The organism is Ruegeria sp. CK3 (genome assembly GCF_056536565.1).
This window is the reverse complement of record NZ_JBQFPV010000001.1, coordinates 54,256-109,509: the sequence shown is the minus strand read 5'-3', so window position 1 is coordinate 109,509 and position 55,254 is coordinate 54,256. Positions and strand designations below refer to the sequence as shown.

The 55,254-nt window shown below is 59.6% G+C and carries 58 protein-coding genes (2 of these 58 cut by a window edge); 30 read left to right on the top strand and 28 right to left on the bottom strand.

What is annotated here, in order from left to right; genetic code table 11:
- The 4 genes from hflX to trkA all read right to left on the bottom strand — a co-directional run.
- A protein-coding gene (gene hflX, locus ACR0C3_RS00600; RefSeq protein ID WP_480756637.1) for a GTPase HflX crosses the window boundary here: on the bottom strand, positions 1 to 1,006 show its 5' portion. 266 nt of this gene lie to the left of the window's left edge; the window shows 1,006 of its 1,272 coding nt (coding positions 1–1,006); its start codon is at positions 1,004 to 1,006; its stop codon lies off the left edge, out of view.
- Positions 1,006 to 1,245 carry an RNA chaperone Hfq gene (gene hfq, locus ACR0C3_RS00595; RefSeq protein WP_005982826.1) on the bottom strand — a complete coding sequence of 80 codons (240 nt, stop codon included), beginning with the start codon at positions 1,243 to 1,245 and terminating at the stop codon, positions 1,006 to 1,008. Before hfq ends, hflX begins: the two co-directional genes overlap by 1 nt.
- 130 nt (positions 1,246 to 1,375) lie before the next feature.
- Positions 1,376 to 2,914, bottom strand: a complete 1,539-nt coding sequence (locus tag ACR0C3_RS00590; protein WP_170688757.1) for a TrkH family potassium uptake protein — start codon at positions 2,912 to 2,914, stop codon at positions 1,376 to 1,378.
- On the bottom strand, positions 2,914 to 4,290 hold the full coding sequence (gene trkA, locus ACR0C3_RS00585) for a Trk system potassium transporter TrkA (RefSeq protein WP_480756635.1): 1,377 nt from the start codon (positions 4,288 to 4,290) through the stop codon (positions 2,914 to 2,916). The genes ACR0C3_RS00590 and trkA overlap by 1 nt, the downstream gene beginning before the upstream one ends.
- A 96-nt stretch (positions 4,291 to 4,386) precedes the next feature.
- On the opposite strand from trkA, the gene ACR0C3_RS00580 reads away from it, so the two are divergent.
- Positions 4,387 to 4,866: a hypothetical protein gene (locus ACR0C3_RS00580; RefSeq protein WP_170641851.1), complete on the top strand. Its 480-nt coding sequence runs from the start codon at positions 4,387 to 4,389 to the stop codon at positions 4,864 to 4,866.
- On the opposite strand, the gene ACR0C3_RS00575 is transcribed toward ACR0C3_RS00580, so the two are convergent.
- The 7 genes from ACR0C3_RS00575 to dusB all read right to left on the bottom strand — a co-directional run bounded on the left by ACR0C3_RS00575 (position 4,854) and on the right by dusB (position 13,971).
- Positions 4,854 to 6,014, bottom strand: a complete 1,161-nt coding sequence (locus ACR0C3_RS00575) for an MFS transporter (RefSeq protein WP_480756633.1) — start codon at positions 6,012 to 6,014, stop codon at positions 4,854 to 4,856. The two genes, ACR0C3_RS00580 and ACR0C3_RS00575, sit on opposite strands and share 13 nt — an antisense overlap.
- Positions 6,015 to 6,057: 43 nt before the next feature.
- Positions 6,058 to 6,648, bottom strand: coding sequence for a helix-turn-helix domain-containing protein (locus tag ACR0C3_RS00570; protein ID WP_425082889.1), 591 nt, complete (start codon positions 6,646 to 6,648; stop codon positions 6,058 to 6,060).
- Between the two features lie 18 nt (positions 6,649 to 6,666).
- Entirely contained in the window at positions 6,667 to 8,076 is a 1,410-nt protein-coding gene (ntrX, locus tag ACR0C3_RS00565; RefSeq protein WP_170373861.1) for a nitrogen assimilation response regulator NtrX, read from the bottom strand.
- On the bottom strand, positions 8,073 to 10,361 hold the full coding sequence (locus tag ACR0C3_RS00560; protein WP_480756632.1) for a sensor histidine kinase NtrY-like: 2,289 nt from the start codon (positions 10,359 to 10,361) through the stop codon (positions 8,073 to 8,075). Before ACR0C3_RS00560 ends, ntrX begins: the two co-directional genes overlap by 4 nt.
- 99 nt (positions 10,362 to 10,460) lie before the next feature.
- Positions 10,461 to 11,828: a response regulator gene (locus tag ACR0C3_RS00555; protein WP_170373863.1), complete on the bottom strand. Its 1,368-nt coding sequence runs from the start codon at positions 11,826 to 11,828 to the stop codon at positions 10,461 to 10,463.
- On the bottom strand, positions 11,828 to 12,916 hold the full coding sequence (locus tag ACR0C3_RS00550) for a two-component system sensor histidine kinase NtrB (RefSeq protein ID WP_480756631.1): 1,089 nt from the start codon (positions 12,914 to 12,916) through the stop codon (positions 11,828 to 11,830). Before ACR0C3_RS00550 ends, ACR0C3_RS00555 begins: the two co-directional genes overlap by 1 nt.
- Positions 12,913 to 13,971 carry a tRNA dihydrouridine synthase DusB gene (gene dusB / locus ACR0C3_RS00545; RefSeq protein ID WP_480756629.1) on the bottom strand — a complete coding sequence of 353 codons (1,059 nt, stop codon included), beginning with the start codon at positions 13,969 to 13,971 and terminating at the stop codon, positions 12,913 to 12,915. The genes ACR0C3_RS00550 and dusB overlap by 4 nt, the downstream gene beginning before the upstream one ends.
- Positions 13,972 to 14,078: 107 nt before the next feature.
- On the opposite strand from dusB, the gene ACR0C3_RS00540 reads away from it, so the two are divergent.
- The 19 genes from ACR0C3_RS00540 (at position 14,079) to ACR0C3_RS00450 (ending at position 31,304) form a co-directional block, all read left to right on the top strand.
- The gene (locus tag ACR0C3_RS00540; RefSeq protein ID WP_480756628.1) at positions 14,079 to 15,209 is read left to right on the top strand and encodes a bifunctional 2-C-methyl-D-erythritol 4-phosphate cytidylyltransferase/2-C-methyl-D-erythritol 2,4-cyclodiphosphate synthase; all 1,131 of its coding nucleotides are present in this window, start codon (positions 14,079 to 14,081) and stop codon (positions 15,207 to 15,209) included.
- Positions 15,206 to 15,703: a phosphatidylglycerophosphatase A family protein gene (locus ACR0C3_RS00535; RefSeq protein ID WP_480756627.1), complete on the top strand. Its 498-nt coding sequence runs from the start codon at positions 15,206 to 15,208 to the stop codon at positions 15,701 to 15,703. The genes ACR0C3_RS00540 and ACR0C3_RS00535 overlap by 4 nt, the downstream gene beginning before the upstream one ends.
- Complete coding sequence (locus ACR0C3_RS00530; protein ID WP_480756626.1) at positions 15,700 to 16,176, top strand: CinA family protein; 477 nt, start codon at positions 15,700 to 15,702, stop codon at positions 16,174 to 16,176. The genes ACR0C3_RS00535 and ACR0C3_RS00530 overlap by 4 nt, the downstream gene beginning before the upstream one ends.
- A gap of 198 nt (positions 16,177 to 16,374) precedes the next feature.
- On the top strand, positions 16,375 to 17,556 hold the full coding sequence (locus tag ACR0C3_RS00525; protein WP_480756624.1) for an ammonium transporter: 1,182 nt from the start codon (positions 16,375 to 16,377) through the stop codon (positions 17,554 to 17,556).
- A gap of 141 nt (positions 17,557 to 17,697) precedes the next feature.
- Positions 17,698 to 18,375 carry an orotate phosphoribosyltransferase gene (locus ACR0C3_RS00520; RefSeq protein ID WP_170373870.1) on the top strand — a complete coding sequence of 226 codons (678 nt, stop codon included), beginning with the start codon at positions 17,698 to 17,700 and terminating at the stop codon, positions 18,373 to 18,375.
- 259 nt (positions 18,376 to 18,634) lie between these two features.
- Positions 18,635 to 20,125, top strand: coding sequence for a replicative DNA helicase (locus tag ACR0C3_RS00515; protein WP_170373871.1), 1,491 nt, complete (start codon positions 18,635 to 18,637; stop codon positions 20,123 to 20,125).
- Between the two features lie 106 nt (positions 20,126 to 20,231).
- Positions 20,232 to 21,275 carry a Hint domain-containing protein gene (locus ACR0C3_RS00510; RefSeq protein WP_480756623.1) on the top strand — a complete coding sequence of 348 codons (1,044 nt, stop codon included), beginning with the start codon at positions 20,232 to 20,234 and terminating at the stop codon, positions 21,273 to 21,275.
- Between the two features lie 226 nt (positions 21,276 to 21,501).
- The gene (gene alr, locus ACR0C3_RS00505) at positions 21,502 to 22,536 is read left to right on the top strand and encodes an alanine racemase (RefSeq protein WP_480756622.1); all 1,035 of its coding nucleotides are present in this window, start codon (positions 21,502 to 21,504) and stop codon (positions 22,534 to 22,536) included.
- Positions 22,533 to 23,315: an MlaE family ABC transporter permease gene (locus tag ACR0C3_RS00500; RefSeq protein ID WP_480756620.1), complete on the top strand. Its 783-nt coding sequence runs from the start codon at positions 22,533 to 22,535 to the stop codon at positions 23,313 to 23,315. Before alr ends, ACR0C3_RS00500 begins: the two co-directional genes overlap by 4 nt.
- Positions 23,312 to 24,058: an ATP-binding cassette domain-containing protein gene (locus ACR0C3_RS00495; RefSeq protein ID WP_170466619.1), complete on the top strand. Its 747-nt coding sequence runs from the start codon at positions 23,312 to 23,314 to the stop codon at positions 24,056 to 24,058. Before ACR0C3_RS00500 ends, ACR0C3_RS00495 begins: the two co-directional genes overlap by 4 nt.
- On the top strand, positions 24,055 to 24,507 hold the full coding sequence (locus ACR0C3_RS00490; protein ID WP_480756619.1) for a hypothetical protein: 453 nt from the start codon (positions 24,055 to 24,057) through the stop codon (positions 24,505 to 24,507). The genes ACR0C3_RS00495 and ACR0C3_RS00490 overlap by 4 nt, the downstream gene beginning before the upstream one ends.
- 4 nt (positions 24,508 to 24,511) lie before the next feature.
- Positions 24,512 to 24,958, top strand: a complete 447-nt coding sequence (locus tag ACR0C3_RS00485; RefSeq protein WP_170548338.1) for a paraquat-inducible protein A — start codon at positions 24,512 to 24,514, stop codon at positions 24,956 to 24,958.
- Between the two features lie 156 nt (positions 24,959 to 25,114).
- Complete coding sequence (locus ACR0C3_RS00480; protein WP_480756617.1) at positions 25,115 to 25,897, top strand: kinetochore Spc7 family protein; 783 nt, start codon at positions 25,115 to 25,117, stop codon at positions 25,895 to 25,897.
- Positions 25,898 to 26,017: 120 nt separating this feature from the next.
- Entirely contained in the window at positions 26,018 to 27,382 is a 1,365-nt protein-coding gene (gene radA, locus ACR0C3_RS00475; protein WP_480756616.1) for a DNA repair protein RadA, read from the top strand.
- Between the two features lie 40 nt (positions 27,383 to 27,422).
- Positions 27,423 to 28,013 carry a CvpA family protein gene (locus ACR0C3_RS00470; protein WP_170373879.1) on the top strand — a complete coding sequence of 197 codons (591 nt, stop codon included), beginning with the start codon at positions 27,423 to 27,425 and terminating at the stop codon, positions 28,011 to 28,013.
- Between the two features lie 10 nt (positions 28,014 to 28,023).
- A complete protein-coding gene (locus tag ACR0C3_RS00465) occupies positions 28,024 to 28,269 on the top strand; it encodes a hypothetical protein (protein WP_480756614.1) in 246 nt (81 codons plus the stop codon).
- Positions 28,270 to 28,611: 342 nt separating this feature from the next.
- Complete coding sequence (gene purF, locus ACR0C3_RS00460) at positions 28,612 to 30,135, top strand: amidophosphoribosyltransferase (RefSeq protein ID WP_170373881.1); 1,524 nt, start codon at positions 28,612 to 28,614, stop codon at positions 30,133 to 30,135.
- Between the two features lie 221 nt (positions 30,136 to 30,356).
- Entirely contained in the window at positions 30,357 to 30,605 is a 249-nt protein-coding gene (locus ACR0C3_RS00455) for a hypothetical protein (RefSeq protein ID WP_480756613.1), read from the top strand.
- A 42-nt stretch (positions 30,606 to 30,647) separates the two neighbouring features.
- Positions 30,648 to 31,304: an SDR family NAD(P)-dependent oxidoreductase gene (locus ACR0C3_RS00450; protein WP_480756612.1), complete on the top strand. Its 657-nt coding sequence runs from the start codon at positions 30,648 to 30,650 to the stop codon at positions 31,302 to 31,304.
- Positions 31,305 to 31,363: 59 nt separating this feature from the next.
- Here the strand turns inward: ACR0C3_RS00450 and ACR0C3_RS00445 are convergent, their stop codons facing one another.
- From ACR0C3_RS00445 to ACR0C3_RS00430, 4 genes are all read right to left on the bottom strand, one after another.
- On the bottom strand, positions 31,364 to 32,206 hold the full coding sequence (locus ACR0C3_RS00445) for an ATP-binding protein (protein WP_480756611.1): 843 nt from the start codon (positions 32,204 to 32,206) through the stop codon (positions 31,364 to 31,366).
- Between the two features lie 223 nt (positions 32,207 to 32,429).
- Entirely contained in the window at positions 32,430 to 33,305 is an 876-nt protein-coding gene (tatC, locus tag ACR0C3_RS00440) for a twin-arginine translocase subunit TatC (protein ID WP_170373885.1), read from the bottom strand.
- Positions 33,302 to 33,760, bottom strand: coding sequence for a Sec-independent protein translocase protein TatB (gene tatB, locus ACR0C3_RS00435; protein ID WP_170641881.1), 459 nt, complete (start codon positions 33,758 to 33,760; stop codon positions 33,302 to 33,304). Before tatB ends, tatC begins: the two co-directional genes overlap by 4 nt.
- Before the next feature lie 6 nt (positions 33,761 to 33,766).
- Positions 33,767 to 33,982 carry a twin-arginine translocase TatA/TatE family subunit gene (locus tag ACR0C3_RS00430; protein WP_170373887.1) on the bottom strand — a complete coding sequence of 72 codons (216 nt, stop codon included), beginning with the start codon at positions 33,980 to 33,982 and terminating at the stop codon, positions 33,767 to 33,769.
- 218 nt (positions 33,983 to 34,200) lie between these two features.
- Between ACR0C3_RS00430 and ACR0C3_RS00425 the strand changes: the two genes are divergently transcribed.
- Both ACR0C3_RS00425 and ACR0C3_RS00420 read left to right on the top strand, forming a co-directional pair.
- A complete protein-coding gene (locus tag ACR0C3_RS00425; protein ID WP_170466595.1) occupies positions 34,201 to 34,503 on the top strand; it encodes a hypothetical protein in 303 nt (100 codons plus the stop codon).
- A 21-nt stretch (positions 34,504 to 34,524) separates the two neighbouring features.
- Complete coding sequence (locus tag ACR0C3_RS00420) at positions 34,525 to 35,196, top strand: helix-turn-helix transcriptional regulator (RefSeq protein WP_170373889.1); 672 nt, start codon at positions 34,525 to 34,527, stop codon at positions 35,194 to 35,196.
- Positions 35,197 to 35,259: 63 nt separating this feature from the next.
- On the opposite strand, the gene ACR0C3_RS00415 is transcribed toward ACR0C3_RS00420, so the two are convergent.
- The 7 genes from ACR0C3_RS00415 to ACR0C3_RS00385 form a co-directional block, all read right to left on the bottom strand.
- On the bottom strand, positions 35,260 to 36,441 hold the full coding sequence (locus tag ACR0C3_RS00415; RefSeq protein WP_480756609.1) for a peptidoglycan DD-metalloendopeptidase family protein: 1,182 nt from the start codon (positions 36,439 to 36,441) through the stop codon (positions 35,260 to 35,262).
- 65 nt (positions 36,442 to 36,506) lie between these two features.
- Entirely contained in the window at positions 36,507 to 37,157 is a 651-nt protein-coding gene (locus ACR0C3_RS00410) for a protein-L-isoaspartate(D-aspartate) O-methyltransferase (protein WP_170373891.1), read from the bottom strand.
- Positions 37,154 to 37,936 (bottom strand): 5'/3'-nucleotidase SurE, encoded by a 783-nt coding sequence (surE, locus tag ACR0C3_RS00405; RefSeq protein WP_480756607.1) that lies wholly within the window; start codon positions 37,934 to 37,936, stop codon positions 37,154 to 37,156. Before surE ends, ACR0C3_RS00410 begins: the two co-directional genes overlap by 4 nt.
- Positions 37,937 to 38,046: 110 nt before the next feature.
- Positions 38,047 to 39,090: an ABC transporter ATP-binding protein gene (locus tag ACR0C3_RS00400; protein WP_480756606.1), complete on the bottom strand. Its 1,044-nt coding sequence runs from the start codon at positions 39,088 to 39,090 to the stop codon at positions 38,047 to 38,049.
- 126 nt (positions 39,091 to 39,216) lie between these two features.
- Entirely contained in the window at positions 39,217 to 40,332 is a 1,116-nt protein-coding gene (locus ACR0C3_RS00395; RefSeq protein WP_480756605.1) for a hypothetical protein, read from the bottom strand.
- Positions 40,333 to 40,334: 2 nt separating this feature from the next.
- Positions 40,335 to 41,114, bottom strand: a complete 780-nt coding sequence (locus ACR0C3_RS00390) for an SDR family oxidoreductase (RefSeq protein WP_480756604.1) — start codon at positions 41,112 to 41,114, stop codon at positions 40,335 to 40,337.
- A gap of 74 nt (positions 41,115 to 41,188) precedes the next feature.
- Positions 41,189 to 41,551 carry a SnoaL-like domain-containing protein gene (locus ACR0C3_RS00385; protein WP_170373896.1) on the bottom strand — a complete coding sequence of 121 codons (363 nt, stop codon included), beginning with the start codon at positions 41,549 to 41,551 and terminating at the stop codon, positions 41,189 to 41,191.
- Between the two features lie 110 nt (positions 41,552 to 41,661).
- Here ACR0C3_RS00385 and ACR0C3_RS00380 point away from each other — a divergent pair, with 110 nt between their 5' ends.
- The 4 genes from ACR0C3_RS00380 (at position 41,662) to ACR0C3_RS00365 (ending at position 46,543) form a co-directional block, all read left to right on the top strand.
- A complete protein-coding gene (locus ACR0C3_RS00380) occupies positions 41,662 to 43,269 on the top strand; it encodes a peptide chain release factor 3 (RefSeq protein WP_480756602.1) in 1,608 nt (535 codons plus the stop codon).
- Positions 43,270 to 43,318: 49 nt separating this feature from the next.
- The gene (locus ACR0C3_RS00375; RefSeq protein WP_480756601.1) at positions 43,319 to 44,074 is read left to right on the top strand and encodes a hypothetical protein; all 756 of its coding nucleotides are present in this window, start codon (positions 43,319 to 43,321) and stop codon (positions 44,072 to 44,074) included.
- The gene (locus tag ACR0C3_RS00370; protein WP_480756599.1) at positions 44,071 to 45,000 is read left to right on the top strand and encodes a glycosyltransferase family 2 protein; all 930 of its coding nucleotides are present in this window, start codon (positions 44,071 to 44,073) and stop codon (positions 44,998 to 45,000) included. Before ACR0C3_RS00375 ends, ACR0C3_RS00370 begins: the two co-directional genes overlap by 4 nt.
- Before the next feature lie 184 nt (positions 45,001 to 45,184).
- Positions 45,185 to 46,543, top strand: a complete 1,359-nt coding sequence (locus ACR0C3_RS00365) for a DEAD/DEAH box helicase (RefSeq protein WP_480756597.1) — start codon at positions 45,185 to 45,187, stop codon at positions 46,541 to 46,543.
- 12 nt (positions 46,544 to 46,555) lie between these two features.
- Here the strand turns inward: ACR0C3_RS00365 and ACR0C3_RS00360 are convergent, their stop codons facing one another.
- From ACR0C3_RS00360 to ACR0C3_RS00350, 3 genes are read right to left on the bottom strand one after another with little or no spacing between them, the layout of a single operon-like run.
- Positions 46,556 to 47,458, bottom strand: coding sequence for an EamA family transporter (locus ACR0C3_RS00360; RefSeq protein ID WP_480756596.1), 903 nt, complete (start codon positions 47,456 to 47,458; stop codon positions 46,556 to 46,558).
- A 21-nt stretch (positions 47,459 to 47,479) separates the two neighbouring features.
- Complete coding sequence (locus ACR0C3_RS00355; RefSeq protein ID WP_480756594.1) at positions 47,480 to 48,373, bottom strand: fatty acid desaturase; 894 nt, start codon at positions 48,371 to 48,373, stop codon at positions 47,480 to 47,482.
- Positions 48,360 to 48,569, bottom strand: a complete 210-nt coding sequence (locus ACR0C3_RS00350) for a DUF2061 domain-containing protein (protein ID WP_170486822.1) — start codon at positions 48,567 to 48,569, stop codon at positions 48,360 to 48,362. Before ACR0C3_RS00350 ends, ACR0C3_RS00355 begins: the two co-directional genes overlap by 14 nt.
- Positions 48,570 to 48,678: 109 nt before the next feature.
- Between ACR0C3_RS00350 and ACR0C3_RS00345 the strand changes: the two genes are divergently transcribed.
- From ACR0C3_RS00345 to ACR0C3_RS00335, 3 genes are all read left to right on the top strand, one after another.
- Positions 48,679 to 49,545, top strand: coding sequence for a helix-turn-helix domain-containing protein (locus ACR0C3_RS00345; protein ID WP_480756592.1), 867 nt, complete (start codon positions 48,679 to 48,681; stop codon positions 49,543 to 49,545).
- Between the two features lie 80 nt (positions 49,546 to 49,625).
- Entirely contained in the window at positions 49,626 to 49,808 is a 183-nt protein-coding gene (locus ACR0C3_RS00340; protein ID WP_170373905.1) for a hypothetical protein, read from the top strand.
- A gap of 289 nt (positions 49,809 to 50,097) precedes the next feature.
- The gene (locus ACR0C3_RS00335; protein ID WP_480756591.1) at positions 50,098 to 51,078 is read left to right on the top strand and encodes a GlxA family transcriptional regulator; all 981 of its coding nucleotides are present in this window, start codon (positions 50,098 to 50,100) and stop codon (positions 51,076 to 51,078) included.
- A gap of 100 nt (positions 51,079 to 51,178) precedes the next feature.
- Here the strand turns inward: ACR0C3_RS00335 and ACR0C3_RS00330 are convergent, their stop codons facing one another.
- Genes ACR0C3_RS00330 through ACR0C3_RS00320 form a run of 3 tightly spaced genes read right to left on the bottom strand, consistent with a single transcriptional unit; the run spans position 51,179 to position 54,188 of the window.
- Positions 51,179 to 52,225, bottom strand: coding sequence for an aldo/keto reductase (locus tag ACR0C3_RS00330; protein WP_480756590.1), 1,047 nt, complete (start codon positions 52,223 to 52,225; stop codon positions 51,179 to 51,181).
- A gap of 34 nt (positions 52,226 to 52,259) precedes the next feature.
- Complete coding sequence (locus ACR0C3_RS00325; protein ID WP_480756588.1) at positions 52,260 to 52,718, bottom strand: DNA polymerase III subunit chi; 459 nt, start codon at positions 52,716 to 52,718, stop codon at positions 52,260 to 52,262.
- Between the two features lie 3 nt (positions 52,719 to 52,721).
- Positions 52,722 to 54,188, bottom strand: coding sequence for a leucyl aminopeptidase (locus ACR0C3_RS00320; RefSeq protein WP_480756586.1), 1,467 nt, complete (start codon positions 54,186 to 54,188; stop codon positions 52,722 to 52,724).
- 229 nt (positions 54,189 to 54,417) lie between these two features.
- Between ACR0C3_RS00320 and lptG the strand changes: the two genes are divergently transcribed.
- A protein-coding gene (gene lptG / locus ACR0C3_RS00315) for an LPS export ABC transporter permease LptG (RefSeq protein WP_480756585.1) crosses the window boundary here: on the top strand, positions 54,418 to 55,254 show its 5' portion. It continues 264 nt past the right edge of the window; the window shows 837 of its 1,101 coding nt (coding positions 1–837); its start codon is at positions 54,418 to 54,420; its stop codon lies beyond the right edge, outside the window.

Here is a 55,254-nt window from a genome sequence, read left to right as displayed (position 1 = left end):
CCGCCTCACGCTCATCCGCGTCCAGCAGATCGGTCTTGTTCCAAACCTCCAGCATCGGCCGCTCATCATCGACACCCAGTGAGGTGAGAATGGCCTGAACGTCATCGGCTTGTGCTTGTGACTCGTCATGGCTGATGTCGCGCACATGCACGATCAGGTCCGCGCCCAGAACTTCCTCAAGCGTTGCCCGGAATGCCGCGACCAGTTCGGTCGGCAGATTCGAGATGAAACCCACCGTGTCCGACAGGATCACCTCGGGGCCGTCGGGAAGAACAACGCGGCGCATGGTCGGGTCCAGCGTGGCGAACAGCATGTCCTTGGCCATCACCTCGGCCCCCGTCAGGCGGTTAAACAGGGTGGATTTGCCCGCGTTGGTATAGCCCACAAGCGCCACGATCGGATACGGCACCTTGGCACGCGCAGCCCGGTGCAAAGTGCGCGTCTTGACCACCTTTTGCAGCTGCCGACGCAAACGCACCAGTTGCTCATCAATCGCGCGGCGGTCGGCCTCGATCTGAGTCTCACCGGGGCCGCCAACAAAGCCCAACCCGCCCCGCTGGCGCTCCAAGTGGGTCCAGGCCCGGACAAGCCGCGTGCGCTGATAGCTGAGCGCGGCCATCTCGACCTGCAACACACCTTCGCGGGTGCGGGCACGGTCGCTGAAAATCTCAAGGATCAAACCCGTCCGGTCGAGGATCTTGACCTTCCACGCTTTCTCTAGATTGCGCTGCTGAACCGGTGTCACGGGGCCGTCGATCAGAACCAGCTCGACCTCGCTTTCGTGCAACCGTTCTGCCAGCTCGTCGATCTTGCCGCTGCCGAAAAGAAGACCCGGCTGGGCGCGCGGCAGGCGCACGATCTCTGACCCGATCACGTCCAGATCAGGCAATGCGGCTGCCAGTGCAACCGCCTCTTCCAGCGCGGGTCCGGGGACGCGGCGCTGTTCATCTGATTTGATTTCAGGATGCAGCACCCAAGCCCGGGTGCGCTTCCTTTCATGTTCCATCAAGAGGCGTCTTCGCCCTCATACAGGTTGATCGGCTGCGATGGCATGATGGTTGAAATCGCGTGTTTGTAGACCAACTGCGACTGTCCGTCGCGGCGCAACAATACGCAGAAATTGTCGAACCAAGTGATCACACCCTGCAATTTCACGCCATTGATCAGGAAAATCGTGACCGGGACTTTTGCTTTCCGTACATTGTTCAGGAACGCGTCCTGCAGATTCTGTCTGTCCGAAGCCATATTTTATTAACTCGCCATTGTTCTTGCTACGCGCTGCGGACCAACGCGCTCCCTCTGGCAGAGTATGGAGTGACGCGCACAGATATTCCAGACGAAAAATCAGGCAGTAACGCCGGGCACGCGCAGTGGTTCAATCCCGCCACAGGGTCGGCGTGATCAGCGCGATGATCGCCAGTGTCTCAAGCCGACCGATAACCATCGCCGCGCAGAGCGTCAATTTCGCCCCACCCGACAGGTCAACCAGGCGGATCGGAACATCCGTCGCAAGCTCGATCAACGGTCCGGTTGTGCTGAGAGCAGCGACACTCAGCACCATGGCCTGTTCGAACCCCGACCCCATCAGGGCCAGCAGCAGGTTAAACAGGGCAAGGGTCAACGCGAACATCATCAGGAAGATCCATGCGATGAAAGCTCCGTCGCTTTGAATGCGGCGGTTGCCGCCGCCGGTACCACTGACCGAGGACGGGTGGATCAGCCGGTCAATCTCACGCGCGCCATTGAGGTAGAGCGCAAAGACCCGCAGCAATTTGACCCCACCTGCCGTCGTCGCGACACCGCCACCCACCAGCGCCAGCCCCATCAGAACCAACCCTGGAGTCCCCAGACCTGAAAGCTGCTGGGCATCGTTCCAGTTCGCACTCTCGAACCCAGCTGTAGTCAGGAACGCAAGGCCCGTGAACAGCATACCCCAAATGACATGCAGGGCTTGCAAGGGCTGCAGTTGGCCGCCAATTTCGTTGACCCCTGCCCAAACGCGGAAGAACAGCAGCACCGCGACGGCCAGCACGATGAACAGCCCGATCCGGAACTCGGGGTCCTTGTCCAGCCGGGCAAAGCCGCTGGCGGCCGTGTCGGTTGAAAAAGTCAGGCGCGACAGGGCAAAAAGTAGGAAGAGAAACAGGATCATTTCACCAGTGATGCCTGCCTGCGCGCCCTCCAGCCCACCAACAGGAGAGATGCCCGAGGTCGCCATAACTGACATCGCATGGCAAATTGCTGTCAGGCCCTGCTCTCCGGCGATCAGCAGCAGGATGCAAACCACGGCGGTCAGGCCCGCATAGATCGGAGTCAGGGTGCGGGTAACGCGCAGCAGGCGGCCACGCGGATCGACCTGCTCGCTCTGTGCCACGCCCGAGACTGGCCGACCAGGCTGGCCCCGCGCCGTGACCTCGAACCCGCCCAAGGACAGCGGTGCCAAGATCGCGGCGGCGGCGATCCACATCAGCAAACCGCCCATCCAACCCACCAGCGCGCGCCACAGATGCAACGGCGCGGTGAGGCGACCAGGGTCGGGAAACAAGTCGGCGCCTGTCGTGGTCAGGGCGCTGACCATGTCGAAATAGGCGTTCAGAAAGGTGGTATTGCCAAGCGCGTCGTGGAACGGGATGGCTAGAAAGATCGGCAGAATGGTGAAACAGCCAAGCAGCACCGCCAACTGCCCCAGCGTTCCCCGCCGCGGCACCCGGTTCGAGGCCGCCAGCGCAATTGCGGATACCAGAAACAACCCAAGCAACCCGGAATAGAGGAAAGACCGCGAAGTATCGTGATCATCCAGCGCCAGCGCATAACCCGCCGGCACCCACATAGACAGCGCCGAAATCCCCCAGATCAGCAGAAACAGCGGCAAGCGCCGCAAGACCCCGATCCGAGCTGTGACCACACGCGCCATCAGAAGAAATCAATCGAAACCTGCAGCAGCCGTTCGACCTCGGGGACGTCCTTGGCCATAGCAAAGATCGACAGCACGTCCTTTTCGTCAATCCGCAGACTGCCCGTTGGGCGCAACAGTTCGTCGCCTTTGAGAACAGCGCCGACAAGAACACCCTCAGGGAAGTCGATATCGCGCAGTTTCTGCCCGGCCATGGGCGAAGTCGAAAGCACCTCTGCCTCAATCACTTCGGCTTCGGCGTCGCCGATGGAGTAAACCTGCCGCACCCGCCCATGCCGGATATGGCGCAGGATCGAGCTGACGGTGGTCGCTCGTGGGTTGATATAGGCGTCAATGCCCAGAGGCCCCATCAACGCGACCATACTGGGGTCATTGATCAACGCAATCGCCAGCGCACAGCCTTCGGCCTTGGCGCGCACGGCTGCCAGCATGTTGGTGCGGTCATCATCTGTGACGGCCAGCATCGCGTCGGCACGGTCGATACCTGCCTCGTTCAGCAAAGCCGAATCCAGCCCGTCGCCATGCAGGACAATGGTCCGCTCTAGCGCCTCGGCGGCTTTTTCAGCACAATGGCGATCCCGCTCGATGATCTTGGCCCGCACGCGGCTTTCACGCTCTTCCAGTGTTCGCGCGACTTCGAGCCCGACATTGCCACCGCCGACGATCACAACACGGTCCTGCCTTTTTTGCGCTTTGCCGAACACCTCCATCGTTCGGTCGACATCCTTCACGCTGGTGAAGACATAACATTCATCGCCCACGAACAGCTGATCTTCGGATTCAGGCGCAAACAGGCTGCCCTCGCGCCGGACCCCGACCACGATGGAGCTGAGGGTCGAGAACAAATCGGTCAATTGCCGCAGAGGCGTGTTCACGATCGGGCAATCCTCGTCGATCCGAATGCCCAGCAGCTGGGCCTTACTGTTCATGAACATCTCGGTGTCAAAGGCAGACGGGGCCGACAAGCGACGCATAGCGGCGGCCGCAACTTCACGCTCGGGGCTGATCACCACGTCAATCGGCAGGTGGTCGCGGCGATAGAGGTCTGAGTGGATCGCCTGAAGGTAGGATTGAGACCGCAAACGCGCGATCTTGCGCTGGATGGCGAAAACCGAATGGGCCATCTGGCAGGTGACCATATTCACCTCGTCCGAATGGGTCGCGGCGATGATCATGTCGGCGTCGCGCGCCCCTGCCCGTTCCAGCACATCCGGGTAGCTGGCAAAGCCGGCGATCCCCTGCACGTCCAGCGTTTCCGTCGCCCGGCGCACAAGATCAGGGTTGTTGTCCACCACCGTGACGTCGTTCAGCTCGCCCGATAGATGCCGTGCGATCTGCCAGCCAACCTGACCCGCACCGCAAATGATGACCTTCATGTTTCTGGCCCTTCTGCCTGAAATCTTTGAATGACAGATGGTCCTGAGAGGGTCAATTGAATTGTCATACCCGACCTTTTCGGGCAGAATAAGCATATGAAAACACTCGTTCCCCTGCTTGTTCCAGTGATGCTGCTGACCGCCTGCGGCCCGCTTTCCATATACTATCGCGAGGGGGAAAGCGTGTCGAAGATGCAGGAACAAACCACTCAGTGTAAGGTTCAGGCACTTGAACAAGCACCGGTTGCCAACCAAGTCCGTCAAGGTCCGCCGACCTATTGGCCGGGCCGCACCTATTGCGACGGAAGCGGACGGTGCTATCGCAGTGGCGGTTGGTGGGAGCCGGGTCGCATATACACGGTCGACGTCAACCAACCCCTTCGCAACACGGTTGAGGCACAGTGCATGGCGCAGAAAGGGTTTCGCCCTGTCAGCCTGCCACCCTGCAAATCCGGCGTGAAATCCCGTGTTCCGGCAACCCGCACAACGACCCTCCCTCCGCTGAATACTGAGTCCTGCTTCGTCAAATTCGATGACGGATCGTTTCAGATCATCACGCCCGGTCAGGCCGGCTGACGGAGCGCTCGTTTTCGCGCCAGTGCGACATGCGCAAGGATCGCAGTCGCGTAGATCCCAATCACTGTGATCAACATGCCGGCCTCACCCGTCCGCCCAAGCACGGCCAACAGAACAGGCGTACCCAACAGGTTCCCCGCATTGCCCATCTGCGCCATGGCGCCGTAGCTGAGGGCCTGCGTCTCAGGCGTTTGGTTCAGGATCGGCACGGCGGCAAAACTGCCCCCTTGCACCAGACCCAGCACCGCAAACAGACAGACACAAACGAGTTCCAGCGGAACGCCAAGAAAAGCCCCAGCGATAGCCGCCATGCCGAGCGCAAATCCCAGATTGACAACCGCAACGCAGGACATGCGGGATAAGAGGATCGGGACCGCAAGCCAGCTTAGCACAATGCCTGCCAAGGGCATGAGGCCCGCAACCGTCGCGGCCAGCCCCTCGGGCAATCGACCCGGCAGGATGGCCAGCAAAGAGACGAAGGTTAAGGTGTAGAAGAACCAGCCTATGGCCGGAGCCGACACAAACGGCGATCGGTAAGTGCGAAGATGCACCTCAAAGATTTCGGCCCAACGCCAAGGGGCAACGTCCTGAGATGGTTGAACCTTTAATCCGCAAAGCAGGATCAGACCCGCGATGCCAATCATCAAGCCGCCGTGCAGAGCGAAGAAAAAGGGGAACCCGAAATGCTCAACGACCGGCAGGCCGATCCAGGCGTTCAGTGCAAAGGCCACACCGAAGAATGTGCTCCACAACACCATCGAGATATTGCGCGCCTTGCCGCTGGTGATCTGAGCGATCAGGGTAGGCGCGGCGACCACGATGGCAAGATGCGAGACCCCCTCGACAAACCGGGTGGCCAGCATTGTGTAAAACCCGGGAAGGCTCGCCTGAAAGATCGACAGCGCGCCGCCCAGACACAACCCGCCAATGAGCAGTTTCAACGCCCCGACGCGCCCCACGACGGCACCGGACACCGCACCCAGAACCGCGCCCAGAAGACTGATGATCGACAACAGCCACCCCATACTCTCGGCATGATCGGGGTAAAGCAGCACAAGCTCGGGAAACGGCACGGCAATCTTGGCAAATTGCGTGGCCGCGCCCAGACCGGCCAACCAGAGAAGAAGAACCTGAGATGCTTGTATCATGGAGCGCTTCTACAGCGCCTGTTCAGCCCACGGAACGCATAAATTATGCGCCTGCTTTCGTCCCGCTGACCAGACGAACCGGCGTGCCGTCAGACAGGTAGAGACGTTCCCATAAGATTTCTCCGGCACTGATCCGAATACGGTCGTGAATCGCCTCGGAGGTTTGGAATGCCTTAGGCGCGGGGGTGTGCATATCCCACCACCCTTCGGCCTCCAACTCGGCCTCGGCTTCCTGGATTTCTTCGGTCGCAAACTGCCAGAGCGACACGCCCAAAAGCGCGTTCTGGCTGGTGTTCCAGTCCCTTGCCCGGCTGGCGGAATAGGCAAGGCATTTGTGGCTCGCCTCTTCCACCAAATGAAGGCAATCGGAGGAATTCATCACCAAGCGCCGCAACGCACTATCATCGGATCGCTTTGGACCAAGCGCGGCAAAGACCGCTTGCTGCGTGTCCGGCGGCGGCGTCTGCCCGCCTCTCTCCCAACGCGAGATAGTGGCCTGATCCACCTCCAGCAGCTCGGCCAGATAGGCCTGTTTATACCCGACGGACCGGCGCAACCGTTTCAGGCGCTTGCCGAAGCCCGGATAGCCCCGGGTCTCAAGCCTCTTGCTCTTGGTTGGCGCGCCAATACTCATCGTGGCCCTCCCGGCAGATTACTCTGCCGGTTCCGGCTCATCAATTTGTGCAACGCGCGCGCCCGATTTGTTCGAGGTCACAACACCCAGCGATTTCAGCTTGCGGTGCAGCGCGCTGCGCTCCATCCCGACAAAGCTGGCCGTGCGGCTGATATTGCCACCAAACCGGTTGATCTGGGTCAGCAGATACTCCCGCTCAAACGCCTCTCGCGCCTCCCGCAGTGGCAGAGTGGCCAGCGCACCGGACAGGACCACACGACCCGAATCCTCGGCCTTGTCCTCATCGCTCGGCAGCTCACGCGCCTCAATCGGGCCTGTGCCATCGCCGAGGATCAGAACACGCTCGATCAGGTTCTTCAACTGCCGGACGTTGCCGGGCCAGGTCATGGTCTGGAGCAGCGCAACCGCTTCCTCGGACAGTTCCCGAACCGGCAAGCCCTGCGTTTCATTGCACATTTCAATGAAATGCTGTGCCAGAACCGGAATATCCTCACGACGGTCCTCCAGCGAAGGGACGTCAATCGGGACAACGTTCAGACGGTGATAAAGTTCCTCCCGGAACCGCTCGGCCACAATCTCATCATCGAGGTTCTTATTGGTCGAGGAAATCACGCGCAGATCGACCCGCACCTTGTCCGAGCCGCCAACGCGCTGGAATTGCTGATCGACCAGAACCCGAAGGATCTTGGATTGAGTACCCAAGGGCATATCAGCCACTTCGTCAAAATAGATCACACCGCCGTGGGCCTCTTCCAGCAGGCCCGGCTCCACACCGCGTTCGCTGCTTTCGCGTCCGAACAGAACCTCTTCGACCCGCTCTGGCTCGATTCCGGCGCAATTGACCGTCACGAAGGGCGCATTGGCCCGGTTGGAATGCGCGTGGATATAGCGCGCCGCGATTTCCTTGCCCGACCCGGCCGGTCCGCTCAGCATCACGCGGCCGTTCGACTTGGTGACCTTGTCCAACTGGCCCTGCATCGCCCGGAACGAGGCCGATTTGCCGATCATATCCGAGCAGCTGACCTCTTTGCGTTTCAGCGAAGCGTTCTCACGACGCAGGCGCGAAGTCTCCATCGCGCGGCGGATCACGACCATCAACTGGTCGATGTTGAAGGGCTTTTCGATAAAGTCATACGCACCCTGTTTGATTGCGGCGACGGCGATCTCGATATTGCCGTGACCCGAAATGATCACCACCGGCACATCCGGGTTGTCACGTTTCACCGCCTTCAGAATATCAATCCCGTCCATGCGGCTGTCTTTCAGCCAGATATCCAGTATCAAAAGCCCCGGCGGCTCGGAATTAATCGACGACATGCACTCATCCGAGTTCGCCGCCAGTCGGGTTGAATAGCCTTCGTCCTCCAGAATGTCGGACACCAGTTCGCGAATATCGCGTTCGTCATCTACGATCAGAATGTCGCTCATCTTTGGCCTGCTTTCATTATGTTGGTTTTAATCGCCTGCTTCTGTGGCGCTGAATTGGGTGGGAGGTTCGCCCCCGGTAAACGGATCACGGCCATTGCGCCGAAATGGTCCTGTCCGTCAAAGGTGGGCGCGTCTTCTAGCGTCAGCGCTCCGCCATGTTCTTCGATGATCTTCTTGACGATGGGCAGGCCCAGCCCGGTACCTTCGTCGCGTGTGGTTACATAGGGCTCAAACAACCGCGCACGGTCTTCCGGCAGCCCGATACCGTTATCCGCAATGGTGATGATCGTCCCCGCATCATCGCTGGAAACCGCCACCTTGATCTGCGGCTTCAGGTTTTCAGGAGCGCCTTTTTCCTTTAAGGTTTCAATTGCTTCCCCGGCATTCTTGATCAAGTTGGTGAACGCCTGATTCAGCATGGTCGCGTCCACATCCACCGGGATCGGTTGGTCTGGAAGATCCGCATCAATCTGCACCTCGGGTTGACCAGCCTGTTGCAGCAGCACCGTCTCACGCACCAGCGCAACAACATCTTCTTCGCTCCGTTCAGGCTCGGGCATGCGCGCGAATTTCGAGAACTCATCCACGATCCGCCGCAAGTCATTGGTTTGACGCACGATCACGTCGGTCATGGAGACGAGGATATCGCAATCCTCTTCATCCAGCTTACGTGAGAATTTTCGTTTGATCCGCTCAGCACTCAGCTGGATCGGGGTCAGAGGGTTCTTGATCTCATGCGCGATCCGCCGGGCCACGTCGCCCCACGCCGCCATACGCTGCGCGCTAACAAGATCGGTGACGTCATCAAAGGCCACAACATAGCCCTCTAGCCCGCCGTCTTCTCCCCGCCGCGTGGCCATTCGCACCAGAAGGTTCTCCAACTGGCCTTTGCGGGTGACCTTGATCTCACCTTGCACGGCCTCTTGTCCGCTGTCTTTCAAGCTTTCGAACAAAGGCAGGAATTCGGGCACCGCGATTCCGATGGCCAGATGTTCCTCGCCCCGTGACCAATCCAGCAGCCGCTCGGCTGATCGGTTGACGAAGGTCACGCACCCTTCCGGGTCCACGCCGACCACGCCCGAGGTCACCGAACTCAGCACCGAGTCGAACAGGCGTCGGCGACTTTCGATTTGGCGCGTGTTTTCGAGCAGCGTGTCCCGCTGGCCTTTCAACTGCCGTGTCATCTGGTTGAAGTACCGACCCAGCATGGCGATTTCGTCATCGCTGGCCTCTTCAATCACCTGTACGCTCAGATCACCCGCCCCGACCCTCTGCGCCGCTGTCGTCAGGCGCCCCACCGGCCGCGAGAGGCGTTCCGCGAACCACATCCCCAGCGACATCGCCGCAAGGATCAGGATCAGCGCAAAGCCCAGATAAAGAAGTCCGAACTCGAACAGCACCCGCCCGCGTTCGCTTTCAAGCTGTTGATAGAATTGCGCGGTTTCCTTGGTGTCATCCAGCAGCGTCAGCAACTGGCCGTCGACCTCACGACTGACATAGAGGTATCGGTCCAGATACGCTTGCAAGGGCACCAGCGCGCGGAATTCGTTGTTCTGCCAATCCGCGATGATCAGAAGACCGCTTTCAGTGGCTTCCGCCATCTGATCGGGGGTCGGTGCTTCGTAGTTGAACAGGTAAGAGCGATCGCCGCGCGACCGGATCTCGCCGTCGCCGTCAATCACATAGGCCTCACGCAACCCACGCTGGATCTGAGCCTGCCCCTGCGCCAAAACCTCACGCAGTTCCGCATCCGAGATATAGAAATCACGGGCGCGCGCATTGTCGAGGAAAAGCGCCAGAACGGCGGCGTCTTGTGTCAGGCCCTGCCGATGCTCAAGCTCATAAGCCTCGGCTGCCGTGAGGGACGACCCCACAACCTGCCGAACCCGGTCCGAGAACCAGCCCTCAAGGCCGATATTCACCGTCAGCCCGGCGAAGATCGCGACCGTCACCGTCGGCACCAGCGCCAGCAGAGTAAACGCGCCGATCAAACGTAAATGCAGGCGCGACCCCGCCGATTTGGCCCGCCGCGCTGCGATTAGACTGCCCAACTGGCTCATCACCAGAGCCGCAACGACCAACACATAGACGAGGTCAGCCAGTAGAATCAGGCGCAACGTTGGTGCAGTTGCGCCCAGATCGAAAGGACCAATGACAAGATAAGTCGCAAGCGCCAGGACCGGCCCCAGAAGAACCAGCCCGAAGGTGCTGTAATTGCGCAGTTTCCGCGATCTGCGCCACCGGTTAACCGATGGGAGAATCCCGCTCTGTGCCCGGGTTGCCACCGTCTGCCCTCATCCTGATGTGCTGCTTTCGCAGCGAACCGCCATATCTCGTGGTCTATTCCCGGGCGATACCCGAATGCCACGCTTTGTGTGGCGATATTACATCAGTTTGCGACGGCGTGTCACCTGAATATCGAGGTCCGTGATCTTTTTCCGCAGCGTATTTCGGTTAATACCAAGTAAATCCGCGCATTTTGCCTGGTTTCCGCCGGTGGCTTCCAGAGCGATTTCGATCAACGGCGCCTCAACCTCGCGCAAGATGCGCTGATACAGGCCCGGAGGCGGCAGCATATTGCCGTGCAAATCGAAATAGCGGCGCAGATGGCGCTCAACCGAGGTTGCCAGCTTCTCGCGCTCTCCTCCGCCCAGAACGGGTTCGGCTTCGGGCTGGCTGCCCAGAACCATCTCGACCTCGGCTTTCGAGATCTCATCGGACCGGCTGGTCAGGCTGAGCCTGCGGATCGCGTTCTCCAACTGCCGTACGTTGCCGGGCCAGGAATAGCGCCGGACCAGCTCAACCGCATCGGCGCTGAGCCAGCGTTTGGACCCAAGGTCTTTTTCCTCACGTGCCAGAAAATGCTCGGCCAATAGGGTAATATCATCCACGCGCTCGCGCAGGGCTGGGACATGGATGGTTGCGCCGCAGAGGCGGTAGTAGAGGTCCTGACGGATACGCCCGCCCTCCATCCCGGCAGTCAGATCCGATTGGCTGGTCGCCATGAAGCGGGGCACGTGGTCGCCTGGCGTATCCATCATCCGCACGATCCGCGCCTGAATCTCGTCATCGATATCGGCGATCTCATCAATCAGCAGCGTCCCGCCACGCACCCGCGCCATAACGCGTGCGGGGCCTTCGAGGTCGCGCAGATCAGCCGCCGTTGCCGTCACAAACGGTAAGGTTCGACGGTCTGAAAAATCGTGAATAGCCCGCGCAATCAGTGACTTACCGGTCCCACTTTCACCAGAAATCATGACCGAGAGATCGGTGTTCATCACGCGCGCCACCAGACGATAAAGCGACTGCATCACCGGCGTGCGCCCTACCAGAGGCAATTCATCCGGGCGCTCATTCTCTTGGGGTTCGGGATCGCTCTGCAGGCGTTGCTTCTGCTCCAAGGCACGCGCCGTCCGCTTCATCAGGTCCGGCAGGTCAAACGGCTTGGGCAGGTAATCGTAAGCATCCGCCTCGGCCGCCTGGATCGCGGTCATGATCGTGTTCTGAGCCGAGATCACGATCACCGGCAAGCCAGGACGGTCCTCGGCGATCTTTGGAAGCATTTCCAAGCCGTTACCGTCCGGCATGACTACGTCCGAGATCACCACGTCCCCTTTGCCTTCGCCAACCCAGCGCATCAGTGTGGTCAACGAGGATGTGGCATGCACCTTACATCCGGCGCGCGTCAGAGCCTGTGTCAGAACGGTGCGGATCGTGCGGTCGTCATCCGCGACCAGAACGGTGCCATCCATCAGATACTCTCCTCTTTCGGTTTTTTATTTTCAGCCGGCGCACGACGCAGCGACAATTTGAAAACGGTCCGCCCCGGTACGGAATCGACGGAAATCCAGCCGTCATGGTCCGAGATGATCTTGCTGACCAAGGCCAACCCCAGCCCTGTCCCGTTTTCCTTGCCCGAGACAAAGGGGTCAAAGATGTCACTGCGGATTTTCTCCGGCAGGCCCGGCCCGTCATCAATGATCTCGATTTGCAGCGGCAGCGAGTGTCCCGACCCATCGCTACGTCGCAAGCGGAAGGAATGTTCGAAATAGGTACGCAAGCGGATTGTACCGCCCTGCGGACCAGCCGCCTCGGAGGCGTTTTTCAACAGGTTCAGAACAACTTGCAGAAGTTGGTCCGGGTCGCCAAAGGCCAGCGGCAGCGAGGGGTCATAGTCTTCGACAATGGCCATATCCGCGCCAAAGCCCAACAAGGCCGAACGGCGGGCGCGGTCCAGGACATCGTGGATGTTGACCGGCTTGAAATCGGGCTGCTGCAGGTTTCCGAACTGCTCGACCTGCTCCAACAGCTTTACGATCCGACGGCTTTCGGCAACGATTAGATCTGTGAGTTCAAGGTCTTGCGGTGCGATATTCATGCTTAGCAATTGTGCAGCGCCGGTGATCCCCGCCAGTGGGTTCTTGATCTCATGCGCCAGCATTTCGGCCATTCCGATGGCGGATTGCGCGGCGGATTTGACCGTATTGCCCCGAGTCATGCGCCCCGCCAATTCGCGCGGGGATATGATCATGATCATCGAGCCGGGATGCCCAACCAGTGGCGCAATCTGCAAGGCGCATTGCAGCGGCGCGCGGTTGCCCGACCCTGCATCCACATCGTTGACGAACAAAGGTGTTCCCTGAGCGCGCGCGCGGTCAAAGGCTTCCTCTAGCGGAGCATCGACCGCGATTTGGTCCCAGACAGGGTGGCCGATCACCGATTTGCGCGAGGCGTTCAGAAACCCCTCGCCCGAGGAATTCACATCCGAAATCCTGTCGTCCTGGTCGATGATGAAGGCTGGAACGGGTAGCGAGTTCCAGATGCTCTGATCCGAGGTCATGCGGCCACTCCCTGCTGACACTCCAGCGCGTCACCCAACAGGCGCAGCACCTCATCCGTATCGCGCGAGGTCAGAACCGCGCGACGCAGAGGCGCGGGCGTTCCGGCCTCATCCATGTACCAGCCAAGATGTTTGCGGGCGACGCGGAGGCCAAGGTCGGTACCGTAAAAGCCCAACATCGCCTGATAATGCGCGCGCACCATGTCGATCAGATCCGCGCTTTCGGGAATCTCCGGCGCGTCGGTGCCATAGACCTCATGGCAGATCTGCGCCAGCAGCCAGGGCTTGCCCTGCGCCCCTCGGCCAACCATGACGCCATCCGCGCCCGATTGCTTCAGCGCTGTGCGGGCCGCGTGCGTATCCACGATGTCTCCATTGGCGATGACGGGGATCGAGACCGCCTCTTTCACCGCTCGGATCGCCTGCCAATCGGCGCGGCCTTTGTAAAACTGGCAGCGCGTCCGTCCGTGGATCGTAACCATCTGAATTCCCGCCCCTTCAGCCCGGCGCGCCACGTCAGGCGCATTCAGCAACGCGTCATCCCATCCAAGCCGTGTTTTCAGCGTCACGGGGACATCGACGGCCTCAACCACAGCCTCGATCAAACTCAGGGCGTGATCCGGTGTCTTCAGCAAGGCCGAGCCGGAATAGCCGTTGGTCACTTTCTTGGCCGGACAGCCCATGTTGATGTCGATCACGCGCGCGCCGCGATCAGCCACCTGACGGGCAGCCTCGGCCATCCAATGCGCCTCACGCCCGGCAAGTTGAACGGCAGTGTTCTCCACATCCGCCGACAGTTCGGCCCGCTCGCGCACGCCGGGTTTGGCCTGTACCATTTCCTGACTGGCGACCATTTCACTGACTACCATGCCCGCGCCAAAGCGCATAACCAGATCGCGGAACGGGCGATCCGTGATTCCAGCCATCGGGGCCAATAACACAGGCGGAGATACGGTTTTGTCAGCGAGGTGCAGCGTCAACTTGCTTAATCCTTGGGCAATTGCGGATTTGATATCGAATTCGAAGCATATGAACAACAAAACGACGGTCATCAAGCCTGCAAAATCATCACTTGCCTATTTTTTAATCACATTACCATGGGTGATTGCCTCTGCATTCACCGCCCCCTAAACAAAGCGCAGCATTCCGGAGAAACCCGACCATGACCACAGCCGCCATAATCGTTGCCGCAGGGCGTGGACTGCGCGCCGGAGGCGGCACGCCCAAGCAATGGCGCACGCTGGCCGGTCGACGCGTGGCGGATTGGACGATCGACCGGTTCCGTGGCGTTGTCGACCACATCGTATTGGTCTTGTCGGACGAAGACGCCCGGGCTTGGGAGGAGTTTCGCGAGACCGACCTGATACTGGCCACAGGTGGCGCGGATCGGGCAAGTTCGGTTCGTAACGGGTTGCAAGCGTTGGAAAATCACCAAGTGACCCGCGTGCTGATCCATGACGTGGCACGGCCCTGTGTCTCGGAACATCTCATTCAGAATGTCCTAAGCGCACTGGGTACCCATCAGGCCGCAGCCCCCGGTTTACCCGTCACAGACGCGCTTTGGATCGGGCATGGTGGCTCGGTTTCTGGGACGCAGGACCGTAGCAACCTGTTTGCAGCGCAGACCCCTCAGGGGTTTGACTACGCTGCCATCGTCAAGGCGCATGCAGCGCATCCCGGAGGCGCCGCGGATGATGTTGAGGTCGCACGGGCCGCAGGTCTTGAGGTTTGCATTGTTCCAGGCGATGCGGACAATCTGAAAATCACCCGCCCCGAAGATTTTGCGCGGGCGGAACGGATAATGGGAACGAATATGGATGTGAGGCTGGGCAACGGCTATGACGTGCATCGTTTTGGCGATGGCGATCACGTGATCCTCTGCGGCGTGAGAGTCCCGCATGAGCGCGGGCTGCAAGGGCATTCCGACGCGGATGTCGGTATGCACGCAGTCACAGATGCGATTTACGGCGCGCTGGCGCAAGGGGATATCGGCCAGCACTTCCCGCCCTCGGACCCGCAATGGAAAGGCGCAGCCAGCGAGATCTTCCTGCGCCATGCGGTGGAGCTGGCCGAGACGATGGGCTACCGCATCTCGAACGTCGATTGTACGCTGGTCTGCGAATACCCCAAGATCGGCCCTCATGCCCCGAAAATGAAAGAAGAAATGTCTAAAATCATGGGATTGCGTGCCGATCAGGTCTCGGTCAAGGCCACCACGTCCGAGCGTCTGGGCTTTACTGGCCGCAGCGAAGGCATCGCGTCGCTCGCCACTGCCTGTCTGGTGAAAGCATGAACATCGCGCGTCTGATCGGAACCGTCTGCGGCGTCGGATATCTGCGCCCTGCCCCCGGCACATGGGGATCACTTGCGGCCCTGCCCCTGGTCTGGGTCCTGCACGTTTTGGGCGGCTTCCCCCTACTCGTCCTCTCGACGCTCGTGGTGTTCATCGCGGGCCTTTGGGCCACAAAGGTGATGACCGCCGGGCAAGAGGATCACGACCCGTCCGAGATCGTCGTCGATGAGGTCGCGGGCCAATTCATCGCGCTCTGGGCCATTTCCTACCCAAGCTGGGCACACGGGATCGAGATTACCGCGCTCTGGCCCGGTTGGGTCGCGGGTTTCCTGCTGTTCCGGCTGTTCGACATCACCAAGCCCGGCCCGGTCGGCTGGGCCGATCGCAAAGGAGACGCGATGGGTGTCATGCTGGACGATGTGATCGCCGGTGTTTTTGCCGCCATCGGTGTGATGGTTCTGGCCGGTATCGCACATGGAGTGTTGGGCCTATGACCGTATCTGAGCTGTTGGACCGTGCCATAGAGCAAGGCATCATGATCGCGACCGCAGAAAGCTGCACGGGCGGCATGGTGACTGCTGCTTTGACCGACACCCCCGGCAGCTCGGCCGTAGTGGACCGCGGGTTCGTCACCTACACCAACGAGGCCAAGCAGCAGATGCTAGGCGTACGCGGCGAGACACTGGATGCCTATGGCGCGGTCTCAGAGCAGGTCGCACAAGAAATGGCCGATGGCGCACTGAGGCAGTCGCGCGCGCAACTGGCCGTGTCGATCACTGGCATCGCAGGCCCCGGAGGGTCAGAATTCAAACCCGAAGGTCGGGTGTGCTTTGGCCTTGCTGCCGTAGGGCAACCCACGCACACCGAAACTGTCGAGTTCGGCGCTCTGGGGCGCGAAAGGGTTCGTCAGGCCGCGCGGGATCATGCACTGAAAATGCTTTACTCCGGTCTTTCGCAAACCGCTTAAATTTACAGCAAATACGTCACTATGACGCAAAATTATGCGTCAGTTGACAAAAAGCCGTCAAAATAGGCGTCTTTTTGCACCTCTGCCTCTTTTTTCCCCGTTCCAGCTCAGCTTCAACCCGCCGCACACCACTCACGAGGTGTCGGCCGTGGCGGTTTGCCCGGCCGACGCCCAAACGGCAAAAAAGGAGACCGGCCCATGAACGGAGCCGATACAGCCTGGATCATTGTGGCAACCGCACTGGTCCTGTTCATGACATTGCCGGGCCTTGCCCTGTTCTATGGCGGGCTTGTACGTGCCCGAAATGTCCTCAGTGTGTTCATGCACTGCTTCTCGATTGCCTGTTTAATGAGCATCCTTTGGCTGGTCGCGGGCTATTCCATCGCCTTCGGACCCGGTGAAAGCGGTCTGTGGGGTGGCTTGGGCAAAGCGTTCCTGAATGGTGTTGACGCCGACAGCCTGGCGGGCACCCTACCCGAAATCCTGTTCTTTGCCTTTCAGATGACCTTCGCGATCATCACCCCCGCTCTGATCGTCGGCGCCTATGTCGAGCGGGTCGGCTTTGGCTTTGTCCTCACCTTCTCGGGCCTGTGGATGCTGCTGTGCTACGCGCCGGTGGTCCATTGGATCTGGGGCGGCGGGATGCTATCCGATGGCGGCATTCTGGGTGAGATCGGTGTGCGCGACTTTGCTGGCGGCGTTGTTGTTCACGAGACCGCCGGTCTGGCCGCGCTGATCATCGCCGTGATCCTCGGCCCACGCCGCAACCGCACGACGCCTCCGCACAATCCGGGCTTTGTCATGATCGGTGCCGCGATGTTGTGGGTCGGCTGGTTCGGCTTCAACGGCGGCTCGCAACTGGCCGCTGACGGAGGCGCAGCGATGGCCATGACCGTCACACATCTGTCCGCCGCAACTGCATCCCTGACCTGGGCACTGTGGGAGAAGATCCGTTTTGGCAAGGCCTCGATGGTTGGTCTGGTCACAGGCACCATTGCAGGTCTGGCCTCGATCACTCCGGCCTCGGGCTTTGTGGGTCCGGTGCAGGCGCTGATCATCGGGGCCGTTGCAGGTGTACTGTGCCAGGAGGCCGTCTTTGTCATCCGCAACAAGCTGAACATTGACGACACGCTGGACGTTTTTGCCGTGCACGGTGTCGGGGGCATCTTTGGCACCCTGATGATTGCGCTGTTCGGTCTGGGCACATGGACAGCACAGCTTGGAGGCCTTGTGATCGTGGGTGCCTTCACGGCAGTTGTCACCTTTGTGTTGATTAAGGTGGTTGCAGCCATCACCCCGCTTCGCGTAGACGCCGAGACCGAGACAAACGGCCTCGACCTGTCGGTACACGGCGAGCGTGCCTATGACATGAGCAGCTAAGCCCACCTTGGTTGCCCATTGCCCGTAAGGGCAAAAGCGGACCTGTCTCGGGTCCGCTTTTTCTTTGTTCGGCCCTCTCGACTCCGGGCCGATGGACAGGCTATCAGCCCGCAACACTCTTTCAGCCCCGAGGTTTGCGCCATGATCCCCAGTTCTTTTCCCGACAGCTCTGAAATCGCCCGCCTGACCGCGCGGATGCTGCTGGAGATCAAGGCCGTTCACTTTAACTCGCGCGAGCCGTTCACACTGGCCAGCGGTCTGCCCAGCCCCACCTATATCGATTGCCGCAAGCTGATCTCATACCCACGCATCCGCTCAACCCTGATGGATTTCCTGACCATCACCGTGATGCGCGAGGCGGGGTTCGAGGCGTTTGACAATATCGCGGGCGGTGAAACGGCGGGCATCCCCTTTGCCGCCATGGTCGCCGAGCGGATGGCCCTGCCCATGACCTATGTGCGCAAAAAGCCCAAAGGCTACGGCCGTAACGCCCGCATCGAAGGCGCGATGACCGAAGGGGAACGCGTGCTGCTGGTCGAGGATCTGACCACCGATGGCGGCTCCAAGCTGTCCTTCGTCGATGCGATCCGTGAAACGGGCGCGACCTGCGGCCATACCGCGGTGATCTTCTACTACGGCATCTTCCCCGAGACCGAGAAGACCCTCGGCGAACACGGCGTGAAGCTGCATTCGCTGTGTACGTGGTGGGACGTTCTGGCCGAGGCCAAGGCACAAAAGGCCTTTGACGAAGAGACCCTTAGCGGTGTCGAAGCCTTCCTGAACGACCCGCGCGGGTGGCAGGACGCGAATAAATCGTAAAATTCGGCCTGTGGGTAAGCTGGGGATATTTGATTTTCGAATCGATCCAAAGCGCGCCTATCTAGTCGAAATTCGCGCCCATTGCACCAAATGTTGCGATAGCTTTCGTCACGTGCAAAACTGGGCGGAAGTTATCCCCATTCAGATGGGCAGTTATCCCGAAGCCGGGGGCGGTTATCCCAACTTACCCCCATTCATTTGCAGATAGCTTGAACCGGGGCTTGGCGTGTAGAACCTCGGAACGGGCAGCGGGGACAAGATGAACGAGATCAGCAGTATCGAGCAGGCAGCGGCACAGATTCAAAACGCCGAGACCATGCCGCATTCCATTGAGGCTGAGCAGCAGCTTCTGGGTGCGATCCTGACCAACAACGATCTTTATGACCGGGTGGCTTCGATCATCGGGGCGGAACATTTCTACGACCCGGTTCATGCCCGCATCTATGAGGTCGCGGCCAATCGCATCGCCAAGAATGCGCTGGCCTCGCCCGTGACGCTGAAATCCTTCATGGCCGAGGATGAGGGCCTGAAGGAACTGGGCGGCCCCGCTTATCTGGTCAAACTGGCAGGCGCGTCGATCAGTGCCTTTGCGGTGCATGACTATGCGCAGATGATCTATGACCTCGCCATCCGGCGAGAGTTGATCCGGCTGGGCCGCGATATCTCGGACAAGGCGGCGCGGGTGGATGTCAGCAGCGAGCCCAAAGAACAGATCGTCGAGGCCGAGCAACAGCTTTATCAATTATCCGAGCAGGGCCAGACCGAACAGGGATTTCAATCCTTCCTCAAGGCGGTCACAGAAGCCGTCAACGTCACCAACGAAGCGTATCAGCGCGGTGGTGGCATGGCAGGGATTTCCACCGGTCTGGCCGACTTGGACAAACAGCTTGGAGGTCTACACCCGTCTGACCTGATCATCCTTGCGGGTCGTCCGTCGATGGGTAAAACCTCGTTGGCGACCAACGTGGCGTTCAACGTAGCCAAGGCTTACAAGCGCGGGCTGAAACCTGATGGCAGCGAAGGCGCGATTGATGGCGGCGTCGTGGGATTCTTCTCGCTCGAGATGAGCGCCGAACAGCTGGCCGGTCGTGTTCTGGCCGAAGCCTCTGAAATCTCCAGCCACAAGATCCGTCAAGGTGACATGACCGAGGCCGAGTTCCGCCGTTTCGTCGATGCCGCTAAGGAACTGGAAGCCTGCCCTCTGTTCATTGACGACACACCTGCCCTGCCGATCTCGCAGCTGGCCGCCCGCGCGCGGCGGTTGAAGCGGACGCATGGACTGGACCTGCTGGTCATCGACTATCTGCAGCTGTGCCGGGGCATGTCCGACAACCGCGTCAATGAGATCGCCGAGATCTCGATGGGCATGAAAGCGATTGCCAAGGAACTAAACATCCCGGTGATCGCCCTGTCCCAGCTGAGCCGTCAGGTGGAAAGCCGTGACGATAAACGCCCGCAACTGTCTGACCTGCGAGAATCGGGCTCGATCGAGCAGGATGCCGACGTAGTGATGTTCGTATTCCGCGAGGAATACTACAAAGAACGCGAAAAGCCCGGCGATCACGAGCTGGAAAAGATGGAAGAGTGGAAGCAGGCCATGGAACGCCTACATGGCAAGGCCGAGGTCATCGTCGGCAAGCAGCGCCACGGCCCCATCGGCACTGTGGAACTCTCGTTCGAGGCGCAGTTCACGCGCTTTGGCAATCTGGTCAAGCCCTGGCAACAGGGCGGCGAGATCGAAGGTTACTAAAAGCCCCCTCAAACATTCAAGCAGCCGATTTTGAATGTCCATCGAGGTATGTTAGTGTGTACTGAATGACGGCACGTATTGCCGGAATTTAGCAAGGCCTACGTCATTGCCCGCAGTCATCTCGGAAATACGATACAGAAACGGGCCGAACTTCTCCCCGGCTGAGGACTTTATCGAGATCCGCGTTCCGACAGGTACGGATGTCTCGGGCCTGACAGTGCAGGTTTACAATGCCAGCGGCACGCTTCGCAGCACGACTTCGGTCGATACTGCGCCGGTCAACACGGTCAGCGGTTTCGACTATTACGTGGTCTCGGCCCGTATCAATCGTCTGGGCGCGGTGTCGCTGGACGACAATGGCACGGTGCTCAGCTTTGTATCCTTCGACAATGAGGTCACCGCAACACAAGGCGCGGCCAGCGGCCAGACCTCGACCCAGATCGGCAGCAACGGGACAGATGATACCTCGTCCCTCACCTCGACCGATGGGGTGAATTTCGTCGAGAACCCCAACCCAAGCCCCGGCGCGCCCTGTTTCACGGCAGGCACTCTGATCGGCACGCCACGTGGCAACGTTACCGTTGAGGCACTCCGCGCCGGAGATCAGGTTCTGACCGAAGACGGCCCGCCCGAAACGCTGCGTTTGACCCTGTCACGCAGCCTCAGCCGGGCCGAGTTGATAAAGACCCCGCGGCTGTTTCCGGTTCGCATCGTCGCTGGAGCGCTTGGGCAGTCGCTGCCGAAACGTGATCTTATGGTCTCGCGCCAGCATCGGATGCTGATCCGATCTCCGATTGCGCAGCGCATGTTCGGGACCGAATCCGTTTTAGTCTCGGCCATTCAGTTGATCCCGATGCCCGGCGTTTTCGTCGACACCAGTGTCTCGCAGGTGACCTATCACCACCTTGTGTTCGACCGCCACGTGGTGCTGTTTGCCGAAGACGCGCCCAGCGAAAGCCTGTTTACCGGGCCGCAGGCACTGCAATCCATGGACGAAGCCTCACGCGAGGAGTTGATGCTGCTGTTCCCGCAGCTTGCCATCTTTGCCGCCCCACAGCCAGCTCGCTACATTCCAAGCAAAAAACGCCAACGCAAATTGGTGACCCGGCACCTTAACAACAACAAGCCCCTGCTTGACGAGCGGCGATAAGACGGGCCACCCGCTCAAGTCGCTCTGAACGATCCGCCGCTCAAAAGACCTTTGACTTGTATCGCTGCACAATCCCGGTACGCGCATCACTGCCAGTCAAAAGCCCCTCAAACCTACCCAAATTCCTGCGTCAGATGGCCGTATGCCGCCTATCTTGCGGATTTTCCTGACAGGTTGTGTACGATCCCCTCTTGACCTGCCGCATTCCAGTGTCATGAACAACTCCATGAGTACCGCACGTTTGACGATCAATCTTCAGGCGCTCGCCAGCAACTGGCGGGCGCTCGATGCAAAAACGGATGTCGAAACCGGCGCCGTAGTTAAGGCCGACGCCTATGGTCTTGGGGCCGAACCTGTCGCCTGGTCCTTGGCAGAGGAAGGTGTCCGCAAGTTCTTTGTCGCCGTCGCCGAAGAAGGCGCAGACATTCGCGAGGCGGTCGGGCCCGGCCCGATGATCGCAGTATTCTCAGGTCATATGGACGGGGATACCGAGCTGCTGCGCGATCACGACCTGACACCCCTGATCAACTCGGGCGAGCAATTCCAACGCCACCAACAGGCTCTGCCTGAACATGGGTTCGGCATCCAGCTTGACACCGGCATGAACCGTCTGGGGCTGGAGCCCGACGACTGGGCCGAGCTGCGCCCTAAGGCCGAGGCGTTGAACCCGGCGATTGTGATGTCTCATCTGGCCTGCGCGGATGAGCCGGATCACCCGATGAACCAGCAGCAGCTGTCCGCGTTTCGCGGGATGACCGACGGTATGACGGCCCCGCGGTCTCTGGCTGCCACCGGAGGCACTTTACTGGGGCCTGAATTCCACTTTGACTTCTGCCGCCCGGGCATTGGCCTCTATGGCGGGATGCCCTTTGCCGAGGCCAAGCCCGTCGTCACCGTCGATCTTCCGGTCGTGCAAGTGCGTGACGTGGCGGTTGGAGAGACCGTGGGCTATGGCAACAGCTGGACGGCACGCCGCCCGTCGAAGATTGCCACCGTCACCGCTGGATATGCCGACGGTCTGCACCGTGCTATCGGCGGCGGCATTGACGCCTTCGCAGGCAACCAACCCTGCCCGGTCGTCGGTCGGATCTCGATGGACCTAATCACCATCGACGTCACCGATCTGGGCTTTGAGCCAGAGAAACTACGCATCCTCAACGGACATCAGACCGTCGATGATCTGGCCGAAGCCGCTGGCACAATCGGTTATGAAATCCTGACCTCAATGGGCCGCCGTTATTCACGAGGGTACGTGGAATGAACCCGCTGTCTCTGCTGGGTGGGCTGGGCCGCACAGCTCTGACTCTGCTGGCCGCGTTTGGGCGCGTGACCCTGTTTGCGCTGGATTCACTGTCGCACATCCTGCGCCCGCCCTACTACCCGCGCGAGATCGCGATGGCGCTTCTGAATATCGGCTGGCTGTCGTTGCCCGTGGTCGGCCTGACCGCCATCTTTACCGGCGGCGCATTGGCCCTGCAGATCTACGCAGGCGGCGCACGGTTCAATGCCGAGGCCGTGGTCCCTCAGATCGTTGCCATCGGCATGGTACGAGAGCTTGGACCGGTACTGGTCGGTCTGATGATCGCGGCGCGCGTGACCTCCTCTATCGCGGCCGAAATTGCTACGATGAAAGTGACTGAGCAGATTGACGCGCTGGTCACCCTGTCTACCCATCCGATGAAGTACTTGACCGCCCCGCGCGTGCTGGCGGCGCTGATCACGGTGCCGATCCTTGTCGGTATCGGCGACATCGTAGGCATCATGGGCGGCTATACTGTGGCGACACAGAACCTCGGGTTCAACCCGGCTGCCTATCTGCAAAACACGGTCAACTTCCTTGAAACCCGCGACATCGTCTCATCCCTTGTCAAAGGCGCTGCCTTCGGCCTGATCGCGGCCATCATGGGCTGTTACTACGGCATGAACTCGGGCCGAGGCGCACAGGGCGTGGGCCGCGCCACCAAAGGCTCGGTCGAGGCAGCAGCTGTGCTGATCCTCGCCGCCAACTTCGTTCTGACAGGAGTGTTCTTCTCGCTATGATCCGGATGGAGAACGTCAAAAAGTCCTTTGATGACAACCACGTGCTGCAGGGCATGAATCTTGAGATCCCCAAGGGCACCTCGATGGTGATCATCGGTGGGTCCGGCACGGGCAAATCTGTCGCGCTGAAGTGTATCCTCGGCCTGATCAAACCCGACAGCGGCATGATTTATGTCGACGGCAAGGACGCCAGCAAAGGCGACCGAGACGCATTTCTGGCGCGCTTTGGTATGTTGTTTCAGGGCGCGGCTCTATTTGACTCGCTGCCCGTCTGGCAGAACGTGGCCTTCCGCCTACTGCGCGGCTCGCTGAAACGCCCCACGGATGAGGCGCGCGAGATCGCCATCGAGAAACTCCGCCGCGTGGGTCTGAAATCCAACGTCGCCGACCGCTTTCCGTCCGAGCTGTCGGGGGGGATGCAGAAACGCGTGGGCCTTGCCCGCGCCATCGCCGCCGAGCCCGAAATCATCTTTTTCGACGAACCCACAACCGGGCTGGACCCGATCATGTCCGGCGTCATCAACGACCTGATCCGAGAGATCGTGACCGAAATGGGCGCAACCGCCATGACCATCACCCACGACATGACCTCGGTCCGCGCGATTGCCGACAACGTGGCGATGTTGCATGACGGGGTGATCCAGTGGACTGGGCCTGTGGGTCAGATGGATGCCTCGGGCGATCCCTATCTGGAGCAGTTCATCAGCGGAAGCGCAGAGGGGCCGATTGAGGCGGTGCGGTGAGCAACGAAATGACCTTTCTTGTCGCGTCCGAGTTCGTCAGAAGCTTGGGAGTTTCTTACGTTGCTGGCTTTGTCATTGCCACATCCGGGATGTTCCCTAGATTTGGAAAGAGCCTCTTTTCAAAACTAAAATACGCGGAAGCGGAGGCCCGTATTCGCCGACAAAAATTTGGATGGGGTGTGCCCGAAGCTACAGATAAGGAAGTAAGCACCAAACAAGTCTTGCTTATGCTTCCAGTTACCATCCTTCTTATCGGCCTAACAATAAACGGGTTCAGATGGATGGAAAATGCTCAAATACCTGCGCTAAACTTCTTGCTGGGTGCGGCGTCGCTGGCAATGGGTCTGTTTCTTCGAAGACAGTTTTTACGAGACTGGTCGGGATCCAAAATAAAACTGGATTTCGCGTGTTTTCTGATTGGTTTGTTCTTTTTCTTCAACCAAATATAGAGGCATGACCCTCCGCCTCGCTACCCTCTCCCTCCTGATCCTCTACCCGATTGCGTGGTTCGCCCCACTGATGCGCGCGGGCCTGCTACCGATCTTCGGACTTTCCGAAATCAGCGTCATCACCGGCCTCCAATCCCTGTGGAAATCCGACATCTTCCTCGCGCTGGTCGTCACCGTCTTCGCCCTCTTTGCGCCCTACATCAAAACCATCGGCACCGCCTTGATCCAATGGGACCTGCTGGATGCCCGCGTCCAACCCGCGCTGAACATCCTGGGCAAGCTCGCCATGGCGGATATCTTCCTCATCGCGCTCTACATCACGCTGGCCAAGGGGATCTCTTACGCGACCATCGAGACGGCCTGGGGCCTCTACTTGTTTACCGGCTGCATTCTGGCCTCGATCGCGCTGGGATATATTACCGAGATGACATCCACATCACGAAAACCTTAGACCGTGTTGATTGAAAACACATTTCTAAGTATCATCTTTATATTTCGAGCAGCAAAGTTCTAGTCGTGTACGGGTCCGCAGAGGATCACCTTGCGTGTTTGATATGTCCTCAGCTTCGGCCCGATTTGTATCGGTTTGAGAAGGAGATGGACGACCATGCCCGCCCTCAACAACATTACATTGCAATTTCAGAATGCCTTTTTAAGACTGACTTTTTTCATGATCTGCATCGCAGCCCTTGGCGCGGTGGTTGCAACCTCACTTTCGGCGCTGGGGGTTTTACCTTGGCTGTCCCTTCAGGCCGGATTCGGCCAGACCGGCGTGATCGACGCCGGGATTTTCGTCCAGATCGGCCTGACCTGCCTGATTCTCATGCTGGGCTTCTACCTGCCCTCAAGCGCCCGGATGATGGCGCTTGAGAACGCGCACAGGAAGTTTTCGCTGAACATGCAGGACATCGTCGAAGCGTACCAAGTCGCCCATGCCGCAGATCGCAGCGGCGTTTTCGCTCTGGCCTCGGAATTCGATGCGGTCAAGGAGCGTATGGCCTTTCTACGCGACCACCCCGACCTTCAGGCTTTGGAACCTGAGATACTGGAAACGGCCGCTCAGATGAGCCAGATCAGCCACGAACTGGCCGAAACCTATGGCAACGAGCGGGTCGAACGCGCCCGCACATTCCTGAAACAACGGCAGGAAGAGGTCGAACTGTTCCAGCAACGGATCGAGGACGCCCAGACCATCCTGCACGAACTCAGCCAATGGACCCGCGATATCGAGATCGAGGAATCTATCGCCAAATCCCAACTGTCGCGACTGCGGGACGAACTGTTCGAACTCCTGCCCGAGCTTTCAGCGCAATTGCAGACACCACCCGACGGCAGCGACCCAAGCGCGTCCAGCGTGGTCGCCATGTCGCCCCCTCGCGCCGCGGAATAGGCGCGTCAGCGCCCGCCGCACCCGATGACCCATAGGGCCTGAGGAAGCGGCGCGCCAAAGGCGGAGATGAAAGCCCGCAAGGGCTTGAAGAACCGCCCGTCCTCGGGCACCAAAGGCCTCATGGCAAAGACGACTTCTTTCTCCTGTTCGGCCTGCGGTGCGACACATACAAGATGGTCCGGGCGGTGCGACGCCTGCGGCGAATGGAACACGATCACCCAGGACGTGCCCCTATCGGCTGGTCCAGCCAAGAAATCCCTCGGCGGCAAGCGGGGCCAGTCCATTGCACTCACGGACTTGTCGACCGAGGAGACCCCGCCCCCCCGTACACTCAGCGGGGTGGATGAGCTTGACCGCGTTCTGGGCGGCGGCCTCGTGCCCGCCTCAGCCCTGTTGGTGGGCGGAGACCCCGGTATCGGCAAATCCACCCTTCTGCTGCAAGCCGCCGCTCGGTTCGCCCGCGCCGGCGTCAAAACGATTTATGTCTCGGGCGAAGAAGCCAGCGCGCAGGTCCGTATGCGTGCCCGCCGTTTGGGGCTCGAGGACGCGCCGGTTCAACTGGCGGCTGAGACCAACCTGCGCAACATCCTGACAACGCTTGAGGTTGAAAAACCCGGCCTCGCCATCATCGACTCGATTCAGACCATGTGGGCCGACAATGTGGACAGCGCACCCGGCTCGGTGTCACAAGTCCGGGCCGCAGCGCATGAATTGACCACGTTTGCGAAACGACACGGCGTTTCGATTGTAATGGTCGGTCATGTCACCAAAGAGGGCCAAATCGCAGGCCCGCGCGTCGTCGAACACATGGTTGACACCGTTCTGTATTTCGAAGGCGAACGCGGCCACCAGTTCCGCATCCTGCGTGCCGTCAAAAACCGTTTTGGCCCTGCAGATGAGATCGGTGTGTTCGAGATGACCGGCAAAGGTCTGGCGCAGGTCACCAACCCCTCGGCCCTGTTCCTGTCCGAACGAGGCACACCCAGCCCCGGCTCTGCCGTCTTTGCCGGAATTGAAGGCACCCGCCCAGTGCTGGTCGAGCTGCAAGCGCTGGTTGCTCCGTCGCCGCATTCGCAACCCCGCCGCACCGTCGTCGGTTGGGACAGCGGGCGTCTGGCGATGATCCTCGCCGTGCTCGAGGCCCGGTGCGGCATCCCCTTCGCGGGTCTCGACGTCTATCTGAACGTGGCCGGAGGGCTGAAGGTCAGTGAACCCGCCGCCGATCTGGCTGTTGCCGCAGCGTTACTAAGTGCACGAGAAGACAGCGCCCTGCCCGCTGATACGGTCGTTTTCGGAGAAATCTCGCTGTCTGGGGCACTTAGACCGGCCCCTCAGACCGAAAACAGGTTGAAAGAAGCACAAAAACTTGGTTTCACATCGGCAATCGCTCCGGCGGGCGGCAAAACCGGTACTGTGGCAGGTCTGACACTCACCCGACCCTCTGATTTGGTGGGGTTTGTTGGCGAAACCTTCGGAGCAGGTTAAAGTCCGGCCTTAAGGGGCAGAAAAAGAACAGGCGAGGGCCATGGAAGGTTTTACAATTATTGACGGGGTTGTGGCCCTGATCATCGTGCTGTCAGGCATTCTGGCCTATTCGCGCGGTTTCATGCGCGAGGTTCTTGCCATCGCGGGATGGGTGGCAGCAGCTGTCCTCGCATTCATCTTCGCACCGCAGGCCGTGCCGCTGGTCAAAGAAATCCCGGTGGTCGGAGATTTCCTGCGCGACAGCTGCGAATTATCGGTAATCACCGGCTTTGCGGCCGTGTTTGCAATTGCCCTGATCATCGTCAGCATCTTCACGCCGCTATTTTCATCGCTGGTGCAACGGTCGGCACTGGGCGGTCTGGATCAGGCGCTTGGCTTCTTCTTCGGCATCGCGCGGGGCATCCTGCTGGTCGCTATCGCGTTCTTTGTCTACGACACCGTGATGACCGGCCAGTCCTACACGCTTGTAGACGAAAGCCGCTCGGCCAAGGTGTTCGAACAGTTCAGCACCCAGATCGAAGAACAAAACCCCGAGGCCGCGCTGGGTTGGGTCACGGCACAATACGAAGAGCTGGTGGCCAGTTGCACCGCAGGCGACGCGGCCCCTGCTGCGGAAACCACCGACAGCTAATTCATACAGAATGTTCATCGAAAAGCCCGGCCTCGTGCCGGGCTTTTTATTGAACGAACCCCTCACCCCCGCAGACTGTACAGCGAGTGGTTTTCAAACCGAAACAACCATCACATCGGCTGGAAATCGGTTTACCCAGAATATCACGGCTTTTGACCACTTCACCCGCACCCTTGCAGATCGGACACGGGGCACGCCCCATGCCGCGGCACCGATGGCAGCGCCTTTTGGGCGGCTCATCTTTTTTGTTTGGTGAGCGTTCCTGCCACATTCTGGCCCCCTCCCCGATTAGATCCGCGATGAAATTATGCATATGTCAGCACAAATGAATTCATATGTCACCACGCCGCAACTGAAGAAATCAGAACTGCGGCCTATAGAAATGTGATCCTTTGATGACAGCCGCGTTCTAAGGCAGTATGTGGAGGCCAAACTGCCACGGAATCGGAGCTGTCGGGTTTGTCCTTTCAATGTTCATCTGCCTGCAATGCGGTGATGATGCACCGTTTGGCCTGCAAGATACGAACGGTACGACCCCTCCCTATCCGGCTGTCACTCAACCCTCTGGTCAAAACGTCATAGAAATTGGAGCCCGTACATGTGTGGGATTTTGGGGATCGCAAGCCGAACACATGATGTGTTTGCGGAAATCTATGACGGGCTGCTGATGCTGCAGCACCGGGGTCAGGATGCCTCGGGGATCGTCACATATAACGGTGAATTCTTTCGCGAGAAAAAAGCCAACGGTTTGGTCAAGGACGTGTTCAACGCGACGGACGCCGAAACGCTTCTGGGCAAGGTCGGCATGGGTCATGTGCGCTATCCCACCGCAGGGTCGCTCAGCGCGTCCGAGGCGCAGCCCTTTTTCGTCAACGCGCCTTACGGTATTTATCTGGTCCACAACGGCAACATCACCAACACTGCTGAGCAGCGCGAAAAAGTCACCGGTAAATACAGCCGTCACCTGCGCACCACGTCAGATTCCGAGATCCTGCTGAACGTTCTGGCCGACAAAGTGGCCGACGCGATCAAGGTGAATGGCAATGCCGAGCCCATCCGCAACATATTTGCCGGCGTGAAGATGACGATGGAGCGTGTGCAAGGCGCTTACTCGGTCATTTGCCTTGTTGCCGGCGTCGGCATGCTGGCCTTCCGCGACCCGCACGGCATTCGTCCGCTTTCGGTCGCAATTCGTGAGACCGAGGGCGATGGCAATGACTACGCCTTCGCCTCTGAGGATGTGGCCTTTGGTATCAACGGCTTTACCAAGATCCGTGACCTGAACCCGGGCGAGGCCATCCTGATTGATCTGGACGGCAATATGCACGAGTTTCAGGCCGTCGAAGGCAAGCTGACGCCCTGTATCTTCGAATATGTCTACCTCGCCCGTCCGGATTCCCTGCTGGACGGCGTCTCGGTTTACAAAACCCAGATGCGTATGGGGCAAACGCTGGCCAAACAGATACAAGACTCGGGTCTTCAGATCGACCGCATCATTCCCGTCCCCGACAGCGCACGCCCCGTGGCGCTTGAGGCGGCCAAGATCACCGGCATCCCCTATCGCGAAGGTCTGGTGAAGAACCGCTATGTCGGTCGGACCTTCATCATGCCAGGTCAGGAAGAGCGGCAGAAATCCGTTCGCCGTAAGCTGAACGCCATTCCGCTGGAGTTCAAGGATCACAATGTCCTGCTGATCGACGACTCCATCGTGCGCGGCAATACGATCAAGAAGATCGTTCAGATGTGCCGTGAGGCCGGGGCCAAGAAGGTCTACATCGCCAGCGCCTCGCCGCCAGTGAAATACCCCAATGTCTATGGCATCGACATGCCCACCAAGCATGAGTTGATCGCCAATGGCAAAGAGATCGAAGAGATTCGCGAAGAACTGGGAGCAGATGCTCTGTTCTATCAAAACCTCGACGATCTGATCTGGGCCGCAAAGGAAGGCAACCCTGAGATCGAGGCGTTCGACTGTTCCTGCTTTGACGGCAACTACATCACCGGCAGTGTTAGCGGTGACTATCTCGACAGTCTCGAAAACAGCACCCGCGTCAGCAAAAAGCGCGAAGACATGCAGGTTGTTGGCGGGTCGTGGAACGCGGCGAAACTGGCGTCGGGCTAAAGAGACAACGCGAATCAGAAAACAACGCAGGCCGTGGGCTTCGCTACGGCTTTGGCTGGATTTTGCCGATAGGAATGGCCTGATTGCAAAGGCTTCCGGCCGCCTCACCTCGCCGTGATCCGATGCGAGCGGGGTGATCTTTTGATTTACTTTGCGGTTTGGTAGGCAGCGCTTCACCACCACTCACACAAGGGGTTCGAACCGGGTTCGAGCCGCAGAAAATGCCAAATACCAATGTAAAAAGCGCGGCCACGCAGCGGGGCGCGTTGAAAAGAAATTCGGTCTCGGTTCTGGGTGTCTTTGGCCCGAAAGCCGACCTGCGCGCATTGATGCGCCTGTCTTCGGGGCGTGTGAAAGAGGTCAAACCGGGCAGCCGCGTGGCCTCGGGCACCGTTGTCGCCATTGATGAACACGGGATCATGCTGCGACAAAGCGGCCAGACCCGCCGGATTGGAATTCCAGGGGGCTAGCGCCCTCTTGACGACCCGCGCGCGGGCGTTCAAACCGCTGCCATGACCGATCAGACCCAAATTGCCACCAAAATTGCCCTTGTCACCGGAGCCTCTCGCGGGTTGGGCGCAGCCCTGGCCGAAGCGCTGGTCCCTGAGTACCACATCGTCGCCGTCGCCCGCACCACCGGCGGGCTGGAAGAGCTGGACGACCGGATCAAAGCCAAGGGCGGTTCGGCCACCCTTGCGCCCATGGACATCACCGATCCCAACGCGATGGCCGCCCTGTGCAGGGGCATTCATGACCGCTGGGGTAAAGTGGATTTGTGGCTGCACACGGCCGTCCATACTTCGGCCCTCACACCGGCGCATTTCGTTGAGTCCAAAGAGTGGGCAAAGGCGATGAACACCAACGCCAATGCCACCTCGGTTCTGATCCCTTATGTGACGCCTCTGCTGGGTGAGGCCGGGCATGCAGTGTTCTTTGATGACCCCAAAGCGGGCGAGAAGTTCTATGGCATCTACGGTGCCACCAAAGCCGCCCAGATGGCTCTGGCACGCAGTTGGCAGGTTGAGACGGAACGGACTGGGCCCAAGGTGTCGATTGTCGAGCCTGCCCCGATGCCGACAGCCGTGCGGGCGCGGTTTCATCCCGGTGAGGATCGCGATGTGCTGACCAGCACAGCGGATGAGGCGGCTCGGATTCTGGCGTTGCTGTAGGGAATGGCCCGTTGGGCCATGCCTCCGGCGGGGATATTTTTAGCCAGATGAAGCTGGGATCACGCGATATGGACGCCGGTGCGCCCGGCGAGATCGACGAAGAATTGCCACGCAACACGGCCCGAGCGTGACCCGCGCGTCGCCTGCCATTCGATGGCTTCCGCGCGCAGGGTGTCCGGGTCGACTGACACATTGTAGGCGGCGCAGTAACGGTCGATCATGGCGAGGTATTCGTCCTGATCACAGGGATGGAAGCCCAGCCACAGCCCGAAACGGTCGGACAGTGAGACCTTTTCCTCGACGGCTTCGGACGGGTTGATGGCGCTGGAGCGTTCGTTCTCGATCATGTCCCGCGGCATCAGGTGGCGGCGGTTCGAGGTGGCGTAGAACACCACGTTTTCCGGGCGACCTTCGATGCCGCCATCCAGCACAGCCTTGAGCGACTTGTAGTGCTGGTCATCATGGCTGAACGACAGGTCATCGCAGAACAGGATGAACCGGTGCGGCGCGGCGCGGAGGTGGTTCAACAGGCGCGCGACCGAGTTCATGTCTTCGCGTTGAAGTTCCACCAGTTTCAGGTTTGCGTACTCGGTCTGCAGCGTGCCGTGGACGGCCTTTACGAGGCTGGATTTCCCCATCCCTCGCGCGCCCCAAAGCAGCGCGTTGTTGGCTTTGTACCCCGCCGCAAAGCGCCTTGTGTTGTCCAACAGCGTATCGCGTGAACGGTTAATGCCGACCAGCAGGTCCAGATCAACGCGGTTGACCTGAGGGACAGGCTCAAGCCGGTCTGGCTCAACCTGCCAGACGAAGGCCGGCGCGGCATTGAAGTCCGGAGCCGCCAAAGGGGCCGGAGCCATCCGTTCTAGCGCGTCGGCGATACGGTTAAGGGCTTGAGTGTCCATGGTGGCCTCCGGGGTCTTATAGCGTTTCGGGTTAAACCTGTGACACGAATACCCTGTCACGCCTTCAGCGTTCTCGGGACATTCGTGTCACTTGGCGATTCAGGTAAAACCCGAAACGCTTTTATCCAACGGTGTCAAACCACGTTCGGCTTTTGGCAACAAGGGGTTCCAACAAAAAAGGCGCGCCTGTCATGGGCGCGCCTGTCTTGGGAACAGCAAGAGACTACTTGCCGTCTTCTTCCTGCATCAGGTCCTCATCCGCTTCGGCCTCGTCATCATAGTAGCCATCCGCGCGGAGTTGTTCTTCGCGTTTCTTTTCGACACGCGCCACAAGGAAGATCGACACCTCATAGAGGCCGTAGACCACCACGAACAGAATGATCTGTGTGATCACGTCGGGAGGCGTCACCAACGCAGCAAGCACAAGAATGGCGACCACGGCGTATTTACGGACACTACCCAGCCCCTCAGCCGTAACCAGTCCCGCTTTGCCCATCAGCGTCAGCAAAACGGGCAGTTGGAAACACAACCCGAAGGCCACGATGAACTTGATTGTCAGGTTCAGGTATTCCTGAGCGGAACCTTGGAACACCACGCTCAGTGGTGCAGCGGTGGCGCCATCCACGACGGCCTCACCTTCAGCGCCGAACTGCTGGAACCCGAGGAAAAAATCATAGGCCAACGGCGTTACGACATAGAAGGCGAAGCTTGCCCCCAACAGGAACATGAAGGGCGAGGCCAACATGAATGGCAGGAACGCGTTCTTCTCGGATCTATAAAGCCCCGGAGCAACAAAGCGCCACATCTGCATCCCGATATAGGGGAACGCCAGAATGAAGCCCCCCAACAGCGACACCTTGATCGCAACAAAGAAGCCTTCCTGGGGCGAGATGAAGATCAGACCGCAGTCCTGCCCACGCTCATTCAACACCTCACACAAAGGATGCGTAAGGAAGTTGAAAAGAGGGGTCGCAACCGTGAAACAGATGATCATACCGATCAGAAACGCCACGACGCAGTGAATGAGTCGTGTCCGCAATTCGGCCAGATGTTCGATCAGCGGCGCCGAGCTGTCTTCGATTTCGTCGGTCTTGCTCATGTCTTGTTCTCAGTGTTCAGCGCGGCTTCAGCCTCTTCGGCCTTGGCCAGCGCGTCAGCGGCTTCTTTGGCCTTGCGCTCGGCAGCGGCGCGAGCGGAGGTGGCTTGAATCTTCTTGGCCTGTTCAGCCCTCTCAGCCGCCAGCTTGCCCGTTTCGCTTTCAGGATCGAACTTGGTCGGGTCGATGCTGCTGCTCAGATCCTGAGCGGCCTTTTTCACACCGTCCATCGCGCTGTTCACGGGATTCGTGGCCGCGTTCAGACCCTTCTTGATCTCGTTCACACCTGCCTGATCTGCAGCCTCGTTCATGGCGCTGGTGAATTCGCGCGCCATGCCGCGGGCCTTGCCGACAAACCGCCCGACATTGCGAAACAGCACGGGCAGGTCTTTCGGCCCCACCACAATCAGGGCAACGATGCCGATGACCAGAAGCTCGGTCCAGCCCAGATCAAACATCCGGGTTTAGACCTTGTCTTTCTCGGTTTCGGGCGTGACGTCCTTGGCCACTTCGGCTGCATCCTGCTCCAGCTCGTCCGCGCCTTCCTTGACGCCTTTCTTGAACGATGTGATGCCTTTGCCAACCTCACCCATCAGCGAGCTGATTTTTCCGCGGCCAAACAGCACTAGCACCACAACAGCGATCAGCAGCAGGCCGGGAAGTCCGATATTGTTGAGCATGTTTATTCTCCTTCTCAAAGGCGCACTGCGCCTGAACCCTTTTCTAACCCCGTGTTTACGCGGCCAGCCGCGTTCTCAAAAGACACCCGCTCCAATTCGGGCGGCAAATTTGATGTGATCTTGCGGATTCATAGCTCTCGCTTTTCCCAACTGACAGGTTTATGTCAGTTGTAACCGGCTAGGACAGCGGTATCGCAACCTGGTCAACGGAGAAACACATGACCCATGTCGCCGAAATCGTCACCTTCACCCTGGCCGAGGGCACCTCACCCGAGGCCTTCGTCAAACTCAGCCAATCGACCGAGAGCTTCGTGCGCGCAGCACCCGGCTTTGCCCATCGCCACCTCAGTCAAGGGGAAGACGGTCGCTGGACGGACTATGTCGTTTGGCAAGATATGAAGGCCGCTCAGACGGCGGCTGCAGAATTCCCGCAACAGGAGTTTGCACCGGCCCTGATGGCAGCCATCAACCCCGAAAGCCTGCAAATGCGGCATGAGGCAGTCCTATGGAACATGACCTGACGCAGGTCAGAACGGCGTATCATGCGCCGCACTGATCGACTGTTCGATATCATCCAGATCCTGCGCGACGGCAAACTGCACCGCGCGCAGGACATCGCGGACCGGCTCGAGGTGTCGGTCCGTACGATCTATCGCGATATGGACACATTGGTCGCCTCGGGTGTTCCCGTCGAAGGCGAACGCGGCGTGGGTTACATGGTTCGCGAGCAGATCACTCTTCCCCCACTCAACCTAACCACAGCCGAGCTTGAGGCACTGAACCTCGGGATGGCCATCGTCGCCGAAGCAGCTGACCCGGACCTGAAAGCCGCAGCCGAGTCTCTGGCGGAAAAGATTGACGCTGTCCTGCCCACGCAGGTCGTGGCCGAGGCCGATACTTGGAAATTCGCAGTCTACCCCTTCGCCGATGCCGCGCGCGGATTGGCACATATGGCCCCGCTCCGCGCCGCCATCAAAACCCGCCAGAAACTGCACCTGTCCTACCGCCGCATCGACGGCGCACTAACCGAACGCACCATCCGCCCCCTCCATATGGAGTATTGGGGCCGCGTCTGGACCCTCACCGCATGGTGCGAGCTGCGCAACGGCTTTCGCGTTTTCCGCATTGACCTGATCGAAACCGTCACCCCCCTGCCCGAGCTATTCACAGACGAGCCAGGAAAACGCCTAAGCGACTTCGATCCACACGGGTGATCCGCCCTTCATCTGGCTAAAAATATCCCCGCCGGAGGCATGGCTCGGAACGGGCCATTCTGGTCACCTGAGATAAGGCTCAGGATCAACCGACTCGAACCCTTTGCGGACCTCGAAATGCACATAAGCATTGTCTCCGCCGCGCAGTTCCGCCAGTTTCTGCCCCCGCCGCACGCGATCACCTTTCTTGACGGTGATATCCTCGACATTGGCATAAACTGTCAGCAAGTCATTGTTATGCTTAACAACAATGATCGGCACCTGATCGGCATCAGCGGTAATCGCCGCCACTGTGCCTGCCTCGGCTGCAGTGACCGACGTGCCCGGAGCGGCCGCGATATCGATGCCTTCGTTCTTACCCTTGTCATAGGTCCGGATAATGTTGCCCGCGACTGGCAAGGACAGCGCGGAATTGCCCGAACTTCTGGTGGGCGCTTCGGCTGTGACATCCGGCGCCTCGGGCGCCTTAGCCAGTGGCGCGACCTGTTCATCCGGTAGCGGCTGGGTGGCACTCGGCGGTGTCGGTGTCGGAGAACCCTGCCCCGGCTGCGTCACCTCGGTCGCAGCGACCGGAGCCGCTGCCGCCGCCTGACGCGGCGCGGCCTGGTTCTTGACCGGAATCAGCAGATACTGCCCCTCACGAATGGCGAAATCCGGTCCCAAGCCGTTCCACTCTCCCAGAGCTTCAACCGGCACCTGATAGAGGCGCGAGATGGTAAAGGCCGTCTCGCCCCGCTTCACCTTGTGGCGCACCGGCTCTGGACCGGAAGCGACCGGCGCAGGCGTTAGCGCCGGTTCGACCGGCTTCAGCACCGTTGTCTGCACCCCGCCCGTATCCGGGGCCTGATCAATCGCGTTTCCAGCGATTGAGGCAATATCCACACCGCTTGATGCCCCTACGGATCGCGGCAAGGCCAGAACTTCACCCTCGCGCAGCGTGTCGGTTGTCTGCAAGCCGTTGAACCGCGACAGCTCACCTTCCGGCAGGCCGACCCGAGCCGCCACATCGCGCACTGTATCGCCCCGGCGCGCCACGGCTACCTGATAATTCGGATAAGTGATCACCCCGCGCGCATCGGGCGCAGGGCGGCTGGTGGTTGCGGATTGCGCCGCATCCGTGGTGGAAAACCCTCCGAGTTGTCCGCGCAGGTCGTAGTCCAACGGCCCTTCGCACCCGGCCAGAATGGCCAGAGCCGCAACTCCGGTCGCACAACGGCGCATCGTTGATTTGGTAACTGCTCTCATGACTTTTGTCCTCAACACCTGCCCCTGTTATCCGGGGTTCCGGCGATCCATTCCAAAAAAACCTGTTACGTCTCGTCCTTGCCAAGCCCTTCGAGCAGCGGCACGAACCGAACCGACGTCAATTCATCATAGTCCAAACCGGTCTCGGTGCGCGTCACCTTGATCAACTGCTGCACCGCATCCGACTGCCCGACGGGTAACACCATGATACCCCCGATTTTCAGCTGCGCCAAGAGCGGGCCTGGCGGGTCCTCGGCTGCTGCGGTCACGATGATCCGATCAAAGGGGGCCTGCTCCGGCAAACCGAACGAGCCATCCGACAGCATCGACGTGACATTGGTCAGCCCCAGTTCGGCAAACAGCTTGCCGGTCTCGCTGACAAGCCGCCTGTGCCGTTCAACCGTGTAAACGCGACGCGCCAGTTTCGCGAGGATCGCCGCCTGATACCCCGACCCGGTCCCGATCTCGAGAACAGTGTCACGCGGACGCACATCCAGTGCCTGTGTCATCAACCCCACCACCGAGGGCTGGCTGATCGTCTGACCGCAAGCGATGGGCAGCGGCATATCCTCGTAAGCGCGGTCGGCGAACAGACCGGTGACGAAGCGCCCTCGGTCGACCGCCTCCATCGCGGCCAGGACACGCGCATCGGTCACACCCCGCTTACGCAGGGCAAACAGGAACTGCATGACGGTTTCTGGGTCCAGTCCACTCATTCGATCGACTTCAATGCCTCTAGCGTGTCATGCGCGGTCAGATCCGCGCGCATCGGCGTGACCGAGATATAGCCTTCCAGATTGACCGCCGCGTCCGTGCCGGGCGCGGTCGGGTTGTGCTGGTATCCGCCCTTGATCCACAGAAACCGCCGCCCCGAGGGCGAGCTGTGCGGCTCGACCGAGAAATGCGTATCGCGGCGGAACCCTTGCGGGGCTACGCGGGTACCCAGAACCTCGTCGGCGGGAACGGGCGGGAAATTCACATTGTAGAACAGGCGGTAATCGCCTTGCTCTTCAGGGGTCGCGTCCAGAATGCGGCGCACAAGATCGGCGCCAAAGCGACTGGCGGTCTCGAACGGATCCTCTAACCCCAGATTGCGTGGGCCGAAATACTGTGACAAGGCAATGGCCGGCACACCTTGCAAAGCGGCCTCCATCGCGCCGCCAATGGTGCCGGAATAGAGAGTATTTTCCGCCGAGTTGTTGCCACGGTTCACGCCAGACAACACCAGATCAGGCGGGCAGTCTTTCATCACGTCATGCAAACCCGCCAAAACACAATCAGCCGGAGAACCTTCGGCCGCAAATCGCCGCTCATCCAGTTTGGCGACCATCATGGGATGGGTGTAGCTTATGCAGTGGCCGACACCGGATTGCTCGAATGCTGGGGCCACGACCCAGACTTCACCGTCAGGTCCGGACAGATCCTCTGCAATCGCCTGAAGCGTGATCAGCCCCGGCGCATTGATGCCGTCATCATTGGTAATCAGAATACGCATGACCGTCCCACCCCGCGTTTCGCCCTTGATAGACCCGACCCCGCGTTGCGGCAAGCAATGCAGGCCCGCAATCTGCGGCTTTCGCGCACCACTTGCGGGGAAATTGCGCTCTACCTAGGGAAAACGAAACAGCGGTCGCGTCGGATTGTCAGCCACATCGCCCGCCCGGGTGCGGGGACAAACACGTTCGGAACCGTCGCCTTCAGGATCGAGCCGTCGTAGTCCATCCGAAACTCGACCAGGCTTTCATTGCCCAGGAACCGGGCCCGCTCAACCATGCCACGCGCGGCGACGCCATCTGTGGCAGTGGGTAAAGGCCCTTTGCCATTTCGGTCGAAATCCAACCGGAGGTGTTGGGGGCGGAAAACGATCTCGACATCGGTACCGTCCGGAAAGCCCGGTGCCAGGAATTGTCCGAACGGGGTCTCGGCCAAGGCACCATTCACTTGCGCCTGCAACACGTTGATATCACTAAAGAATGCGACGGCTGCCTTGTCCGCTGGCCGCGTGTAGACGTTGTAGGGCGCACCTTGCTGCACGATCTTGCCGCCCCGCATGAGGGCGATCTCGTCTGCCATGCGCATGGCCTCTTCCGGCTCATGGGTGACCAGCAGAACGGCGGCGTCTTCCTCTTTCAAGATAGCCAGCGTTTCGTCCCGGATACCATCGCGCAAACGGTTGTCGAGGCCCGAGAACGGCTCGTCCATCAACATGATCCGGGGGCGCGGTGCCAGAGCGCGCGCCAAAGCCACCCTCTGCTGTTCTCCACCGGACAGTTGATGCGGGAACCCGTCGATGAACCGCATCAGATCGACTTTGGTTAGCAGTTCCTCGACCCGCGCACGTTTCAGGTCCTTGCTGCCCTTCAGGCCGAAACTCACGTTGTCAGCCACACTGAGATGCGGGAACAGGGCAAAATCCTGAAACATCAACCCAATCTCGCGGCGTTCAGGCGGGACACGGAACACCGTGTCGCAGATCAGCTTGCCGTCGACATAGATCTGCCCTTCGTCCTGCATCTCGACCCCGGCGATCATCCGCAAGGTTGTGGATTTGCCGCAGCCGGACGGCCCAAGCAGGCAGGTCACCCGCCCCGCCTCGACCGTCAGCGAGACGTCATCCACCACAACCCGGCCTTCGAACCGGCGGATCATATTGCGAATTTCCAAACGAGGAGGAGGTGTGTTGCCTGTCACAGATGGGTCCTGTTGCCTTTCCCGATCAATTCCATCGGGCTTGAGCGGGGATAGCAACCCCGCCCGTCCGGCGCAAGGGATCAGCTATTCCGCAAGCAGCTCGAAATCGACACCGGCGCGGATTTTTCCGTTCACCTGAACCTCAAGCCGATGCGCACCCGGCACCAGTTTGAACGTGGTCGCATTGCCTTTGAGCTTGTGGCGTTTGTCCAAACGCAACGCGCCGTTTTTCAGAGCGGCCTGTTTCAGCTTGTGAACCTTTGCTGAGGTTTTTCCGTTAGGGCGTTGAAAGTGAATGATATAATCCACCAAAACTGGTTGATCAGCAGTCCCTTTCAAATCGACTGAGAACGCCAAAGCGCTATTAATCCGGGCCTCGCCCTCAACAGAAATGATTGCAGTGACATCCGCATCCGGGTCATAGCCCAGCATCTTCATCGCCCCCGGATGCCCCGCCTTCGCAAGCCCACGCAGGGTGTGAGAGATCATCCACTCAAGCTCTGCCTCGTCCTGCTCACCCGCCTCGCGCCAGCGCTGCAGGCATTCCAAAACCAGATCCGGGTTCTTTTTGGTAATATCGTTCAGATGGTTCGCAACCGAGCGCGTCACATAGCGTGTTTTGTCCCGATGCAGACCATCCAGCAAAGGCAAGGGATCGGTCAGCGCAAGACCCACCGCCTGCCCCCATGGCAGGCGGGGCCGTGTGCCCTCGCTGACCAGACGGCGCACATGATAGCTGTCGTGCTTGCTCCAAAGTTGCATTCGCGCCAAGACCAGATTGGGATGGCTGTTCAGGAACGGACGGATCGCCCACTCCATCGAAAAGCGTTGAGTCAGCTCCTCCAGAACATCCAACGCCAGCTCTGGATGCTCGGCCCCAACTGCGACAACCCAATCCCCAAGTGGCGCGAAGATGAAATCGCCAAAATCATCATCTGTCTTGCTGGGATCCAATGGCGGCGGCAAGGCGCGCAGGATCAACGGCGCGACCGCTTGCAAATTGCCCGGAAAGAACTGCTGTAGGCAATCAGCGATCCAGGCCATTCTCTCTTTCAGTTCCAAGTCCAACAGGCGAGACACGACCTGCGCTTCGAACGCTTCGGCGTCGAATTCCGGGTCCGCCGACTGGAACAAACCCGCCAGATAGCGGGTCTTTTCCATGTTGAACAATTGATCCTTCAGAGAGAAATTCTGTGCCATTCCTAAATCGTCAAATTGGTTGCGCCGCCGTCCAGCAGGATGTTCTGCCCAACGATAAAGCCCGCATGTTGAGAACACAGGAAAGCGCAGGCCGCGCCGAACTCTTGACGTGTGCCATAGCGACGCGCCGGGATCGTGGCGGACCGGGCCGCGCGGGCCTCATCCAGAGAAATGCCCTGTTGATTGGACACACCGGTATCCAGCGACAAGGCGCGGTCGGTGTCATGAATCCCCGGAAGCAGGTTGTTGATCGTCACACCTTGCGGGGCGACCTGACGCGCCGTTCCGGCCACATAGCCGGTCAGCCCGGTGCGCGCAGCATTCGAAAGACCCAGAGCCGGGATCGGAGCGCGCACGGATTGCGAGGTGATATTCACCACCCGCCCCCAACCTTTGTCCATCATCCCCGGCAACAGGGCCTTCATGAAAGCGATCGGCGTAAGCATGTTGGAATCCAGTGCCTTGATGAAATCCTCACGATCCCAGTCCGACCACAAACCCGGAGGCGGCCCGCCCGCATTTGTGACCAGAATATCAACACCTTGCGCGGCCTCGATCACTTGCGCCTGACCTTCGGCTGAGGTCACATCGCAGGGCACCGTCTCAACCGCGACGCCATGGTCTGCACGCAACCGCGCCGCTTCAGCTTCAAGTGCCTCAGCACCGCGCGCATTCATCACCAGATCAACGCCTGCTTCAGCCAACGCCTCGGCACAGCCCAGCCCAAGCCCTTTGCTGCTCGCACAAACCAACGCACGCTTGCCGCGAATTCCAAGATCCATTCTGATCCCCTCTGTCTGTTGTTGCCCGCATGTCTAACACCAGCCAGACAGAGAAGACCAGAATTCAACAGGCCTTAGTAGAAGAACTCTTCCCTCACAATTTTGCCATCGGCCACGTGGTAGACACCCACTTCGCTCATATCGAAATTCTCGCCGCTTTCTATGAACTTGCCCTTGATCTCGAAAATCACGGCAAAGCGGTCGTCGCCATGTAGCATCGGATCACTGACCGAGACATGGCTGACCTCTGTCGCGCTGTCCCACCATTCATGTTTGCCGCGAATGGCATCCAGACCCTGAACCTCACGCCCCATGCCAACGTCATCCACCGCCTCGGCCGAGACAGCATCCGCGGCATAGAGTTTACCCAAATTTTCAGCGGTCCGGTTTTCGCGGCAACCGGCCACAAGCTCGTTAGCAATCTCTTTCAATTCCATTGGTTCACTCCCATAATTTGTTCACTATATGTTCTCTTTGCCACAGCTTGCCGATTCGAACCAGTCCGTTTGTCTTGCTTCGGCGGGTTTCCCCGCCTATACGCGCGCTCATGCTTGATACCGCCTCGAACCAACCCGTATTGCCGCCCGAGATCGCTCGTCGTCGGACATTCGCCATCATCTCGCACCCGGACGCGGGGAAAACGACGCTGACCGAGAAGTTCCTTCTTTATGGGGGTGCGATCCAGATGGCTGGTCAGGTGCGCGCGAAGGGTGAGGCGCGGCGCACGCGGTCGGACTTCATGCAAATGGAGAAGGACCGAGGGATTTCGGTATCCGCCTCGGCGATGTCGTTCGACTATGGGGACTTCCGGTTCAATCTTGTCGACACACCCGGCCACAGCGATTTCTCGGAAGATACCTATCGCACGCTGACTGCGGTGGATGCCGCCGTTATGGTGATCGACGGAGCGAAAGGTGTGGAAAGCCAGACGCAGAAACTGTTCGAGGTCTGCCGCCTGCGCGATCTGCCGATCCTGACCTTCTGTAACAAGATGGACCGCGAAAGCCGCGATACGTTCGAGATCATCGACGAAATTCAGGAAATGCTTGCCATCGATGTCACGCCTGCCGCATGGCCGATTGGCGTAGGCCGCGATTTTATCGGCTGTTATGACATGCTGCGCGACCGGCTGGAACTGATGGACCGCGCCGACCGCAACAAAGTGGCTGAAAGTATCCAGATCGAAGGTTTGGACGACCCCAAACTGGCTGAACACGTGCCCGATCACCTGCTAGAGAAACTGCTGGAAGAGGTCGAAATGGCGCGTGAATTGCTGCCTGCCCTCGATCCGCAAGCGGTTCTGGAAGGCCACATGACCCCGATCTGGTTTGGCTCAGCGATCAACTCGTTTGGCGTGAAAGAACTGATGGAGGGCATCGGCGCCTATGGCCCGCAGCCGCAGATCCAATCGGCTGAGCCCCGCCAGATCTCCCCGGACGAAAAGAAGGTCGCCGGGTTTGTCTTCAAGGTTCAGGCCAATATGGACCCCAAGCACCGCGACCGGGTGGCCTTTGTGCGTATGGCCTCGGGGCATTTCAAACGCGGCATGAAGCTGACCCACGTGCGGTCGAAAAAGCCGATGGCGATTTCGAATCCGGTTCTGTTTTTGGCCTCCGACCGGGAACTGGCCGAGGAAGCCTGGGCCGGCGATATCATCGGTATCCCGAACCACGGCCAGCTGCGCATTGGCGATACGCTGACCGAGGGCGAGGCGATCCGCGTGACCGGTATTCCGTCTTTTGCGCCGGAACTGCTGCAAACCGTGCGTCCGGGCGATCCTATGAAGGCCAAGCATCTGGAAAAGGCGCTCATGCAGTTTGCCGAAGAAGGCGCGGCCAAAGTGTTTAAACCCTCGATCGGCTCGGGCTTTATCGTGGGCGTCGTCGGCGCGTTGCAGTTTGAAGTGCTCGCCAGCCGGATTGAAATGGAATATGGCCTGCCCGTGCGGTTTGAGGCGTCTCAATTCACCTCGGCCCGCTGGGTCAGCGGTGAGAAGGCCGAGGTCGAAAAATTCGTCAACGCCAACAAACAGCACATCGCTCATGACCACGACGGCGACATTGTCTATCTGACCCGTCTGCAATGGGATATCGACCGGGTCGTACGTGACTATCCGGCGCTGAACCTGACGGCCACAAAAGAGATGATGGTGTGATCCTACTGCCTGATTGCACAGCCAATCCCGGCTGTGCAATTCTGCCCGCATGAGCGATGACGACCTGACCTTTCCCGGCGGCCTGCCCGACATGCTGGAGATCCTAGAAAACAGGCGCGCGCCTTTTGTGTTCGGCCCCCGCCCCCTACCCGATTTGGACGTCGATCTGGATGCACTGGCGCAGCAGATCGTGCCGGAACGCGCGACCCTCGCCCCCGAAAGCGACGATGCCACCGCGTGGGACCAGAAGCGCGCCAAGATCGCCACCGAGTTCGTGGGCAATTCGGAACTGGCCTTCCTGAACGCCCAGCTGATCGCCAATCTGCGCAAACGCTCCTACCCGCGTCACACGCCCGCTTTGTTCCGGCGGCTCTGGGCCGAGCAATCCCCGCATCTGCTCAAGGCACTCGATCTGCGCTGGCTCGTCTCCTCGGTGCAGACCTTTGCCGATCACGGCGACACCCCGACTCAGCGCGAGGTCGGTCAGGCACTGCGGATGCTGTTCGGGCTAATGAAGCTCTATGAGTTCGAGCGGTTGTTCTCCAAACGCGGGCCGGAGGAAACCCATTGGTTTCGCGGCAAAAGCACCGATCCGCTGCCGTTGCAGATGCAGTCTTTCTCACTGGAGCGCGGCGGGCTCGCCGTGTCACTGATCGCGCCGATCTGGACCAAGGCGCTGACCGATCCGACCATCGCGCCGCTGGCGGATCACCTGATGACCGAGTTGAACAAAGACCCCGGAACCGTCTTTCGCCGCTTGAAAAAGATGCGCGAACGCCGTCTCGCCCGGATGCAGCGCCGATGACCACATGGGGTGTTGTCTCCATGGTGCGAGGGCCCGCGCAGGATATCCTTCGGTTTGCGGCCCATCACCTCGATCTGGGGGCCGACCGGCTATACCTCTATCTAGATGAGCCCAACCCCGAAGCGCAGCACCAGTTGGAGCAGCACCCGAAGGTACAGGTGACACTCTGCGATGACGCCTTCTGGCTAAGCCGGAAACGGACGCGGCCGGGCAAGCATCAGGTGCGCCAATCCACTCATGCCAGCTATACCTATCGCAAAACCGATCTGGATTGGCTGGCCCATATTGATGTGGATGAGTTCCTGTGGGCGGACGCCCCCATCCCGGAGCTGCTGGATACCGTGCCCGCAGATACCCCCGCCGCTCGGATCCGCCCGATCGAGGCCATTGCGGGGGCCGAGGACCTGTACAAAGCGCATATCCCCAAAAGCCCGGACCGTGAGGCTTTGGTGCAGGCGCTTTATCCCACTTATGGCGCCCATGTGCTGGGAGGGTTCCTCAGCCATGTGCAGGGCAAATTGATCGTGCGCACGGGTCTGAAAAAGTTAAGTTTTCGCATTCACAACCTGTTTCAGGACAAGACCCTCCTGCCCTGCAAATTCGAACTACCGGGGCTGGAGTTGTGCCACCATCACGCGCCGAGTTGGGAGCATTGGTTCAAGCACTACCGTTTCCGGATGGAGCGTGGCTCGTACAAACCCGGCATGTCCCCGAACCTGCCCCGCGATCAAGGCGGCTTGAACAAGAACGAGCTTTTCAGTCAGATCGAATCCGCCCGTGGTCTTGATGGGCTGCGCGCGTTTTACGATGAACTCAGCGCCGCTGACCCGGACGTCCGTGCTCGTCTTGAGGCACATGATCAGATCCGGCACCGCCCGTTGCATCTGGATGAAAAAGTGGCGAAACACTTCCCCGGAAGCTGCTGAATTGTTGCAAAAAATGCCATTTCCAGCCGATTGACCCCGTCGGGATTTCAGTTCATTTGACCCCGCCCCACGTTTTTGTTATGTCCCGCCTCAAGCCGAAACGCGCATGGTGCGCATGGTCAGATTGACCCGGCATGACGCAGACGCGCGGGCCAGGTCAAGTGTCCGCAATAATCGGACATACATGACAAAGTTTACCGAACTGAACCTGAACCCGAAGGTCCTCAAAGCCATTGAGGAAGCCGGATACGAAACCCCCACTCCAATCCAGGAAGGCGCGATTCCACCAGCGCTTGAAGGGCGCGACGTATTGGGCATTGCCCAGACCGGCACCGGGAAAACCGCAAGCTTCACGCTGCCAATGATCACATTGCTGGCCCGTGGCCGCGCCCGTGCGCGGATGCCGCGTTCGCTGGTTCTGTGCCCGACGCGGGAATTGGCCGCGCAGGTGGCTGAGAATTTCGACACCTACACCAAGCATCTGAAACTGACCAAAGCGCTGCTGATCGGCGGTGTCAGCTTCAAAGAGCAAGAGGCACTGATCGACCGCGGCGTAGACGTTCTGATCGCCACGCCGGGCCGTCTTCTGGACCATTTCGAACGCGGTAAGCTGTTGCTGACCGGTGTGCAGATCATGGTCGTGGATGAAGCCGACCGGATGCTGGATATGGGCTTCATCCCCGATATCGAGCGCATCTTCTCGCTGACGCCCTTCACGCGCCAGACGCTGTTCTTCTCGGCCACCATGGCCTCGGAGATTGAGCGCATTACCGACACCTTCCTGTCCGCCCCCGCGCGGATTGAGGTCGCCCGTCAGGCCACCGCGTCCGAGACGATTGAACAAGGCGTGGTGATGTTTAAAGGCGGTCGCCGGGATCGTGAAGCCAGCGGCAAGCGCAAGGTTCTGCGCGCGTTGATCGACGCCGAAGGTGACAAATGCACCAACGCGATCATCTTCTGCAACCGCAAGACGGATGTTGATATCTGTGCGAAATCGCTGAAGAAATACGGCTATAACGCCGCCGCGATCCATGGCGATCTGGACCAGTCGCAGCGGATGAAAACGCTGGACGGGTTCCGCGATGGCTCACTGCGCCTGCTGGTGGCATCAGATGTGGCGGCGCGCGGTCTTGATATCCCGTCGGTTAGCCATGTGTTCAACTTCGACGTGCCCGGCCATGCCGAGGACTATGTGCACCGCATCGGCCGTACAGGCCGTGCCGGACGCGAAGGCAAGGCCGTGACGATCTGCTCGGGTCGTGACGAAAAGGCTCTGGATGCGATTGAAAAGCTGATCCAGAAGGAAATTCCGCGCCTCGACAACCCGGTCAAGGAAGAACCAAAGCCCGAGAAGCCGAAAGCCGAGAAACCCGCCAAAGCAGCGGAAGGCAAGCGTAGCGAAGGCAAGAAAGAGCGCGAGCCCCGCGAACACAAAGGTCGCGGTCGTGGCCGCAAGGACGATCATGGCCCGGCCGTTGTCGGCATGGGCGATCATCTGCCCAGCTTCATCGCTCTCAGCTTTGATGAACGTCGCGCGGGCTAATCACCCAGGCGCTTAGATCGACAGCACCAGCGCCAGAATCGACGCACCCAGCAACAGCATCCCGGCGATCTCGCGCCGGGTGATGGTCTCACGGAAAAACAGGGTCGAGGCAAGCAGGCTGAGCAATAACTCAACCTGTCCCAGTGCTTTGACATAGGCCGCGTTCTGCAAGGTGAAGGCGAAGAACCAGCAGAACGAACCGCAGAGACTGGTCAGGCCAACGAACACTCCGGTTCGGCGCGTATTCCACACCGCGCGCAACTCGGCCCGGTCGCGCCACAGCAGCCAGATCCCCATGCTGACGAACTGAAACGTGACCACTGCGGCCAGCGTGACCAACGCGCGAAACCACGCGTCGATATCGCCCAGTTCAAGCGAGGCTCCGCGATAGCTGACGGAGGAGAAGGCGAATAACACCCCCGAGCCCAACCCAAGTCGCGAGGCGCGATTGGTCAGATGCTGCCACCACGCCCCGTCCCCTCCGGGTGTTTTAGACAAAAGCAGCACCGCCAGCAGCCCCACGACAATCGCCCCCAACGCCCCAGTCGAGACCTGATCGCCCAGCACCACAAATCCAACGATCGCGGTTTGGATGACTTCGGTTTTCTTGAAGGTGATACCGACGGCAAAGTTGCGCTGCTTGAACAGGGCGATCACACAGATCGTCGCAAGAATCTGCGAGATGCCGCCGATGGTAGCGAACACCCAGAACCGTGCGGACAACTCGGGCAGGCTCAAGCCGGTGACCTGCAACGCGACGACCAGCCCCACCAGAGCCAGCGGCAAGGAATAGGCAAAGCGTGCAAAGGTTGCCCCCGCCGCAGACAGTTTCACGCTGCTCAGCGATTTTTGCAGCATGAACCGGACCGTCTGAAAACTGGCGGCGGCGATGGTGATTGGAATCCATAAACTCATGAACTCCGTTCTGTCCGTAAATCAGGGTTTTGGCCAGAGCGGATGCGGTACCGGGTCCTTCGCGCGCCAGAAATACGCCCTGAAGATCTCGGCATAAGACGCGTGGACGTAGGCTTCGTTACAGTCCTGATACCGCTCTTTCCCCGATTGATAGAGCGCGGGTAGTTCGTACCAAGCGGCCGATGGGTTCATGTGATGAACTACGTGCAGGTTGTTGTTCAGAAACAAGAAAGCCAGAATACCGCGATCTTCGACGATCACCGTGCGGGCGCGCGATTTCTCATGCGCTCGGTGTTCAAGGAAGGTCCGGATCTTCACAAGACCCAACCCAATATAGGCCGACATGACATAGGCCCAAATCGGCATGGAGGAATGCGCGACGACCCACAGAACCACCGCAACTCCGGGGATATGCAGCGCCCATGCAAGCGCGACTGAGCGGTCTCCACGGATCAGGCTGCTCCATTCATCACGCAGAAACATAACCTGCCCAATCGCAGGCCCTAACACCATGCGCCCGAGCAGGGTGTTGTTGGCGGCAAGCAGCCTCTTTTGCCATCCAGACAGCTGCGCCCAGACCTTTGGGTCATGGTAGTTGCTTTCGGGGTCATCATAGGGATCTGTCAGGTTCGAATCCTGATGATGCGCAAGGTGTAGGTCACGAAATCGGTTAAACGGAATGAACAGGGTCAATGGCAGGGCCATCAACGCCTCGTTCAACCATTTCGTGCGAAACGGATGTCCGTGCAACGCCTCATGCGTCAACGAGGAATGAAGGGCGGCAATCGCACCCATCATCGGGATCGCGAGCCACAGGCTCCAACCTACCACGTAGAAAGTGGCAATCAACCAGGCGGTGTAACATGCGGCGATCAGGGCTAATGTGCCCCATTCGGGCGTTTCAGCTTTCCCCATGACGCCCCCATGAGATTCCCGCCCAGACCCGCTCATAGACAATGTAAAGCGTCAGACCGATGGCGGTATTGACCAGCGCCACCACGCCGCCCACGGCAACTGACCCGGTGGCGATCAGGCCCACCAGAGTCATCATCACCAACCCCATCACATTCCAAATGAGTGCTTTCACGACAGATCTTCGTCGCGTTTCCATTCCGGACCCCGTTTTTTGTTGTTATCACAAAAGCGTTACTCAACGGGCGGCGTGTTGGGAATTCTGAATATGATTAACAAAAATCATCAGAAGTGATATTTATCTTCTTATGATAGATAAAATCGACAAACGAGTTCGCGCTGTGCAGTTTCGCCAGCGACTTTCCCGCGCGATGGAGGACACAGGTGTTAGCCAAAGCGCCCTCGCCCGACATATCGGCGTCGACCGCTCGACCGTATCACAGTTGCTCACCGATGAGGGCGCCCGCCTACCCAACGCCCATGTGGTCGGCAGTTGCGCCTCTGCTCTGGGCGTCTCAGCAGATTGGCTGTTAAGCCTGTCGGACCGCCCCGAAAGCGCCGCGGAACTGCTGGCGAGCTCTCTGACAATGACCGAGGCCCCCCGCGCCCTTGTCGATGAGCGTATTTTCCAATGGCATCAAGAGGCTGCGGGCTACAAAATCCGCTATGTACCCGCGACCCTGCCCGATATGCTCAAGACCCGGGCGATCCTCGAATGGGAATACGCCCCGCATTTGGGCCGCACAGCAGATCAAGCGATTGGCGCGTCCGAGGATCGCCTGTCCTGGATGCGCAGCGCCCAGTCGGACTATGAGATTGCCATGCCCCTATATGAGATCCGCAGCTTCGCCCTCGGCACCGGCTACTACGAGGGGCTGCCTTTGCCAGTCCGTCTGGAACAGATCGACCACCTTCTGGACCTCAGCGAGCAGCACTATCCCCGCCTGCGCATCTATCTGTTCGATGCCAAACGCCTGTATTCCGCACCTGTCACGATCTTCGGGCCCCTTCTATGCGTCTTCTATGCGGGCAGTCACTACATGGCCTTCCGCGACCGCGACCGGATCGAGGTATTCAGCCGACATTTCGACACCCTGATCCGCGAGGCTGAAATGACCGCCCGCCGTTTTCCTGAATACCTGCGCGGGTTGCGGGCCGAGATAACAAAGGGCTGACGCCTCAAACGTGCGGTTTTTCAGATCCTGTTGTATAGTGACACGACGAACGCGCAGACACTCTACGGAGGATGATCAGAATGGACGCACTACAAACCGCTCAATATGCACGCGCCCTCTATTCCGCGCACGGCGACCGGGCAGAGGCAGAAGCCGCTCAGAAGATGCGCGAATGTGAGGCCGCGGGAAACACGCAAGAGGCCAAAGATTGGCAGGCCGTCCGCCGCACAATCCGCCAGATCCGAGGCCCGAATCAAGGCTGACACCTAGCTCCACGCGCTTGTCGCGCCATCAAAAACGACACGCTCCGCCCACCCGGTCAGCGGGCCGATTCCGCTGGCCAGCAGATCAAAACACGGTGCCCGGCCCTGTCTGATGGGCGGGCTCCTAACAATGGAATACCTGCCGTTTTCCGGGCAAAAACGTTTTCCCCAAGTTATACCCAGCTTTGAGTAAAGTTTTCCCCAGGCTTCTCCCCGGATTCCGATTTGCGCAACCGACGCCTCTGGCGCAGCCTTGTGGGAACACTTGTCAGAATGCGAATCGAACTTGATGAAATCCGCAAAAAACATACTGCAACCGGAACATCGCGCCCTGAAAACAGCGCTGTTGGTACTGGATGAGTGCAGCACGCTCAGCTTCGCCTCGGCCGTGGATCCGATGCGCGCCGCCAACCGTTTGGCCGATCGTCCGGCCTTTGATTGGGACTACGTGACCCCAACGGACGCGCCAGTCATGCTGACCAGTGCGCTCACCGTTCCCGGCATACCGCTGGCCCGTCTGCAAAGCTGCGACCTGATGATTGTCGTTGCCGGATTTCAAATGGCCCGCCAAGCAACCCCCAGCCTGATCGCGGGATTGCGGCGCATCGCAGCTACGGGTGCCACCATGGCCGGCATAGACGGAGGGCCTTGGCTGCTGGCCGAGGCTGGTATGCTCGATGGTCACACCGCAACCACCCATTGGGACGATCTTGACAGTTTCGCGAGCCGCTTTCCAAAGGTCGATGTTCAGGCAAACCGTTTCGCAATCTCCGAAAACCGTCTGACCTCGGGCGGCGCGATCCCCGCGGTCGAGATGATGCTGCACATCATCGCCGCGCGCCATGGTGCTGGTTTTGCCGCACGTGTCTCGAACCAGTTCCTGTACGAAGGCGCTCCGGCCCAAACCAGAACAGACACGCCCAAAGCGAACCACCACTCAGCGCTGACGTCCAAAGCGAATAGCCTGATGGAGGCCGCGCTCGACGATCCGCTGCCACTAGCCCATATCGCCGACAGATTGGGCACCAGCCCCCGCACCCTGCAACAGCAATTCCGCCTGCGCCTGAACACCACGCCGCAGGACCACTACCTGCAACTGCGCATGGCCGAGGCCCGCCGTTTGGTTACCGATACCGACATGTCGCTGATGGACGTGGCTCAGGCCACCGGGTTCACCTCGCAATCCAGCTTCGCCCGCGCCTTCCGCACGGCCCACGGTTTGTCGGCCCGTGACCTCAGACAAGATAGTGCCCACCCCACCCATCACTGACCGGATCCACTCCAACTGGCCAAAAATATCCCGGGGGAGGCGCGGCACGCGCGGCGGGGGCAGCGCCCCCTAGATCGCTTCGAGAAAAACCCGAAACGTACTAATACGGCATCGGATGCGCTTTGTGCGCCGCCTCGATCTCTGCCAGAACTTCATCAGACAAGCGCAGATCGACGCCGGACAGGATATGCTCCAACTGCGCCACTGTCGTTGCGCCAAAGATGGCGGACATCATGAACGGGCGGGTCCGGCACCAAGCCAGCGCCATGAGCGTCGGGTCCAGCCCATGCCGCGCAGCGATCTGCAAATAGACGTCAACGGCATTAAAAACCCGCTCGGACTTGCGCCCCCCCAGTTCAGGCGTCAGTGACATGCGCGAGGCTTCGGGAATGGCTCCGCCCTGATATTTACCGGTCAGCAACCCCGTTCCCAAAGGCGAGAACGCCATCAGGCCCACGTCTTCGTGAACGCTCAATTCGGCCATGTCCGTATCAAACAGTCGGCACAGCAGCGAATATTCGTTCTGAACCGACGCCACCCGCGGGGCGCCCATCTGCTCGGACAAGCGCAGCCATTGCGCCGTCCCCCAGGCACTTTCATTGGACAATCCAAAGGCCCGGATAATGCCCTTGTCGACCTGAACCTGAAGCGCCTCCAGACACTCCTGCATATTCTCCAGCACTTCATCGGTGTTGTGCCCCTTCGGAGAGAACGTCCAGTTTTGCCGGAACATATAGCTGCCGCGATTGGGCCAGTGAAACTGATAGAGGTCGATATAGTCGGTCTTCAAACGCTTCAGTGAGCCCTCGATGGCCTCAGGGATCGTCTGAGCGGTGATCGGCGCGCCGTCGCGGACAAAGCGAAGCCCCTCACCCGAGTGTTTGGTGGCCAGAACATAATCCCCCCGGCGCGCAGCATTGGCCGCATTCCAGTTGCCAAGGATTTCCTCGGTCCGGCCAATCGTCTCTTTGGCGACCGGATTGACCGGGTACATCTCGGCGGCATCGACAAAATTGATCCCGGCTGCCAGCGCCACGTCCATCTGCGTATGCGCGTCGGCTTCCGAGGTTTGCGATCCGAATGTCATCGTCCCAAGACATAGATCAGACACCATGATCCCGGTGCGGCCCAAAGGCTTCATTTCCATTTGTCGCTCTCCTGATTTCCGCAACAGCCGCGCGCTAGGCTTCGGCTTTCTTTTCCCAACGGCCCGATTCCTCGGACCAGTATTGCGCTGAACATCCCGCGCCAGTCAGCGCTTTCCATTGGCCGCGCGCATGTTGAACGGCCTCCATGTCATTGCCGTCGAACAGAATGCAGACCCGGTCCAATGCGGCAACCTCATCCGGGTCAATCACGGCCCCGTCCACCGCCATCACGCAACTGGCATCATTTGAGGCCTGCATGTCCAACGTCAGCAGGATCGGTTGCATCGCATCATGCGGCCCACCGGCCCGTCCATGCGGCAGGAACCCGTCCTCGGGTCCCAGCCACAGTTTTTCATCCAGCCAGTCCAGCCGGGCAGGATCAGTCCCCCGCACGGCAATCTTCCACCCGGCCTGCCGCGCCTTATCCAGCAGGACCGGCAAAGTATGCTCCAGCGGCTGACGGGTCAGGTGATAGAAATAGACGGCCCCCATGATTTACTCGAAATTGTCCTGCACAAAGCGGCTCAGCGCGCGAACGCCCCAGCCTGTGGCGCCTTTGGGGGCATAAGATGTCTCAGCCGCAACCGAGGCGACACCAGCGATGTCGAGGTGAATCCAAGGTGTCTCTTCCTTGACGAAGCGTTGCAGGAACTGAGCCGCCGTGATCGAGCCTGCAGGCCGTCCGCCGACATTCTTCATGTCGGCGATACGTGACTTCAACTGCTTGTCATAGGCCGCGCCCAACGGCAGCCGCCATGCGCCTTCGTCCTCGGCCTTGGCCGATTTCAGGAAGGCATCACAGAAGGTGTCATTGTTCGAGAAGACACCTGCATTCTCATGGCCAAGTCCGATGATGACCGCCCCGGTCAGGGTCGCCAGATCAATCATACCGACCGGCGAGAACCTTTCCTGCGCGTACCACATCACATCGCATAGAACCAAACGGCCCTCAGCGTCGGTGTTGATGATCTCGACCGTGTCGCCCTTCATTGACTTTACCACGTCGCCCGGACGGGTGGCATTGCCCGAGGGCATATTCTCGACCAGCCCCACAAGACCGACCACATTGGCCTTTGCCTTGCGCTTGGCCAGCGCCCGCATGGCGCCGGCCACAACGCCTGCACCGCCCATGTCCATGGTCATATCTTCCATGCCACCCGCCGGTTTCAGCGAGATCCCTCCGGTGTCGAACACAACGCCCTTGCCGACCAAAGCCAGAGGCGCATCACCCTTGTCGCCCCCATTCCATTGCATCACGACCACTTTCGACGGGCTGACCGAGCCTTGCCCAACGCTCAGCAGCGTGCGCATGCCCAGTTCGGCCAGCTTGTCTTCCTCCAGCACCTCGACCTCGAGGCCCAGCGATTTCATCTCGTCCAGACGGTCGGCGAATTCGGTGGTGGTCAGGATGTTTGCAGGCTCATTCGTCAAGTCGCGGGTCATCCGCACACCGTCGGCAACCGCATACATTGGGGCGAAGGCCGCCGCGGCCTCATCATGCTTGCTGTGGCTGATCGTGACCGAACCTGCCGCATCGCTATCCTTGGTCTTATGGACGTCGAAATCGTAGCTTCGCAAAGCGACGCCCATCGCCAGATCTTCCACGCGCACCTGATTGCCCGCCATCAACAACAGGTCTTTTCCACCGGCCAATTTTGCCAATGCAGCACCCGCTTTGCGCGCCTCATCCGCTTCGGGGCGGCGCGGCAGGACCACAATATCCAACGCTTGCGCGGCCATACCCACCGGCCACGCCAGCGAGATCACATCCCCGGTTTTCACCTTTTCGAACCGATCGCTTTCCATCAACCGAGCAACCGCTCCACGGGTCAGTTTGTTGGCACGCCGCACGGCTGGGCTCATCTTGCCATCGGCGGGAATGATGATTGCCACGCGCCCTTCTGCCTGCGCCATAGCATCCACGTCAAAAGCCTCAAAACGGATTGGTACCAGACTGCTCATAGCAAACTCCTCAAAATCTGTTCCCCAAGACCTAGCCCGCGCTGCGCGGCTTGACCAGATAGCAGTTTTCCCCGCCCGCCATTTGCATTAAGGTCCTGCAAAAATAAACGGCAGGCTCGGGGGAGATCTAAGTGGCACCAAACGGCAGGCATTCGCTGTCGCGCATGATGACATGCATTGGCGATCCGGGCGTGAACCCCTGCGTTTCAAGCCCTGAGAGGGTCTTTCCGTGATCCTCGACCGCTACTTCGCGCGCCGCTTTCTTCAAAGCTTTGTGGTCATCGGCGGCATCTTTCTGACCCTGATGATTCTGATCGACTTGATCGAACAGCTGCGCCGCTTTGACGACTATGACCTGACGGTCGGCCAATTGCTGGGCCTGACACTGCTCAACACCCCAGCCGCGATCAGCGAGATGCTGCCCCTGCTGATTATCCTATCCACCATCGCGCTGTTCGTTGGGCTGGCGCGCACATCAGAACTTGTGGTGACCCGCGCCGCCGGACGTTCGGGCCTGCGGGCGCTGGTGGCCCCCGTCACCCTGGCCCTGATGATTGGCATTCTGGCCGTTGCTTTGCTGAACCCGATCGCCGCCGCGACGTCGGAAGAGTTCGAGCGTCTATCGGATGCCTATCGCGACGATGGCAGCTCTGCCCTGTCGATCAGCCGCGAGGGGCTGTGGTTGCGTCAAAGCTCGGACAATGGCCAATCGGTGATCCACGCCAAGGGTACATCGAACGGGGATACTCTGGGTCTTGACGATGTGACCATCATCACCTTCTCGGGCGGCGGCAAGCCAAACCAGCAGATCGTGGCCGAACGAGCTGAGCTGACCAACGGAACCTGGGTTTTAACCGACGCAAAACTCTGGCCGCTGCGGGACGACCTCAACCCCGAAACAAACGCTGTTTCGCATGAACGTCTTGAGCTGCCGACCACACTGACGCGGGAACGCATTCTGGATACGCTGGGTAAGCAGGACTCGGTCTCGGTCTATGATCTGCCCAAGTTGATCCGAGATTTGGGTGAGGCCGGGTTTTCGACCAAGCAATATGAGGTCTGGTTG

What these genes read in the sequence shown, in the direction of transcription:
- ACR0C3_RS00395 (WP_480756605.1), bottom strand. Translation starts at nt 40,332, where the DNA reads ATGGCACAGAATTTCTCTCTGAAGGATCAATTGTTCAACATGGAAAAG.
- alr (WP_480756622.1), top strand. Translation starts at nt 21,502, where the DNA reads ATGAGTACCGCACGTTTGACGATCAATCTTCAGGCGCTCGCCAGCAAC.
- ACR0C3_RS00345 (WP_480756592.1), top strand. Translation starts at nt 48,679, where the DNA reads ATGATAGATAAAATCGACAAACGAGTTCGCGCTGTGCAGTTTCGCCAG.
- ACR0C3_RS00485 (WP_170548338.1), top strand. Translation starts at nt 24,512, where the DNA reads ATGACCCTCCGCCTCGCTACCCTCTCCCTCCTGATCCTCTACCCGATT.
- ACR0C3_RS00390 (WP_480756604.1), bottom strand. Translation starts at nt 41,114, where the DNA reads ATGGATCTTGGAATTCGCGGCAAGCGTGCGTTGGTTTGTGCGAGCAGC.
- ACR0C3_RS00515 (WP_170373871.1), top strand. Translation starts at nt 18,635, where the DNA reads ATGAACGAGATCAGCAGTATCGAGCAGGCAGCGGCACAGATTCAAAAC.
- ACR0C3_RS00415 (WP_480756609.1), bottom strand. Translation starts at nt 36,441, where the DNA reads ATGAGAGCAGTTACCAAATCAACGATGCGCCGTTGTGCGACCGGAGTT.
- ACR0C3_RS00525 (WP_480756624.1), top strand. Translation starts at nt 16,375, where the DNA reads ATGAACGGAGCCGATACAGCCTGGATCATTGTGGCAACCGCACTGGTC.
- ACR0C3_RS00385 (WP_170373896.1), bottom strand. Translation starts at nt 41,551, where the DNA reads ATGGAATTGAAAGAGATTGCTAACGAGCTTGTGGCCGGTTGCCGCGAA.
- ACR0C3_RS00380 (WP_480756602.1), top strand. Translation starts at nt 41,662, where the DNA reads ATGCTTGATACCGCCTCGAACCAACCCGTATTGCCGCCCGAGATCGCT.
- ACR0C3_RS00430 (WP_170373887.1), bottom strand. Translation starts at nt 33,982, where the DNA reads ATGCTCAACAATATCGGACTTCCCGGCCTGCTGCTGATCGCTGTTGTG.
- ACR0C3_RS00445 (WP_480756611.1), bottom strand. Translation starts at nt 32,206, where the DNA reads ATGGACACTCAAGCCCTTAACCGTATCGCCGACGCGCTAGAACGGATG.
- ACR0C3_RS00330 (WP_480756590.1), bottom strand. Translation starts at nt 52,225, where the DNA reads ATGGAAATGAAGCCTTTGGGCCGCACCGGGATCATGGTGTCTGATCTA.
- ACR0C3_RS00575 (WP_480756633.1), bottom strand. Translation starts at nt 6,014, where the DNA reads ATGATACAAGCATCTCAGGTTCTTCTTCTCTGGTTGGCCGGTCTGGGC.
- hfq (WP_005982826.1), bottom strand. Translation starts at nt 1,245, where the DNA reads ATGGCTTCGGACAGACAGAATCTGCAGGACGCGTTCCTGAACAATGTA.
- ACR0C3_RS00495 (WP_170466619.1), top strand. Translation starts at nt 23,312, where the DNA reads ATGATCCGGATGGAGAACGTCAAAAAGTCCTTTGATGACAACCACGTG.
- ntrX (WP_170373861.1), bottom strand. Translation starts at nt 8,076, where the DNA reads ATGAGCGACATTCTGATCGTAGATGACGAACGCGATATTCGCGAACTG.
- ACR0C3_RS00410 (WP_170373891.1), bottom strand. Translation starts at nt 37,157, where the DNA reads ATGAGTGGACTGGACCCAGAAACCGTCATGCAGTTCCTGTTTGCCCTG.
- ACR0C3_RS00340 (WP_170373905.1), top strand. Translation starts at nt 49,626, where the DNA reads ATGGACGCACTACAAACCGCTCAATATGCACGCGCCCTCTATTCCGCG.
- surE (WP_480756607.1), bottom strand. Translation starts at nt 37,936, where the DNA reads ATGCGTATTCTGATTACCAATGATGACGGCATCAATGCGCCGGGGCTG.
- ACR0C3_RS00465 (WP_480756614.1), top strand. Translation starts at nt 28,024, where the DNA reads ATGTTCATCGAAAAGCCCGGCCTCGTGCCGGGCTTTTTATTGAACGAA.
- ACR0C3_RS00480 (WP_480756617.1), top strand. Translation starts at nt 25,115, where the DNA reads ATGCCCGCCCTCAACAACATTACATTGCAATTTCAGAATGCCTTTTTA.
- ACR0C3_RS00360 (WP_480756596.1), bottom strand. Translation starts at nt 47,458, where the DNA reads ATGAGTTTATGGATTCCAATCACCATCGCCGCCGCCAGTTTTCAGACG.
- ACR0C3_RS00425 (WP_170466595.1), top strand. Translation starts at nt 34,201, where the DNA reads ATGACCCATGTCGCCGAAATCGTCACCTTCACCCTGGCCGAGGGCACC.
- ACR0C3_RS00540 (WP_480756628.1), top strand. Translation starts at nt 14,079, where the DNA reads ATGACCACAGCCGCCATAATCGTTGCCGCAGGGCGTGGACTGCGCGCC.
- ACR0C3_RS00355 (WP_480756594.1), bottom strand. Translation starts at nt 48,373, where the DNA reads ATGGGGAAAGCTGAAACGCCCGAATGGGGCACATTAGCCCTGATCGCC.
- ACR0C3_RS00455 (WP_480756613.1), top strand. Translation starts at nt 30,357, where the DNA reads ATGCCAAATACCAATGTAAAAAGCGCGGCCACGCAGCGGGGCGCGTTG.
- ACR0C3_RS00450 (WP_480756612.1), top strand. Translation starts at nt 30,648, where the DNA reads ATGACCGATCAGACCCAAATTGCCACCAAAATTGCCCTTGTCACCGGA.
- ACR0C3_RS00325 (WP_480756588.1), bottom strand. Translation starts at nt 52,718, where the DNA reads ATGGGGGCCGTCTATTTCTATCACCTGACCCGTCAGCCGCTGGAGCAT.
- trkA (WP_480756635.1), bottom strand. Translation starts at nt 4,290, where the DNA reads ATGAAGGTCATCATTTGCGGTGCGGGTCAGGTTGGCTGGCAGATCGCA.
- tatC (WP_170373885.1), bottom strand. Translation starts at nt 33,305, where the DNA reads ATGAGCAAGACCGACGAAATCGAAGACAGCTCGGCGCCGCTGATCGAA.
- ACR0C3_RS00350 (WP_170486822.1), bottom strand. Translation starts at nt 48,569, where the DNA reads ATGGAAACGCGACGAAGATCTGTCGTGAAAGCACTCATTTGGAATGTG.
- ACR0C3_RS00470 (WP_170373879.1), top strand. Translation starts at nt 27,423, where the DNA reads ATGGAAGGTTTTACAATTATTGACGGGGTTGTGGCCCTGATCATCGTG.
- ACR0C3_RS00580 (WP_170641851.1), top strand. Translation starts at nt 4,387, where the DNA reads ATGAAAACACTCGTTCCCCTGCTTGTTCCAGTGATGCTGCTGACCGCC.
- ACR0C3_RS00420 (WP_170373889.1), top strand. Translation starts at nt 34,525, where the DNA reads ATGCGCCGCACTGATCGACTGTTCGATATCATCCAGATCCTGCGCGAC.
- ACR0C3_RS00530 (WP_480756626.1), top strand. Translation starts at nt 15,700, where the DNA reads ATGACCGTATCTGAGCTGTTGGACCGTGCCATAGAGCAAGGCATCATG.
- ACR0C3_RS00535 (WP_480756627.1), top strand. Translation starts at nt 15,206, where the DNA reads ATGAACATCGCGCGTCTGATCGGAACCGTCTGCGGCGTCGGATATCTG.
- ACR0C3_RS00365 (WP_480756597.1), top strand. Translation starts at nt 45,185, where the DNA reads ATGACAAAGTTTACCGAACTGAACCTGAACCCGAAGGTCCTCAAAGCC.
- ACR0C3_RS00520 (WP_170373870.1), top strand. Translation starts at nt 17,698, where the DNA reads ATGATCCCCAGTTCTTTTCCCGACAGCTCTGAAATCGCCCGCCTGACC.
- ACR0C3_RS00375 (WP_480756601.1), top strand. Translation starts at nt 43,319, where the DNA reads ATGAGCGATGACGACCTGACCTTTCCCGGCGGCCTGCCCGACATGCTG.
- ACR0C3_RS00550 (WP_480756631.1), bottom strand. Translation starts at nt 12,916, where the DNA reads ATGACCTCGGATCAGAGCATCTGGAACTCGCTACCCGTTCCAGCCTTC.
- ACR0C3_RS00320 (WP_480756586.1), bottom strand. Translation starts at nt 54,188, where the DNA reads ATGAGCAGTCTGGTACCAATCCGTTTTGAGGCTTTTGACGTGGATGCT.
- radA (WP_480756616.1), top strand. Translation starts at nt 26,018, where the DNA reads ATGGCAAAGACGACTTCTTTCTCCTGTTCGGCCTGCGGTGCGACACAT.
- tatB (WP_170641881.1), bottom strand. Translation starts at nt 33,760, where the DNA reads ATGTTTGATCTGGGCTGGACCGAGCTTCTGGTCATCGGCATCGTTGCC.
- ACR0C3_RS00370 (WP_480756599.1), top strand. Translation starts at nt 44,071, where the DNA reads ATGACCACATGGGGTGTTGTCTCCATGGTGCGAGGGCCCGCGCAGGAT.
- ACR0C3_RS00555 (WP_170373863.1), bottom strand. Translation starts at nt 11,828, where the DNA reads ATGGATGGCACCGTTCTGGTCGCGGATGACGACCGCACGATCCGCACC.
- ACR0C3_RS00570 (WP_425082889.1), bottom strand. Translation starts at nt 6,648, where the DNA reads ATGAGTATTGGCGCGCCAACCAAGAGCAAGAGGCTTGAGACCCGGGGC.
- ACR0C3_RS00335 (WP_480756591.1), top strand. Translation starts at nt 50,098, where the DNA reads ATGAAATCCGCAAAAAACATACTGCAACCGGAACATCGCGCCCTGAAA.
- ACR0C3_RS00500 (WP_480756620.1), top strand. Translation starts at nt 22,533, where the DNA reads ATGAACCCGCTGTCTCTGCTGGGTGGGCTGGGCCGCACAGCTCTGACT.
- ACR0C3_RS00400 (WP_480756606.1), bottom strand. Translation starts at nt 39,090, where the DNA reads ATGATCCGCCGGTTCGAAGGCCGGGTTGTGGTGGATGACGTCTCGCTG.
- ACR0C3_RS00590 (WP_170688757.1), bottom strand. Translation starts at nt 2,914, where the DNA reads ATGGCGCGTGTGGTCACAGCTCGGATCGGGGTCTTGCGGCGCTTGCCG.
- purF (WP_170373881.1), top strand. Translation starts at nt 28,612, where the DNA reads ATGTGTGGGATTTTGGGGATCGCAAGCCGAACACATGATGTGTTTGCG.